The organism is Bradyrhizobium monzae, assembly GCF_021458635.1.
Classification (GTDB): domain Bacteria; phylum Pseudomonadota; class Alphaproteobacteria; order Rhizobiales; family Xanthobacteraceae; genus Bradyrhizobium.
The window spans coordinates 224774-270670 of sequence record NZ_JAIRDQ010000011.1 but is presented as its reverse complement, the minus strand read 5'-3'; the positions used below and the strand labels follow the sequence as shown (position 1 = coordinate 270670).

The window sequence follows — 45897 nt, the reverse complement described above, 5'->3', positions numbered from 1 at the left end:
GAGCAGCCATGTGTTCGGCCTGTTAGCGCGGTTCACGTGACCGCTGGCCATAATGCCCTCCGCGGATCAGGTCCCGGTCAAAAGCACGCATTCGATGATGCCCTGGCCCATGTGGGTTGTCCTGATCGCCGGATCGACCGGCACTGCATTACGTGCTGTTCGCCCTCCCAACCGTTACGTCACGCCGGCGATGTCGGCGCGATCTCGTTTAGACCGCCAGCGCGGCCGGCTCCTGATAGGGTTCGTTCCTGGCCATCATTGCCCAAGCCATCCTGGCGAGCTTATTGGCGAGCGCAATGGCCGCAACCTTGGTCGGCCGCCGCGCCAGCAGTCCAGTGAGCCAAGGCCGGTGGCCAGCACCATGGATCTTGGCATAGCGGATCAGGGCGAGTGCGCCAGCCGTGAACAGGCTGCGCAAATAACGGTCGCCTTGCTTGCTGATGCTGCCGAGCTTGTCCTTGCCCCCGCTCGAGTTCTGCTTTGGTACGAGCCCGACCCACGCTGAGAAGTCCCGTCCCGATCGAAAGGCCTTGGGATCAGCAATACTGGCAACCAGCGCTGTTGCCAGCGCCGGCCCGACGCCCGGGATCGCATCCAGCCGTTTGCTCGTCGCATTTGATCGATGCCAGGCGATGATGCGGCGGTCAAACTCAAGGATCTGAACTTTCAGGGCGCGCAATTGACCACCGAGAGCCGTAAGACATGCTCGAGCCACCTCGGGCAGACGATCGTCGGCTTGATCAGCGACAACTTCCAGCAATTGCTCGACACCTCGGCGCCCGACAGGGGCAACGATTCCGAACTCGGCAAGATAGGCACGGATCGAGTTGATCACTGCTGTCTGTTGACGGATGAAAAGATGGCGCGCTCGATGCAGCATCAGGCAGCTCTGCTGCTCGACTGTCTTGGTCGGCACAAATCGCATGTTGGGTCGCGTGACCGCTTCACAGATCGCCTCCGCGTCCATCGCGTCGTTCTTCTGCCGCTTGACGTAGGGCTTCACATAGGCCGGAGGCATCAATTGAACCGTGTGCCCCAACGCCTGCAGCTCGCGCGACCAATAGTGCGATGATGCGCAAGCTTCGATCCCTACCAAGCATGGCGGCAACTTCTGGAAAAACGCCAAGACGTGGCGACGCCTCAACTGACGGCGTACGACCACCTGGCCGGCTGCNGTCAACGCCGTGCACTTGGAAGACCGACTTCGCAATATCAAGACCGATCGTCGAAATTGACTGCATAGGCTGCTCCTCCGAATCGTGGGAGCCTCAAAACGGCGCCCACTCCTTGGCGATCTCGCGCCGGTGGAGGAGCCGTCCACAGCATCAGCAGCGGACTTATGCATCGCGGGTCGAAGACAGCCGGAGCCATGCCCGGTCTGAGCGTTGACACGATACTGGCCACGCGCCTGTGATCGCCGAAAACAACCGCGCCGGGTAATATTGAACGTGGATCAATACCGCTCGTGCTTGTCCGACTTCGACTGTCAGGTATCCGCGAGTTCCGACATAACCGACTGTTTGCGTAGGGGTGATCCGATGAATTCCAATGCAGATCTTTCGACAATTCTAGGCCGCATTCTTGATACAGCGGCAGACAATCTCAGGATCGCAAAGATTCTCGTCCAAATGGGACTTGATCCCAACAACATCACCTACGACGCACTGTTTAACCGGCTGTTTGAAATTGTGTTGGCCAATATCACGCTCGCCAACATGTTCGGCTTGGTTGGCGCTATCTTCTTTGTCGCTACCTTGCTTATGCAAAGAATGGTGCCGCTGCGGGTCGCGAATATGGTCGGCTGTACATTCTTCGCAATTTCTTGCGCGCTTTCCGGAAGCGTCGCCACCTTTCTGCTTTATCTGCTGCTGTTGCCAGTCAATGCCGTTCGCCTCTGTCAATTGCTCAGGCTTGTTAAGAAGGCACGTAACGCGACGCAGGGTGACAGGTCGATGGAATGGCTCAAACCATTCATGGCTGAACGTAGATATCGCCGAGGCGACATACTTTTCAGGAAGGGTGATGCCGCTACGGAAATGTTCCTCACCGTCACCGGGAAGTTTCTCGCCAAAGAAATCGGCGTCGAGCTTCCGCCGGGGCATCTCATGGGAGAACTTGGCTTTCTCACGCCCAATAACCGACGAACCGCAACGGTCGAGTGCAAAGAAGACGGCCACGTCCTGACCATAACTTATGAAAGGCTGCTTGAAATCTATTTTCAGAATGATCAGAAATTCGGCTATTATATCCTCGTCCTGACCAGCCAGCGTCTCCTGGAAAACAACCAGCGCCTCCAGGAAAGCATCGCGCGGCTGGAAGCAGCTCTCGCACAAGAGAAAGCGGCGCGACAGACGGCAGGCGCGCGTGGCACGGCTTGAATGGCATTGACTGCTGCACCATTGGTGGCACTACTGTCGCCGCGCCGCTGACATTGAGCGGCGAGACGGCTAAGGTTACCTCATATTGAGCCAGATATCGGTTGGAGGTCATTGATGGCCATCCTGTATTTCGAAGAGGCTGAGGTTGGCAAATTGCGTACGGCCGGCCCATACCTCGTCTCGAAGGAAGAAATCATCGAATTTGCCAGAAAGTACGACCCTCAGCCTTTCCACATCGATGAGGAAGCTGCCGCACGCTCAGTTTTTGCGGGCCTAACAGCCTCGGGTGCTCACACATTCGCGATAGTTATTTCGTTGCTGCCCAGAGCACAGCCTTATTCGCTTCGTATCCTTGCCGGCCTCGGCTGGGATGAACTCAGGCTGCCGATCCCGGTCCGCCCGGCAGACGAGCTTGATCTTGACGTTGCCATTCTAGAGAAGCGCGAGTCGAAGTCGAATTCTGACAGGGGTATCGTCCGCAACCAAATTCACCTCCGCAATCAAAAGCGCGAAATAGTGTTGCAATGCATCAACACTGTCCTCGTCGCGCGCCGGCCTGCGGAATCCTGAGACGCTGGTAGCTGTGAGTTCGGCGCGCCTAGGTTTGGTTCGTGTTGTTTGAGACAGCAAGACGGGACCTACAATGTCTGTCGTGGGTCAAAATGCGAAAAAACTCAACGAGAGCAAATTGAGTCCGCTATGCCTCGCTGAGCGGCCCTCAACGAGGCGTGCCGCCACTTCGCCGATGGGCCACAGGACTAAAGCAGGCGTGGCCGAACTCTCGGTTTCAGATGGCGAGTGATTAGCCTCCGCCGACATCGCCCTCACCCGATCGCGAAATCCGCCGCCGCCTCCGCATGGATCGCCGTCGTGTCGAACGTCTCGACCGACGTGTCGGCGGCACCCACCAGCATCGTGATCTCGGTGCAACCGAGGATGATGCACTCGGCACCGCGGGCGACGAGCGCGGCCATCACGTCCTGATAGCGGCGGCGCGAGGGCGCGGCGACGACTCCAAGGCACAACTCGTCGTAGATGATGCGGTTCACGTCGGCCCGCTCGGCGACGTCTGGAATCAGGACATCGAGATCATGCGCGCGCAGACGATCGACGTAGAAGTCCTCCTCCATCGTGAACTTCGTGCCGAGCAGCCCGACCCGCCGATATCCCTTGACCCGGATGCGCTGCGCGGTTGCGTCGCCGATGTGAATGAAGGGAACGGTCAGCTTCGAAATGATGTCGGGCGCGAGCTTGTGCATCGTGTTGGTGCACAGCACGATCGCACCGGCGCCTGCGCCCGCGAGCCGCTCGGCCACGTCCGCGAGGCTCGCCGCCGCCTCAGCCCAGCGGCCGTCGTATTGCATCTCCTTGATCTCCTGGAAGTCGTAGGAGTACAGCAGCAGCGGCGCCGAATGCAGCTTGCCCATGCGATCGCGGACACGCTCGTTGATGAGCTTGTAATAGAGCGCGGTGCTCTCCCAGCTCATGCCGCCGATCAGGCCGATGGTTTGCATAGCGGTGACTTTCGAAAATTGGCTCGCTCCGATCGTAGACGAAGACACCGAAGGCCGCCATCGCGATACGGAACGAACGGCTCGATGACGGCGGATTGAACCCGATCCGGCCTCAACGACACTATCCCCGTGGACAGTGCCTCGCCCATCCCTGGCCGATACGGGGAGCATCGCGCATGCGACAGCGAAACTGGCGATTGATTGCAGTGGGCACGGTGCTGCTGGTGATGGCCGTGCTGTTCTTCCTGTCGATGCGCGACACGACGCTGTGGTCCAATAATCCCGTCGCCCTGATGCGCACGGTCGGAGAGGTCTCCGGTGCCGTCGGCGGCATCAGCCTCGTCATGATCGTGTTCGGCCTGATCGGCTGCAAGGCGCCGGTCTGACCAGGCGTCGAAGCAATGGGCTTCGCGACCGCGGCATCACGCCTGCGCTACGAGCGGAATAACCGGTCTTCGATGCAAATCTGAATGTCAGAACCGCGCATCTCGTGCGGAATGGCATTTGGAGGCCTTGATGATCACCTCGAAGCTGTTGGTTGCGCTCGCACTCGTTTCGACGATCGGCGCCGTCTCGGCGCAATCCTTCCATCCGTCGGCCGCTGGAAAGGAAACCACTACGAAACCCTGGACGGCACCGATCGGCCATCGTCAGCCGCATGCGGCCGGCATTCCTGCAACGGCCATGGGATCGCTGGATTTCCTCGATCAGGAGGATGCCAATGTGGATCGGAAGATCAGCGGCATCTGCCGGGGTTGCTGATTGGCTCGCGTTAACGACGTTTAACGGTTCCGGTCGGAGCGGAAATCGCTTCGAGGTTTCTTAAAATTTGCTGGGTACCTGTTCCGAGCAGAGTGATCCGGAGAAAGACATGGGTAAGCGAGCCAAACGTGGAAAGGCGACGACGTTCGCACTACCGATGGTCGCGAGAGTTGCGATTGGCGTCGTGGCCGTCGCCGCACTGGGATACGGTTTGCTGTCTCGTCCGGCGGCCGTTCAGCCGATGCGGAAGCTGTCCGTGCACGAGGCCCAGGCCTCGTCATCTCCGGTTTACGTGGCAACGCCAGTTCATGCATCGGCTCCAGCTCCGGCTCCGATTCCGGCCCCGCTGGTCGAACCACCAAAAGCCGCTGACGGTCCCGGAGCATTTGTCCGGCAGGTGGTTGACTACGCCAGCCATCAGGCGCCGGGCACCGTGATCATCGATACCAAGAGCACGTTCCTTTATCTCGTTCTGAACGACGCGCAGGCGATGCGCTATGGCATCGGTGTCGGCCGCGAAGGCTTCACATGGTCCGGTGAGCAGACGGTGGCCCGCAAGACAGAATGGCCGGATTGGCGTCCGCCTGCAGACATGCTCGTGCGTCAGCCCTATCTGCCGCGGTTCATGGCGGGCGGTCCCACCAACCCGCTCGGCGCCCGGGCGATGTATCTCGGCGAGACCGACTATCGAATCCACGGCACCAACAAGCCCGATACGATCGGGAAGCGGGTTTCGTCCGGCTGTATCCGGCTGACCAACGAGGACGTCACGGACCTTTACGAGCGGGTGAAAGTCGGGGCGAAGGTAATCGTGCTTCCGGCAGCCGCTGCCCGCCGTCCATCCCAGGGAGCGTCGCCCGACGCGGCTTCCCGTTCGCCGGATCCGGCATTGCCGTCGAACCGGCCCTCGGCAACGAACGCGCAGATGCCGTCATCCGGACCGAAGATCGCCGAGGCTCAGTAGCGCAGGCCTCGGCCCTCGGTCTGAGGACAAGGAGGCAATTCAGCTTTTAAATCAGATTCTGGGCCCGAAGCCGACCTATCGGACGCCTTCCGCCGATGCCCGCTTGTGACCCCGAGCCGGCATTCCGGCGGCTACACGCCCCTGCGGCGTTACGATAATGTGCGGTCCATATCCACGATGGGGATCACGCATGCGACGGCGGGATTTTTTGACGGCGGTCAGCGGAATCGCAGCTTTCTCGTCTTCTCGCGTCACAGCACAGACCAAGTTGCCTGTGATTGGTTTCATGGGTGCAGCGACACCCTCCGCCTGGGCTCCGTGGACAGCCTCATTTGGCCGACGCCTCAATGAGCTTGGATGGGTCGACGGCAAAACCGTCAAGATTGAGTATCGTTGGGCCGAAGGAAGCGAGGAGCGCTACGCGCAAATAGGCGCGGAGCTCGTGAAGCTTCATGCCAACGTTCTTGTCGCGGTCGGAGGTGACTCGGCCAAGAAGGCGACTTCCACTATTCCGATCGTGGTAGCCTTGATGGCAGATCCGGTCGGCACTGGGCTCGTAGCCAGTCTTGCGCGACCGGGCGGCAATATCACCGGGATGTCTATCCAATCGCCGGATCTCGCGGGAAAGCGAATTGAATTTCTAAGAGAAGCCCTCCCTGCGTTAAAGCGCTTTGCAATCCTGACTTGGGTCGATTACCCCGGGACAGTGCTAGAGGCCGGTGCGGTTTATGCAGCCAGCAAAAAAGTTGGACTCGAGGTCGTCACCCTTTCCGTTCACTCGGCGAGCGACATAGAACCCGCGTTCGCGTCATTCGACCCTCAGCTGCAAGCTCTGTACGTTCCTCCGAATTTGCTCATGAACACAAATCGCATTCTGGTTAACAAGCTCGCGCTACAGCATCGCTTGCCGACCATGCATGGCTTTCGGGAATACGTGGATAGCGGCGGCCTCATGTCTTACGGACCCAATACGGCAAGTTTGTTTCGCCGAGCGGCAGAGTACGTTGACAAAATCCTCCGGGGAGCCAAGCCCGAGGAACTCCCAGTCGAGCAACCAACTGAGTTCGATCTGGTGGTAAATCTCAAAGTCGCCAAGGCTATCGGTTTGGAGCTATCTCCGTCATTTCTTGCTCGGGCTGATCAAGTCGTTGAGTGACCGGTCTTCTTCTGGCCCCTCAGCAAGTTGGCTGCGCGCTTCGTTGAGGTCAGGACACAGAGCGCGAGCGAAAGACTGGTGCACGGCCCAGGCTCTTCGCTTATCGGACCCACAGCGGTCATCGGCCGATTACCAGACGTTGGCGGCGCTACGAATTTTGGACCCAGCGGGAATGACGGTTCGCCGCGCGGCTCCGACGGTCATTCCGGAAGCCAGCGCGCGGCCTCATGAAGTCGCCGACCGCGGCCCTGGCCCGCCTCCGGCACGAAAATATTGCAGCCGCCTCGCAGCTGGCAAGCGATACGTCGGGGGATCATGGCGGGAGCATTGTCTCCGAGGCGGAGCCGTTGCATTCGGCTCCGCCTCCATCGCGCCTGCTACAGGCCCTTACGAATTCTTCTGCTTCGCCTCGACGTATCGCGCAAAGCTGTCGAGGATCGCCTGCCAGCCGCCTTGCTGCTGCTCGACCGAGTGCGCCGGCTCGCTGTCGAACGCGACGCGGACGACGACGGCCTTCGGACCGGGCACGAACTCGACTTCGGCCTTGCGATCGCCGAACGCGTATTCGATCAGCTTGTGCTCGACGATCGTCGTGTAGGTGCCGGCGAAGTCAAAACCCATGCTACCGTCCTTGGCTTCCATGCGGGACGAGAACACGCCGCCCTCGCGCAAATCGACCGTCGCCTTGGTGGTATGCCAGTCGTCCGACGCGGCGTTCCACTTCACGATGTCGGCAGGCGTCGTATAGGCACGCCAGACCTGATCGATCGGGGCGGCGACGCTGGTTTCGACGGTAATTCTCATGGGGTATTGCTCCAGTTCGATTTTGACGGCTCGAGATGACGACATCACGTCATTTGTGCGGGGTCCATGTCCAGCACGTCCGTGAAATGTCCACCCAAGGACGCTCGAGACCAGCCCCTGCCGACATCGCCGAGCCGTCAATGTGGTAAAAGATGCAAAAAATGCTATCTCTCACGCTTGAAGCTCCTCAGAACGGCCCGGTCATGCAATTACAATCGACCCTGACCTGTCCCGCATGCGGCCACAACTCAACAGAGACCATGCCGATCGACGCCTGCGAGTACTTCTATGACTGCAAGGGCTGCGGCACCAGGTTGAAGCCCCAGGCGGGCGACTGTTGCGTGTTCTGCTCCTATGGCAGCGTGCCGTGTCCGCCGATCCAGGAGAATGGCAAGAGCGCGTGCTGCAGTTAGGGTCGCCCCGGTGAAGCCGGCACGGCTGTCGTCGCGTCGGCGCCTCTTGCCGAATCCCTTCCGGGCCTTCAACCAGCGGCCTCAGATCGGCCTTGTCTTGCCGCGAATGGCCATCGACCGCTTGATGACTTGCTGGGCATCGGCGTAGCGCCCCTGATCCTTGTAGAGACCGGCCAGATTCTCCAGGACATCGGCGAGATCCGGATGCTTGGGACCGAGCGTCTTCTCCATGGTGGCCACCGACTGCTTGAACAGCCGTTCAGCGTCGGCATTGCGCCCCTGACGCGCGTAGAGCGCGGCCAGATTGTTCAACGCCTGCGCGACGTCGGGATGGTCGGGTCCGTACGCCTTCGTGGTCACCGCCATGGCTCGCTTGAGCAGCCGCTCGGCATCGGCATAACGATGACGGTTGATGTAGGCGTCGGCGAGGTTGCTCATCAGCACCGTGGCTTCGGGATCGTCGGGGCCGTTGGCCTTCTCGAGGACAGCCAGCCCGCGCTTGAACAGCGGCACGGCCTGGTCGTACCGTCCCTGACCGCTGTAGACGGCGGCGAGGTTGCTCAACGGCAGCACGATCGACGGATCGTCGGGGCCGACCGTTTTCTCGTCAATGGCGATGGACCGCTTGAGCAGCGGCTCTGCGTCCGCGTAGCGCCCTTCCGCGCGGTAGAGATCGCCCAGATTGTTCAGCACCATCGCGACTTCAGGGTGATCCGGGCCGAGCGTTTTTTCCCTGATGGCCAGCGAGCGCTTGTACAGCGGTTCGGCAACCGCGTATTGACCCAGATTATAGTGGATGGTGCCGAGATCATTCAGCGGCATCGCGACGTTGGCGTCATCGCTGCCGAACTCCTTCTCGCGCAGGGCCAGCGCCTTCTGGGCGAGCGGCAGCGCTTCGCTGTACTTGCCGGCCCGATAAAACTCCTTCATCTGCAGCGTGAGCGTGCCCGCCTCGTCCTCTGCCGCAGAGGACGGCGCAACGAGCGACAGGCTCAAAGCGAGCGCGGCGACCGCAACACGGATCGATGCTTTCAGGGCCTTCATCGCGCATTCCTTCGTCGCGGTTTTCGGGACTTACGCGACGTTGGTGCGCCTGGAGGCGGGGCAGGTTCAATGGCGGGGCGTCGTCTGTCCGAAATCAATCCTTCAAAGCCGCAGGCACGATATAGCGATCCAGCAGGTCCAGTTCGGGTGCAACCATGTTCTTGGATTCCCGCCCCGCGTTGAAGACGACGACCATGTCGAGCGAGGGGATGATGATGGTCTTTTGCGAATTGAAGCCCTTGGCGGCGACCCATTCGACGGTGCGATCGCCGTCCTGCGAGCGACCGACCCACCACTGATAACCGTATGACTGCGCCTCCTCGGCCTTGATGTGCTCGGCGGTCGATTGATCCACCCAGGAGGCCGGAACGATCTGCTTGCCGTTCCAGGCCCCGCGGTTGAGAACGAGCTGGCCGATCTTCGCCCAGTCGCGCGGCCGCAGGCTCAGGCCGCTCGCCGACGTTGGAAGGCCGCTAACCGGATTTTTGTACCAGGCCACATCCTCGATCCCGAGCGGCGCGAAGATGTTTTCCTGAGCCAGCACATCGACGCCCTTCCCGGTGACCTTCTTCAGGATGGCACCGATCAGCTCGGTTTCCGCATTGTTGTACTGGAAGGAAGCGCCAAGAGCCCGCTCGGAGCCCAATCCCGCCGACATTGTCAGGAGATGGCGTAGCGTGATGCGATCCTTGTCGGCTTCACGCAAGCCCGCGTAGTCAGGGAGATACGACACCAGCGGAGCGTCGAGATCCCTGATCAAGCCGCGCTCCATGGCGATGCCGACCAGCAGCGAGACGACGCTCTTGGTCATGGAATAACCATTGTGCCGCGTGGTCGCGTCGTAATTCATCTGATGCGGATAATCGTAGTAGCGCTCGTAGACGAGCACGCCGTGCCTGATGACGACGATGTCGTCCACGTTGGCGAGTTTGCCACCGCTGATGCCCTCGTCCATCGCGCAGAGCAGCGCCTCGTTCAGCCCCTGCTTGTCCGGCGAACTCATCGCCCATCCGTCGCGGATATCCTGCGGAATGCCGCAACCGGACGCAGGCTCGGCTGCGGGTGCGACTGGACTCAAAGCAAGGTCACACACGGCTGCAATGACACAGATCCATGTCCGCATGTCAGGCTCTCCCCCACCAGTGCCCACGACGAGCAACCCAAGGATGCCGTTCTGTGTGTGACCGTTTTGCGGCGTTGCAGGTTTTGAAAGAGCCTTCATTATAGGCAGGCGCCTGAATGCAACACAGTGCGGCCATCTTGATCCACTAGGTCAACGCCACATTTTTGGAGCGGCATCGATGCGTCGGCCACATTGGTTTTGCCTCGCCTTGTTCTTTGGCCTGGCCTCGTCCGCGCATGCGGCGGGTCTGCAGCTTCTGGACACCGATCCGACCTTGGCGGGCGCCATCTGGTATCCGTGCGCGGCCGATCCGCAGGAAGTAGCCCTCGGCAAGGTGTCGATGAATTTCATCACCACGTTGCAGGGCGTGAAGGATTGCCCCGTCTCCGGGAGCAGACTGCCGGTTGTCATCATCGCGCACGGCCGCGGCGGCTGGTTTGGCGGACATGATGACACCGCGCAGGCGCTCGCCGATGCCGGCTTTGTCGTCGCGGCCATCAATTATCGCGGCGACAACGGGGCCGACCGTTCGCAAAGCGAAAGCCTGTACAACATCACCGCACGCCCGGCCGATACGATCCGCCTGCTGAACTTCATGCTGAACGACTGGCGCGATCGCGCGGTGATCGATCCCGAAAGGATCGGCTTCTTTGGCTTTTCCGCCGGCGCCTATACCGGATTGATCCTGGCGGGTGCGAAGCCGGACTATCAAAAGATTGCGGGGCTCTGTACCGAGAGCAACAATTCACTGGGATGCGAGCAGTTTCGTCGTGGCGACATTCCGCCCGAGCCGGCGCACGAGCCGCGCATCCGCGCTGCGGTCCTCGCTGACACGGCTTTGAACTTCATGTTTTCGCCAGAGGGACTGACCGGCGTGCACATCCCCCTGCTGATCTGGCGATCGAAATCGGGAGGCGGCGGTGTCGATCCCCAAAACGCGGCGCTGACGGCGAGCAGCCTGCCGGGCAAGCCGGAGGTGCGCGTCGTGCCCGCCGGTCACTTCGCTTTCCTGGCGCCGTGCACGGCGAAATTCGCCGCCGAAATTCCCCGGCTATGCACCGATCCGCCGGGCTTCGACAGAGCCGCGTTTCATCGCGAGCTCAACGCGAGCATCGTGAGCTTCCTTCGCGATCATCTCGCCGCCGAGGGCGACAATCGCTGAACCGGGAGTGCCCTCACGATCGCGCGCAGCAGTCCCGCATTGCTGAAGCCGATATCCTCGCGCGTCATCCCCATCCGCAGGATCACCAGCTTGCGCGAGGGAATGATGGCGATCACCTGGCGCAGATGCCCTTGCATCATGAAGGTGTCGGCGGGGAGATCGAAGCCCTGGCCCTTGGCCAGCCAGATCTGTCCGCGGCCGTAGACCGGACCGTGGCCTTCATCGGACACGGGAGAGGGTGAGCGCATATAGTCGACGAAGCCAACGGGGAGAAGCTGCTGGCCGTTCCACGCGCCGCCCAATCGCAAAAACTCGCCGAAGCGCGCCCAATCATGCGCGTTGGCAAAGAGGAAGCCTTCGCCGCGAAACGTGCCTGCCTCGTCGGCCTCGAGAACGGCGCTGGTCATGCCCAAAGGATTGAACAGCCGCTCGCGCGGGTAAGACGGAGCCATCTCGCCTACCGCGTTCTGCCAGAGCCGCGTCAGCAGGACGGACTCGCCGCTGGAATAGTTGAATCTCGTTCCCGGCGGAGCGACCGGCGGAAGGTCCCGCGCGAAAGCGGCCGTATCCCTCACCAGATATTCCATGCGCCCGGGATCGGTGATGCGCCCCTGATCTTCGCTCCATTTCAATCCGCCGGTCATGGCCATCAGATCGGCGACCGAGATCTCCGCGCGAGCATCGCCCGCCCATTGCGGAAACAGATGCTTCTGATCGAGCGACAGCTTGCCATCCTTGATCGCCATGCCGACCAGGGCCGCCGTGACGCTCTTGGTCATCGACCAGCCCTGCAACGGCGTTGCAGCGCTGAAACCCTGGCCATAGGCCTCGGCGATGATCCGGCCGTCGTGGACGACGACGATGGCGCGCATGCCCGGCCCCTGCAAGGCCGGGTCGTTTACCGCGGCCTGCAAGCGCGCGTTCTCGGACGTCTCCACCTTCTCGCCAGCAGGCCAGGGCGCGTCGGCGCTTGAGGCGGGCGGGAGTTGTTGCGCAGCGGGCCGTTTCCAGGCCTCGTCGTTCATGACGTTGGTGCAGCCTCGTCCCTCGACATAATAGGCGTGACGTTTGGCAATGAATCCAAAAAAGGCAGCATCGACGCGGTGATCGGCGGCGTTGACGTTGACCTTCACCAGACGGAAGATCGGATGCTCAACGGCCGTCAAGTCGGCCTGCACGATCGCGCTCATATCGCGCCCGGCGATGAAGACATGCGAGCAGACGGTTTTCGCGGCAGCCCCAGTGACAAGTTGCAGGACATCCTGTCGGGCAATGTCCATCCATGCGCCGAACCCCACGATCGCCAGCACCAGAAGGCCGACGACAACACCGAAAACCCTGAGCGCCCGACGCATCATCTTCCACCTGAACCTCGGCGCTTTCTACTACAGCGGGAAGATAGCTCCAAGCTCTTGCCCCAAGCTCTTGCCCCAAGGTCTTGCCCCAAGGTCTTGCCCCAAGGTCTTGCCCTATGGCGGTCAAACCAAGTCGGCGATAAAACAGTGCTTACGGGACACTGGACACACACCCGTTGGAAACAGGACAATGGCCTTCTGGATTGCAGGCGCGGTTGGATTGGTGATCGCCTATCTCCTCGGCTCGATCCCGTCGGGCTATCTGGCGGGGAAGCTCCTTCGGGGCATCGACATTCGCGAGCACGGCTCGAGGTCCACCGGCGCCACGAATGTGTTGCGGACCCTCGGCAAGTGGCCTGCGCTGGCGGTGCTGATCGCCGATGTGCTGAAAGGCGTGGGGGCGATCCTCGTTGCGCGCTGGTTTTGCCCCTGGCTCACCAACGAATTGTCTCCGACGCCGCCGCCGACGTCCGATCTGCAAACCTGGGTGGCATGGGTGGTGTGCCTCGCCGGCATCGCCGCGCTGCTGGGGCATGGCCGCTCGATCTGGTTGAATTTTACGGGCGGCAAATCGGCTGCGACCGGGCTCGGCGTGCTGCTGGCGATGTCGTGGCCGGTGGGACTGGGTGCAGCGGCGGTGTTTGGCGCCGTGCTGGGGTTGGTGCGGATCGTTTCGCTCAGTTCGATGCTCGCGGCTTTGACGGCCATCGTCCTCGTCTGCGGCTTCGCGCACCCTCTGCCCTATCGGCTGCTGGTGATCGCAGGAGGCCTCTACGTGATCATCCGCCATCGCGCCAACATTCAACGGTTGCTGGCGGGTACGGAGCCGCGGCTCGGGCACGGCAGCGCGGATGTGAAAGCCGAAGCGCAGGTCTGATGCGAGTCAATTCACCGCCTGAAGCGCGGCCGTGAAGGTGGCGAGGTCGGCGCGCGCCACCTCGTCCGGCGCCCATTTCGGAAGATCGGCGAGTTCTGCGATCACGCGGGCCCGGTCCTGCGGCAAGAAGAAATCGGCCCAGACCTCGCGCGTGTCGCGGATGGCCGCCGCCACCAGGCGTGCGTTGGCCGGCTTGCTCGCGTTCTGGATCGCCGAGCAGACCATCGTCAGGATGTATGTGGCGCTATTCCTGCGCATGCCCGCGAACCCGTCCTCGCGTATGCGCGTGAGCTGCTCGGGCGCGAGGCTCGCCCTGAACAATTTGCTCGTGGTCGCCTCGCGCGCCATGCCGCGGATCATGAAGTTCATCGCTGCCGCGTACTGATCGCCATACTCGGTCATGTTGCGCGCAAGCGCCGTAAAGTCGGGCTGCGGTCCCGGCTTGGAGCCGTAAAAGATGATGATCTTATGGGTTGCCTGTGCCGCGTCCATCCAGTCGGACAGCCAGTTCATATCGCTCGCCTGCGCGGGCGGCAGCGCGGCCAGGGCGTCGACATCGAAGACGTGGCCGAGCAGTGCAGCGATGTCCGGCCGTGTCATGTCGGGCCGCCCGCTCTTCTTGGCCACGCCATCGACATAGACCTTGAAGGCCTTCGCGGCATCGACTGCGGCGGCCGTGTCGCGCGCACCGTCCTGCGCGAGCGCAGGCGAGACGAGCGCGAGAAGGACCAGGAGAATTCGGACGATCGGCACGGGAAGCCTCAAATGGCGCGATTCGCGGACGATGGCCGTTGTTGGTCGCTGGCCGCACCGCCGAGGTTCAGGGCCAGAGCCTACAGTTCCGGCAGGCCGGGCGGGGGCTTGCGCATGTTCGAGGCCTGCTCATAGGCGTAGGCGAGACGCAACAACTTGTGCTCGCTCCAGGCCTTCCCCGCAAAACTGACGCCGAGCGGATAGACCGGCGTGTCCTTGTCGCCGGCCCCGGAGACGAAGCCCGCAGGCACCATGACGCTGGGATAGCCCGCTTTCGCCGAGATCACGCAGCCGCTGCTGCCCGGAAACAGCACCGCGTCGAGCTTGTGCTGGTTGATGTAGGCGTCCATGCCGAGCGTCCTGGCGGCGAGCAAATCCATGGCACGCGCCGATTTGTACTCGCGCTCGCTCAAATCGCCTTTGGTGAGGTCGGCGGCGAGAAACAGGTCCTGGCCGAAGCGTAGCGCCTTCTTCGCGTCCGCCGCGTTGAAGGCGATGATGTCGGCCATGGTCTTGATGTCGGTATTGGTCGCCCAATCCTTCAAATAAAGATTGAGACCGTATTTCAGCTCGTAAAGAAACACGATCGGCGCCCCCGTCGGATTGCCCTTGTTCTCGCTCAGCGGGTTGCGGTTGAGCACGGCCATGCCGGTGCCCGGCCCGCCGAGCCAGCCGCGCGTCGGCATGTTGGCGCGCACGATGACGGCGCCGAGATCCTCCATCACCTTGATCGCATCAGTCATCACTTTGGCCCATCCGGGCTGCAGCTTGCCGTAATAGCGATCGTTCAGCGGATCGGAGGGGTCGCTCGGCACGCCGATGCGCGCGCCCTTCATCGCATCGCGCGCGAGGCCCGCGGTGTAATCGGCCGGCCGCCGCTGCCGCCTGGTCGCGGGATCGCGCGGGTCCTGGGCCGCCAGCACATTCAAAAGCATCGCCGCGTCGCGCACCGTGCGCGTCATCGGCCCTGCCGTGTCCTGGCTGTGGGCGATCGGCACGATGCCGGCGCGGCTGATCAGGCCGACAGTTGGCTTGACCGTAACGAGGCCGTTCATGCTGGCCGGATACAACAGTGAACCCGACGTCTCGGTGCCGACCGAGGCCGCGCACAGGCCGGCCGCCACGGCGACCGCCGATCCCGAACTCGAGCCCCCCGGAGACACCAGCGGGATGTCGTGATCGCCCATCAGCGCCGGCGCATAGGGGTTCTTCACCTGGCCGCCCAGCGAGGAGTAGCCGCCGGGCATCTCGATCGCGATCATGTTGGCGAACTCCGTCAGGTTCGCCTTGCCCAGGATCACCGCGCCGGCCTTCCGCAGCAATTTGACGACGGTGGCATCGCGCCTGGCGCGCGCGCCGTCCAGCGCCAGCGAACCCGCCGTCGTCGGCTGCTTGTCGGAGGTCGCGATGTTGTCCTTCACCAGGATCGGCACACCGGCCAGCGGGCGCTTGGCCGATGGTTTGGTGCCGTCGAGCTTGCCTGCGATCGTCAGCGCATCGGGATTGAGCGTGCGGACCGCGTTCAGCGCCGGCCCGGCACGGTCATAGGCCGCGATGCGCGCGAGATAGGCTTTGGTGAGCGCCGTCGCGGTGACCTGCCCGCTGGCCAGGGCATCGACGATGTCGCTCATCGGCGCGTCCTCGAGCCTCAGCTCGGGCGACGCCACGGCGCGGCGGGTTGGCTTCTTCATGGCGTGCCTCTTGGACGGATATATGCTACAGAGCGTAGCATTTATGCCGCTTGCGCGGCAAGCAGATCAGGAGACCCCATGGACTGCACGATCCGGCCTGCGCTTGACGATGACGCCGCCGACATCAGCGCGGTCATCCTGCGCGCGCTGCGCGAGACCAATGCAAAGGATTATACCGACGAGATCATCGCAAGGGTGGAGCAGAGCTTCAGCCCGAAGGCCGTGCGATCGCTGATCGCAGCACGCACCGTCTTCGTCGCTACCATCGGCAACCGCCTCGTCGGAACGGCAAGCCTCGACGGCAGCGTCGTCCGCACCGTGTTCGTCGCGCCCGACATCCAGGCTCGCGGGATCGGCAAGGCACTGATCGCAGAGATCGAGCAAATCGCGCGCGCCCGAAACATTGCCGCATTGACGGTTCCGTCATCGGTCACTGCCGAAACATTCTATGCCCGGCTCGGCTTCAAGGCCGTGCGCGACAGCTATCACGGCGACGAACGCACGATCATCATGGAGCGGCTGCTCGATGGCGGGCGATAGGTCCGATTCGCCGAGAGTTTCGGAGGAACCGCGTAGCGGAAGTTTGTCGGGCAGGGAAAGACGCGGTCACCATTACTCGATCACCTCGTCGGCACGGGCAAGCAGTGTGGCCGGCAATTGCAGGCCGAGTTGCCTGGCCGCTTTTTGATTCACGACAAGCTTAAACTCTGTTGGGCCTTGCACAGGCAGCGAGCCGGGATTCGCGCCGCGTAATATCCGGTCGACGTACGATGCCGCTCCTTCATGCATTGTGTTGAGGTCCACGCCATATGACATGAGGCCGCCCGCAGTACAGAACAGACGAAGCGGGTAGATTGCGGGAAGGCCGCAGCGCGCAACAAGAGCGACAAACGAGTCACGTTGCAACGACGTGAGAGCGTCTGGCAGAAAAATCAACCCACTCTTCCGCCGATCCTTGAACGAGAGAATGAGCCGCTCGATGTCGGAACTGGCGCCAACAGGTGCATCGAGTGAAGCGATTCCCGATGTTTTGGAAATTTCATCGATCGACTTGCGAAACGCTGCCGAGTTGTTTCCCGGTTCGGGATTGTAGACGAGACCAATATGCTCGATGTCCGGCGCGGCCTCCTTGAGGAGAGCGACCCATTTTCCGCCGAGCGACGGCTCGAACGGCGCAAAACCCGTCACGTTGCGGCCCGGCTTCGCGAAACTCTCGACATAATGCATTCCGACGGGATCACTGACCATAACGAAGACGGTCGGGATCGTAGAGCTTTGGGCTTGCAACGCAGCCATGGACGTATTGGTTTCCGCGAACAGCACGTCGGGTTTCATCGCAAGCAATTCGCGGGCATATTGCCGCGTCCGATCAGTATCGCCGCCGCTAACTCGGGCCTCGATCAGGAGATTTCGGCCTAACCGCCAGCCACGGCTCTCAAGCGCCGCTTCAACGTCCTTCGCGGTTCGCGGGCTCGCCACCAGCATGCCAAGACGGTGAACGCGATCTTGTGCTGCCGCGCGGCCAATGCTCGCGACCGCACTCAAGCCGACGATGAATTCCCGCCGCCTCATTCAATCCCCCGACAACCGCTGTTGTCAGACTAACATCTCCCGGCGGCGAGTGCATCCGCCAAAGCGCCCCGGGAATAACGACCATCCCGCCTTGATCCTTTGCGCCGGATAGACCACCATCGCATTTCACCGCTCACACCAGAATGAGCGAGGAAACGCGGACATGGACGCAACTGTCGGAATTGATCTCGTCGCGCGGGCGCAGGCCATCGCACCGCTGATTGCTGGTGAGGCCAACGAGATCGAACGGACGCGGCGGCTGACGCCTTCCGTCGTCGAGGCGCTGATCGAGAATGGGCTGTATCGCGCGCTGCTGCCGCAGAGTCTCGGCGGGTCGGAGGCGCCGCCCGAGATCTTCATGCAGATGCTGGAGGAGATCGCGAAGGCCGATGCCTCCACGGCCTGGTGTCTCGGCCAATGCAGCGTCTGCGCCATGATCGCAGCCAGCCTCGACCACGAGGGCGCGCACGCGATCTTCAACACCGCGCCCGGCATCCTCGCCTGGGGCGCGATCGCGCATGAGGCGCGCGCGGTCGAAGGCGGCTACCGCATCACCGCGCGCTGGGATTTTGCCTCGGGCTCGCGGCAGGCGAGCTGGCTCGGCGCGCATGTCCGCATCGCCAATGCCGACGGGACGCCGCGCAAGAACCCAGACGGTTCGCCGGAGATGCGCACCATCCTGTTCCCGCTCGCGAGTGCCGTGATGCACGACGTCTGGCAGGCGATCGGGCTCGCCGGCACCGGCACCGATTCCTACGAGGTGAATGACCTCTTCATTCCCGATCGCTTCGCCGTGTTCCGCGACGTGCCGAGCGCCCTGCGCGAGCCGGGCACGCTCTACCGGCTTCCGACCGGTTCGACCTTCAGCCTCGGCTTCGCCGCAGTCTCGCTCGGCGTCGCGCGTGCGACGCTGGATGCGGCGATCGCGCTGGCGCGCGCAAAGCACCAGTCGTTGGCGGCAAGCGCCATGCGCGACAACCAGGCGGTCCAGGGTCTGATCGGCCGCTCTGAGGCGGATCTGCGCGCCGCGCGCGCCTATCTCTATGCGACCGCAAATGCGATGTGGCGCGACCTCTCTGCGACCGGCACGTTCAGCCCGGTGCATCGCAATGCCGTCCGCCTCGCCGCGACCTGGACCATCCAGCAAGCGGCCAAGGTGGTCGACACCGCCTATCACATGGCCGGTGCCACCGCCGTATTCCGCAGCAATCCGTTCGAGCGGCGGTTTCGTGACATGCACGCGATCGCCCAGCAGATCCAGGCGCGTGACACGCATTACGAGGACGTCGGCAAGACGATCCTTGCCGAAAGCCGCTAGTCATCTGCCAGCAAAGTGCGGCGCTTTGTCTCTGCTCACGACGAACGATCAATCCCTTCATGCGCTTAGCGCATTGAGTCATGCAAAAGCACAGTAGCGAATCCGTTGAACCACGGAGGCCATGCGGCCCTTGTTGTTAAACAATTTCTGGGACCGTTCCGGGAAGACCAAGATCAATCTCTTGGAATGCCCGGGAATTTTCGATGTTCACACTCAAGTCGATTGCGGCCCGCCTGATTCTTGCCATCGCGCTTACCGTGGCGGTGGCCTGCGCCATTCTCTCCGGTTTCTCGATCACCCAGCAGCGGGCACTGACGCGGCTCGCGCTCGATCAGCAGCTCAAGCTGCAATATGAGAGCGTGGTCGCGGCGATCGATTATGAGGGTCGTTCGGCACTCGCCGTCTCGGCTGCGATCGCAGCCCTGCCGCCGGTCGGCGACGCTATCGCCAAGGGCGACCGCGACAGCCTGGCCGCGCTGCTCGGCGACACCAACAAGGCGCTGAAGGCGCAGGGCATCCCGCTGATCACCTTCCAGGTTCCGCCCGCGATCTCGTTCTATCGCGTTCACGCCCCCAAGACCTTCGGCGACGACGTCTCGGGCCGCCGCGCCACCGTGGTCGAGGCGCTCAAGACCGGCCGCCAGATCGTCGGCGTCGAGCCGGGCCGCGAAGCGCTCGGCATCTTCGGCATGACGACGATCGTGCGCGACGGCAAGAACCTCGCCAATGTCGACGTCGGCGCCGCCTTCGGCAAGGAATTCGTCGACCGCGCCAAGAAGCGCTTCGGCATCGACCTCGCGGTCTATTCCGTCGACGGCAAGTCGCTGAACAAGCTGTCCTCGACCTTCGGCGAGAACGCCGTCGCCAGGCCGGACGAACTGAAAGCCGTGATCGACGGCGCGCCGCTGCTGCGCGAGGCCGAGCTGGATAACCATCCGGTCGCGGTCTATGTCGGGCCGATCAAGAACTATGCGGGGCAGCCGGTCGGCGTGCTCGAGATCATCAAGGACACGACCGAATACGAGGCCGCGTTCTCAGCCGCCGAGCGCAATCTGATCCTCGGCACGGTCGCGATCCTCGCCGCAGCGATCGTACTGGCGCTGCTGCTCGGACGCGGACTGTCGCGGCCGATCAGCGCGATCACCGCGGTCATGAACCGGCTGTCGCGTGGCGATACCAGCGTCACCATTCCGGGCAGCGAACGCCCGGACGAGCTCGGCACCATGGCCAAGGCGGTCGAAATGTTCCGCCAGAGCATGCTGGAGACCGGTTCGCTGCGCGTGGCGCAGGAGGCCGCCAAGGCCAAGGCCGAGATCGAGAAGCAGGCGCTGCAGCGCCAGATGGCCGATCGCTTCGAGGCCGACGTCAAGGGCGTGGTGTCGGCCGTCGCCAAGGCGACCGAGGGCATGCAGCATGTCGCCGGTGAGATCACGTCTAGCGTCAACGGCACCTCGCAGCGCGCCTCGGCCGCGGCGACCGCGTCGGAAGAAGCCTCCACCAGCGTCAACGCGGTGGCGGCTGCGACCGAGGAGCTCGCCTCCTCAGTCACCGAGATCGGCCGCCAGGTCACCCATTCCAGCCAGGTCGCGAGCGGCGCGGTGGTCAAGGCCACCGAGACGACGGAGATGGTCACGAGCCTTGCAGCTTCCGCCGAGCGCATCGGCGACGTGCTGCGCCTGATCAGCGAGATCGCGAGCCAGACCAATCTGCTGGCGCTGAACGCCACCATCGAAGCTGCCCGCGCCGGCGACGCCGGCCGCGGCTTTGCCGTGGTCGCCTCCGAGGTGAAGGAGCTGGCGAGCCAGACCGCGAAAGCGACCGACGAGATCGCGACCCAGGTCAATGCGATCCAGGCCGCGACCGGCAATTGCGTCGCCGCGATCTCCGACATCAGCGGCACCATCCGCGAGATCAGCGGCATCGCCACGACGATTGCGGCTGCGGTCGAAGAACAGGGCTCGGCGACGCGGGAGATCGCCCGCAGCGTGCAGCAGGCCTCCACCGGCACCACCGAAGTTTCGGCCAATGTCGCCGGCGCAAGCCAGGCGGCCGATCAGTCGCGGGCTCTTGCCGGCAATGTCATGGTTGCGTCAGGAGAGCTCGGCCAGCACGCCTCGGCGCTGATGAAGAGCGTGGATACGTTCTTGGCGGGACTGCGGGCGGCGTAGGGTTCGCTGATTTGGATAAATTGAGCCGCGAGCTCGGTGCACCTCTCCCGCTTGCGGGAGAGGTCGGCGCGTAGCGCCGGGTGAGGGCTCTCTCCTCTTGGGGGTGCTCGCCTGTGGAGATACCCCACCCCAGCCCTCCCCCGCAAGCGGGAGAGGGAGTGCACCTGTTCCGTAACTGCAAAGTCTAGGCTACCAGCGCGGCGTTCTCATCCGCGCCGTCGATCCCACGCTGCGCGGCCAGCAGGCCGATGATCTCCACGTTCGGCCGGGCCCTGCTGAACAGAAAGCCCTGCCCCTCGTCGCAGCCCTCGGTGCGGAGGCAGCTCAGTTCGGCCTCGGTCTCGACGCCTTCGGCGGTGATGATGACGCCGAGGCCTTTGCCGAGGCTGACGATGGAGCGGATGATCGCCTGCGCCTCGCGATTGGCGCCGAGGTCGCGCACGAAGGACTGGTCGATCTTGATCTTGTCGAACGGGAAGCTGCGCAAATAGCTGAGGCTGGAATAGCCGGTGCCGAAATCGTCCATCGAGATGCGGACGCCGAGCGCACGCAGCGCATGCAGCGTCGCCAGCACCTGCGCGCTCTTCTCGAGCAGCAGCGTCTCGGTGATCTCGAGCTCGAGCCGTCGTGGCGGCAGGCCGGAATGTTTCAGGGCGTCCGTGACCATCGACAACAGATTGCCGCTGCGGAACTGGAGCGGCGACAGATTGACGGCGACACGGACGTCGTCCGGCCAGGTCGCAGCATCGAGGCAGGCGCGGCGCAGCATCAACCCGCCCAGCGGGTTGATGAGACCGGTTTCTTCCGCCACCGGAATGAACTCGGCCGGCGAGACCATGCCGCGCTCGGCATGCGGCCAGCGCACCAGCGCTTCGAAGCCGGTGATGCGACCGCTCTGGAGGTTGATCAGCGGCTGGTAATACGGCCGCAGCACGTCGTTCTGGATCGCGTCGCGCAGCTCGACCTCGATCTTGCGGCGGCTTTGAGCTTTTGCATCGAGCGCGGCCTCGAAGAAAGCGAAGGTGCCGCGCGCATCCAGCTTGGCGCGCGACAGCGCCATGTCAGCGCTCTTGAGCAGCTTTTCGGACTCGTCGCCGTCGCCCGGCGCCATCGCAATGCCGATGGACGCGCCGATCACCACGGAATGGCCGTCGAGCAGATAGGGATCGGCGATGGCCTCGAGCAAGCGTTTTGCCAATCCCACCGCGTCTTCCGGCCGGGCCAATCCGCTCTGCACGATCGCGAACTCGTCCGAGTTGAGCCGCGCCAGCGCGTCTTCGTCGCGCAAGGTCGAGCGCAGGCGCTTGGCGACGCCGCGCAGCAGCTTGTCGCCGACGGCGTGACCCAGCGTGTCGTTGACCGCCTTGAAATTGTCGAGCCCAAGCATCAGCACCGCGACCTTCTCGGGGCTGCGCCGCGAATGCTGCAGCATCTCGTCCATGGTCTGGCGCAGCAGATTGCGGTTCGGCAGGCCGGTCAGCCCGTCATGCTGGGCCATGAAGGCAAGCCGCGCTTCGGCGCGCTTGCGTTCGGTAATGTCCATCAGCGCCAGCAGCACCGCGGGCCGCTCGTCATAGCTCAATTCACGCGAGTAGATCGCGAGATCGATCAGCGCGCCGTCGGCCTTGACGTGCTTCCAGGTGCGCGCGGCCTGCTGTTCGCCGGTCGGGTCGGTGGCCCAGGGCGGCTCGCTGTCAAAGGCCTGCAGGGAGCGGATCTTCAGCTTCTCGAACTCGGCGCGGCTATAGCCGTAATACGCGACCGCCGCGTCGTTGACGCCGAGGATGCGCTCGTCGTCCAGCGCGCAGACGATCATGGGGACGGGATTGCCGTCGAACAACAGGCGGAACGAGGCCTCGCGCTGCTTCAATTCGGTGATGTCGACGCGCAGGCCGACGACGCCGCCGTCATCGGTGCGGCGCTCCTCGATCAGGATGACGCGGCCGTCCGACAGCGTCTGCTCGTGGCGCTTGCCGGGCTCGTGGAGCTTCTGCAGCCGCTGGGCAATCCATTCGTCCTCGTGGCCGGCGGCTTCCGGATAGTCGCCGCGGGCAACGCCGACGCGGAGCGTGTCTTCGAGCCGCGCGCCTTCGGCAAACAGATCGGCGGTCTTGCTGTAGATCTCGGCATATTGCTTATTCCAGAGGACGTAGCGGCCTTCGGGATCGAGGATCACGATGCCCTGCGGCAGCAGGTCGACGGCCTGGCGCAGCCGCTCATGCGATTTGCGCGCTTCGGCGATGGCCGCTTCAACTTCGGCACGGCTCTGCACGAGCTGGTCGCGTTCGACGGGCGGCCGGGGCGCGCGCGCAAATCGCGGCTTGCGCGGCTGTCGGCCGCCTCGGGCAAGCACGTTGCGCTTTCGCTTTTCTGTTTTTTTGGACCCCAAACTCAACTTCACACGTCCTCGCCGCGCCCAGCGACGCAAGTCTTGCTCCAAGTGTCTGAAAGAAAAGTAATCTTGGATGGTCTCGTGCCCCCGCGGGCGCGCCATGCGGCAGCCAGGAGCCGAAGCGTTTTGCCTGTTTGCGAGGCGCGATCAGCGTCATCGGGCGCGTCGAACCTGCTCCCTTGTCGCGACCGACGAGAGCGGAGACGCAAAAACGTGCAGTCTCCATGAATCAATTCCGAAATGCGGCCTCTTGCATGCAGGAGACAAGCGCATCTCGTTCTGCGCACGAATTTTGGTCAACGCAGGATAGAGTTATCGCGCCGTTAAGGATCGCGCCCGTCGCGGCAGAAATCCACGACTTTCACATGATCGCCTCGCGCCACTCGCGCATGTGAAAGTCGCGCGACGAGAACGGAACCGACCGCGGCCGTAAAGACGTTGTGAGGCGCGGACCGGCCGAACGCCTGATCCTTACCCCTGACGCGGCGTTCGGCTATAAGGATGCCAGCATGAGTCCCCGCCGCATCGCCCCTCTCCTGCTGATGATGACGCTCCTGGCCGCCGGCGGCGCGCTGGCCCAGGACAGGGGCAGCGTGAATCCGAAACCGTTGCCGCCGTTGGTCCATCCCAACGATCCCAAGATCGGCGCCAAGGAGCTGTTCGCGCGCAAGCTTTTGCCCTCGACCGGGCCGGCGCACGTCATCGGCTCCTATGTGAAGGGCTGCATCGGCGGCGCCCAGCAGATGCCGCTCAATGGCGATAATTGGCAGGTGATGCGGCTGTCGCGTAACCGCAATTACGGTCATCCCGACATGATCGCGCTGATCAAGCGCCTGGCTGCCAAGGCGCACAAGGACGCGGGCTGGCCGGGCATTCTGGTCGGCGACATCGGCCAGCCGCGCGGCGGGCCGGCGCTATCAGGCCACGCCAGCCATCAGATCGGGCTCGATGCCGACATCTGGCTGACGCCGATGCCCGACCATCGCCTTTCGCGCGAGGAGCGCGAGGAGATGTCGGCGGTGATGATGGTGCGCGAGGATCGCCTCGACATCGACCCGAAAGTTTTCACGCCTGCCCACGTGCTCGTGCTGCGCGACGCGGCGCAGGAGCCGGCGGTGCAGCGCATCTTCGTCAATCCCGCGATCAAGAAGGCGCTGTGCCGCGAGGCCAAGGGCGACCGCTCCTGGCTGTCGAAGATCCGGCCGTGGTGGGGCCACGACTATCATTTCCACATCCGCATGCGCTGCCCGGCGGGCGCCGGCGAATGCCAAGGACAGCCCTCGCAATCCGAGGACGAAGGCTGCAAGCCCTCCGATTTCGCCTACTGGTTCAGCGAGGGCGTGCTGCACCCAAAGCCGCCGCCGGAGCCGCCGAAGCCAAAACCGCCGATGACGCTGGCGCAGATGCCGGCGGCCTGCAAGGCGGTGCTGCATGCGGGTGATGCGAAGCCGTAACAAGTGCGTCAGCCGGCTGGTCCCTGTCCCCCGTCATGCGCTAGGATCGGCTTGCCGCCGTGCCGTAAGCAAGCGGCTCCGTCGGGATGCGCATCCCGTTGTTCAACGAACCGCACGCCCCGCGTCCCTTGCGTGGCCAAATATGAGATTCGACATGCGCGTCCTCGCTCTCCTTGCCGTGCTCGCGCTCGGCGCGACCTCCGCTGTTGCCGCGGAGGAACCCAGCGGCTGCGACAAGTTCAAATGGCCGATCGAGCGCGACCGCGCGGCGCTGACTGCGCCGGACCGCGCCAAGCTTGCGTCCGGAGCCGAGCAGGCGGCAGTGCCGGCATCGGCCATCACGCTGGGGTTGGTCGCGCCCCAGGAGGCAAAGCTGCCGAGCCCGCCGGAGCGGGCGCCGAAGCACGGCACCTTTGCCGGCTTCACCAGCATCAAGGCGACGAAGGCCGGGCTCTACACGATCAGCCTGTCCTCGGGCGCCTGGGTCGATTTGGTCCAGGACGGGCATTTCCTCAAGCCCGTGGCCTTCAGCGGTGCCACCGATTGCGACGGCATCCGCAAGACCATGAAGTACGAGCTCTCGGACAAGCCGTTCGTGCTCCAGATCAGCGGTGCCAAGGACAATTCGCTGTCGATTTCGATCCTGCCGGCGCAATAAGCCCATCGCCTTGGGCAAACGGTCGCCTTTGACGTGAGGCCCCGGCCTGCTATCTTCGAGACCAGCGATATCCCCGCCGGCCGTAAGCCGTTGCGGGGACCCGTGGAACAGCGCTTCCGCCCGTCGCGACCTAACCCCAATGCCAGATTTGCGCGTGTTTTAGCGCGCGCGGGCTCGCACGGAGCGCCATCCATGTATCGTATTGCCGGACTTTTCACCGCCTTCGTCATGCTCGCGGGCGCGAGCCTCTCGCCTGCTAGCGCCGAGGACAAAACCATCACCGTGTTCGCCGCCGCGTCGATGAAGAACGCGCTCGACGAGATCGACGCCGCCTACACCGCCAAGACCGGCGTGAAGATCACCGCGAGCTACGCGGCAAGCTCGGTTCTGGCAAAACAGATCGAGCAGGGCGCGCCGGCCGACGTGTTCGTCTCGGCCGACACCGACTGGATGGACTATGCGACATCGAAGAAGACCATCAACGAGCCGACCCGCGTCAACCTGCTCGGCAACAGCATCGTGCTGATCGCGCCGAAGGATTCCAAGATCGACAACGTCACCGTTGCGCAAGGCCTCGACCTCGCCAAACTCGCCGGCGACGGCAAGATCGCGACCGGCGACGTCAAGTCCGTGCCGGTCGGCAAATATGCCAAGGCGGCGCTGGAGAAGTTGGGGGCCTGGCAGGCGGCGGAGCCGAAATTCGCGATGGCCGAGAGCGTGCGCGCCGCGCTGACGCTGGTGGCCCGCGGCGAAGCCAATCTCGGCATCGTCTATTCCACCGACGCCAAGGTCGAGCCGGGCGTGAAGATCGTCGGCACCTTCCCGGCGGATTCGCATCCGGCGATCATCTATCCGGTGGCCGCAACCACGACCGCGAAGCCCGAGGCCAACGACTATCTCGCCTTCCTGCGCACCTCGGCCGCCAAGACCATTCTGGAAAAATACGGCTTCAAATTCCTGATCTCGCCCACAACTTAGTTTTTGCGACGTGATAGCTACGACTTGATGCTCGACATCTCTCCCGCCGAATGGACGGCGATCCTGCTCTCGCTCAGGGTCGCCGTCATAGCGACGCTGGTGGCAACGCCGTTCGGCATTGCGCTGGCGTGGCTGCTCGCCCGCAAGGATTTTTGGGGCAAGTCGGTGCTCGACGCCGTCGTGCATCTGCCGCTGGTGCTGCCGCCGGTCGTGACCGGCTATCTCCTGCTTCTCACCTTCGGCCGTCGTGGCCTGGTCGGCGCCTTCCTCGCCGATCATCTCGGCATCGTCTTCGCCTTCCGCTGGACCGGTGCGGCGCTCGCCTGCGGCGTGATGTCGTTTCCGCTGCTGGTGCGCCCGATGCGGCTGTCGATCGAGGCGATCGACCGCCGGCTCGAGCAGGCAGCCGAGACGCTCGGCGCCGCGCCGTTCAAAGTGTTCTTCACGGTGACGTTGCCCTTGGCGCTGCCCGGCGTGCTCGCCGGCATGGTGCTTGGCTTTGCCAAGGCGATCGGCGAATTCGGCGCCACCATCACCTTCGTCTCCAACATTCCCGGCGAGACCCAGACGATCTCGTCCGCGATCTATTCGCTGATCCAGACGCCGGACGGCGATGCCGCCGCGGGACGGCTGGTGATCGTCTCGATTGTGCTCGCGCTCGGCGCGTTGATCGCCGCCGAATGGTTCGCCCGCCGCGCCACGCAGCGCCTGCACGGAAATTGACCATGCTGCGCGTCGATATCGAAAAACAGCTCGGCGAATTCTCGCTTTCCGCGTCCTTCGAGAGCGAAGGCCGCGTCACCGGCCTGTTCGGCGCATCCGGCGCCGGCAAGAGCTCGCTGATCAACATGATCGCAGGCCTGCTGCGGCCCGACCGCGGCACCATCGTCATCGACGGCGACGTTGTCGACGACACCGCCGCCGGCATTCACGTGCCGACCTGGCGCCGCCGCATCGGCTATGTGTTCCAGGATGCGCGGCTGTTTCCGCATCTCAACGTCGCGCAAAATCTCGACTATGGCCGGCGGATGAACCGCCTCGCGGCGGATCCGGCGCAGCGCACGCGCGTCGTCGAGCTGCTCGACATCGGCGCTCTGCTCGACCGCCGCCCCGGAAGGCTCTCCGGCGGCGAGCGGCAGCGCGTCGCGCTCGGCCGCGCGCTGTTGTCAAAGCCGCGCCTGCTGCTGCTCGACGAGCCGCTCGGTGCGCTCGACGAGGCCCGCAAGCTGGAGATTTTGCCTTATCTGGTGCGGCTGCGCGACGAGGCCAATGTCCCCATGGTCTATGTCAGCCACGACGTCGCCGAACTGCGCCAGGTCGCGACGCAGATCGTGATGCTGAGGCAGGGTCGGGTGACGTCGTTCGGTGGCGTGAAGGTGCTGACGTGAGGCCCGTGGCCTCTCCCCGTCATTGCGAGCGTAGCGAAGCAATCCAGAGTCTTTCCACGGAGGGATTCCGGATTGCTTCGCTGCGCTCGCAATGACGAGACTGGGGCTAGACCCCCGCGACCGACGTCCACAGCTCCGCGAGCTTCTTGCGCAGCGCCTGGCTGCGCGTCAGCGGCGCCGGGGTTTCGTCCTCTTCCGGCAGGCGGAGGCCGACGACGTTGACGCGGCCGCCGGAAATGCTGCGTGCGACGAGCACGATGGTGTCGAGCGCGAGCTCGGCACCTTCCTTCGGCGCGCGATCGAGATGGACGTCGAAATAGTCGGCCAGCGTCAGCTTGCTATCGTCGTCACTCGCCTTCACGCCATAGATCTCCGCGAGCTCGGCGAGCGTGTGCTCGCCGGAGACCATGAAGTCGCCGAGCAGATGCGGGTCGGGCTCCGAGCTCGGCTGCATGTCGACAAAGAAGCGGTCGAGCGCTTCGGCCTTTTCCGGCGGCGCCAGCAGGTAGATGTAGTCGCCGGGCGCAATCGGCTCGGCTTCCACAGGCGTCAGGATGCTCTCCTTGCGGATCACCAGCGTCGGTTTGGACCACGACGGGATCAGGCCGCGGCGGAAATACAGGCTCTTGGGCCGCACCGGATAACCGACCAGCTGCTGCTCGAGCTGACCGGGCAGATCAAGCTCGACACGGCGGGGCCCGCGTTCCGCACGCGGCAGCGCCACGTGCAGCTTGCGCGCGGCGGGCGCCAGCGTCCAACCCTGCAGCAACAGCGAAATGATCACGACGACGAAGGCGACGTCGAAATAGAGATAGGCTTTTGACAGGCCGACCAGCATCGGGATCGACGCCAGGAAGATCGCGACCGCGCCGCGCAGGCCGGTCCAGGCGATGAAAATCTTTTCGCGCCAGTTGAAACGGAACGGTGCCAGGCACACGAACACCGCGATCGGCCGTGCCACCAGCATCAGGACAAAGGAGACGCCGATCGCGGGCAACACGCTGGAGCCCAGCCGGCTCGGCGACACCAGGAGGCCGAGCAGCACGAACATCACGATCTGCGCCAGCCAGGTCGCGGCGTCGAGAAACGCCACCACCGAATTATGCGCACGCGTCGGCCGGTTGCCGATGATGATACCGGCGAGATAGACGGCGAGGAATCCGGAGGCGTGCATGATCTGCGAACCGCCGAAGATCACGAGTGCGGCCGTGGTCACGAACGGTGCGTGCAGGCCTTGCGGCAACGCGACCTTGTTGAGCCCGATGACGACGAGACGTCCACCAAGGAAGCCCACGACGGCTCCGAGCACCGCCTCCTGGACAAACTCCATCACCACATGGCCCGGCGAGCTCGAGCCCAGCGAGATGTATTCGACCAGCATCAGGGTGAGGAAGATGGCGAAGGGATCGTTGGTGCCGGATTCCGCCTCCAGCGTCGCACCGACGCGCGGGCGTAGGCGCAGGCCCTGGGTGTGCACCAGCAGGAATACGGCGGCCGCATCGGTCGAGGCCACCACCGCACCGACCAGGAGCGACTCCGCCCAGTTGAGATCCAGCGCAAATTTCGCGAACGGTGCCGTGATCAGCGCGGTCAGCAAGACGCCGACGGTCGCGAGCACCACGGAAGGCGCGAGCACGGTGCGGATGCTGGCAAAGCGCGTCTTCAGGCCGCCGTCGAACAGGATCAGGGCCAGCGCCACCGAGCCGACCAGATAGGTCGTGCCGACGTCGCTGAACTGGAGCTGGCCGGGACCTGAATCCCCCGCCAGCATGCCGATCGCGAGGAAGACCAGCAGCAGCGGCGCACCGAAGCGCAGCGCGAGCAGGCTCGACAGGATACCGGCCATCACCAGGACGGCGCCGAGCAGAATGGCGATGCTGAAAGAGTCGAGTGAGGCCATCCACCTTCCGGGTACAAATCGCTGGAATTGCATCCTTATCGTCGCCGCACCGGCGCGCCAACCCATTTTCTCCCACTCGCGGCAATCTGCCCGTATTTTGCGGCCTTAACGCGCTTCACTTCGCGGTGTATCGATGGCCCGGCCGCTTCCTTTGTGGGATTCTGCGGCGCTTCCGAATCAATTCCTTTCGCCGCCCAGCGAGACTTCTCCAGCGAGACCTTCCTACGAGATTTGCCCGATGGACCTCAAAGACTTCATGGAGTTCGTGCAGACCACCGCGCGCAGCGTCGGGGCGGAAATCGCCTCGCCCTGGTTCTACCTGCAATTTGGTCTCATTCTGATGGCGGCCGGGATCGCCTATGCTGCGGAAGCCGCCATCCGCAACCGGGTCGACATGACCTCGCTGGCGATGCGCTGGCCGCTGCCGCTCCGCCACTTCGCCCGCGTGATGGTCTCCAGCGGCTCGACCGCGGTGTTCACCCTGCTCGTGATCGTCTCCCGCGTCGTGATGTATCACGCGACCTGGCCGAGCCGCAGCTATCTGCTGATGGTCGCCGCCAAGCTGGGGCTCGCCTGGCTCGCGATCCGGCTCCTGACCTCGGTGCTGCGCAACGCCTTCTTCGTCAAGCTGGTGTCGGTTGCGGCGTGGTTTGTCGCCGCGCTGTCCATCCTCGGCCAGCTCGACACCACGATCGAACTGCTCGACTCCTACGCCATCGTGCTCGGCGGGCTGCGGCTGACGCCGCTGCTGGCACTCAAGGCCGGCGCGCTGTTGATCCTCGCGCTCTGGCTCACCAACATCGCCAGCAATTTCGCCGAGAGCAAGATCAACTCGGCCACGGACCTGACACCGTCGGTCCAGGTGCTGCTGGTCAAGATCATCCGCATCGGACTGCTTGCAATCGCCATCGTGCTCGCGCTCGGCACGGTCGGCATCGACCTCTCGGCGCTCGCGGTGTTCTCCGGCGCGGTCGGCGTCGGCATCGGTATCGGCCTGCAGAAGATCGTCGCCAACTTCATCTCCGGCATCATCCTGCTCGCCGACAAATCGGTGAAGCCGGGCGACCTCGTCACCATCGGCGACAACACCGGGCGCATCAGCGCGATGAAGACGCGCTATATTTCCGTCGCCGCCGGCGACGGCCGCGAATTCCTGGTGCCGAACGAGGATCTGGTGACGCAGAAGGTCGTCAACTGGACCTATACCGACAAGAACACGCTGGTGAAGATCATTTTCGGCACCAATTACGACGCCGATCCCAGGCTGGTCTGCAAGTTCGCCATCGAGACCGCAGCCGCCCACCCGCGCGCGCAGAAGGGCAAGCCGCCGAACTGCATCCTGACCGAGTTCGCCGAGGCCGGCATGAAGTTCTCGCTGACCCTCTGGCTTGCGGACCCCGACGGCATGGACAACGTCAAAAGCGACGTGATGCTGTCGCTATGGGACGCCTTCAAGCGCGAGGGCATTCGGGTTCCCTACCCGGTCCGCGAAATCCGCGTCCGCGGCGGGGCGCTGCCGGTCGAAACCACCGTGGAAGTCCCGAATTGAGCCGCCTTTCGGGCGCATCTCGAGTAGGTTCTTGATTTGGCGCGTTTTCTTCACGCGAACCGGTACCCACTTCGCTCGAAAACGCTCTGGCTTGGCTTGCGCGGAGGCCCGCAATCATTAAATTAGGGCCTCAAATCAAGCCCTTCCGCCGTATTCCAGAAGATAGCGCCCGCATGAGCTACGTCGAAGCCACCGATACCTCCCTGCGCAAGACCGGACAGATCAAGCTGCATGGGCCGACCGCCTTTGCCGGCATGCGCAAGGCCGGTGCCCTGGTGGCGAAGTGCCTCGACGAGCTCACCGACATCGTCGGCCCCGGCGTGCCGACTGATCGGATCGACGAATTCGTCCGCGAGTTCGCCTTCAGCCATGGCGCCTATCCGGCGACGCTGATGTATCGCGGTTATCGCTACTCGACCTGCACCTCGCTCAACCACGTGGTCTGCCACGGCATGCCCGGCGACCGTCCGCTCAAGGAAGGCGATATCGTCAACATCGATGTCACCTTCATCGTCGACGGCTGGTACGGCGATTCCAGCCGGATGTATGCGGTCGGCCCGATCGCGCGCAAGGCCGAACGGCTGATCGAAGTGACCTATGAAGCCATGATGCGCGGCATCGCCGCGGTGAAGCCCGGCGCCACCACCGGCGACATCGGTCATGCCATCCAGAGTTTCGTCGAGCCGCAGGGCATGAGCGTGGTGCGCGATTTCTGCGGCCATGGCCTCGGGCGCATGTTCCACGACGAGCCGAACATCATCCATATCGGTCGGCCCGGAGAAGGCGTGCAGCTCAAGCCCGGCATGTTCTTCACGATCGAGCCGATGATCAATCTCGGCAAGCCGCACGTGAAGATCCTGTCCGACGGCTGGACCGCGGTCACCCGCGACCGTTCGCTCTCGGCGCAGTTCGAGCACTCGGTCGGCGTCACCGCCACCGGCGTCGAGATTTTTACGCTGTCGGAGCGGCATGGCGAGAAGCAGATCGGCTGATCTGCTGCCATCTCGTCCCTTCAATCCAGTGTGAACAGTTCCGCGCCTTCGATCGCGTAATGCGCGAACAGAAAATCCCTGATGTTGACGATGCTGCCGTTCTCCCAATCGAGGAGGACGAAGTAGCGCGGCGGGCCTGAGGGATCCTGCGGATCGAACATGATGATCGCAGGGCGCCGGTCGACGAGGCCGGGAACGCAATGCCAGGCGCTGGTCTGCGCATAGCGACCAAAATATTCGCTGACGTCGCGGCGGCCGGCCCGGCGCGTCCGGTTGACCATCTCCAGCCGCACGTCGTCCGCCAGCATGTCGCGCAGGGACTCGAAATCGCGCGCGTTGAAACGCTCGACATAGTGCGTCAGGCGAGCACGCTCGGCCGTCTCCAGTTCGGGAGGCCTGACGTCGTCGGATTCCTCCGCGAGCTCGCGGAGACGGACCCGGCCGCGTTGCAGGGCGCCCTTGGTGGCCGGGATGCCGCCCATGATGGTGCAGACCTCGTCGACGGAATAGCCGAGCACATCGCGCAGGATCACCGCGCTTCGCTGCGCCACCGGGAGGCGCATGAAGGTCTGCAGGCTCGCGGCCACGATCTGGCGGTCGGTCACGGGGCTGGTCGAGGCGGCGATCATGTCCAGATCTTCATCGGAGTGAGCAGCGTTGTAGCGCGCGCGCCGGCGCAGAAAATCCAGCGCGGCGTTGTGGGCGATGCGAAACAGCCAGCCTTCCGGATTGTCCAGCGGCTCGGTCCGCGGCGCCGCCTCGACGGCCTTGAGCAAGGCCTCCTGAAGCACGTCCTCGCCATCGATGACCGAGCCTGTCATGCGCGCGCAGTAGCGATGCAGCTGCGGCCGCATTTCCACCGCCAGGCGGTCGAGGGCTTGCTGGGCGGTCTCCCGGACCGCCCCCGAGCCGTTGCTCGTCACATCGTCCGTCAAGCAGGAGCTCCTCGTCGCCGACAGGCGTGATACGTCAATCGGGATCGAGATACCACCCGCCAAAAGCTCAGGCATGATTGACCTCGACGACCTCGCACAGGATCGTCTCGGCCTTCGCGATCGCGGCAAGCCGCTGGATGTACGGCGCGAATTTCGGATCCTTGCGGAAGTTCTCGATATCCTGGGCGCTTCGCCATTGCGAGTAGTTGATCGCCCGCCCGCCCTCCTTGCCGGCATGGACGCTGGAGGAGATGAAGCCGGGCTGCTTGCTGAAGAAGGATTCGGTGCCCTCCTTCAGGAGCTGAACCAGCTTTTGCTGGTTGTCCGGCTCGACCGTGAAGACGTTGACCAGGGTGGTGACATCGCTGCCGGTACGGATGGTGGCTTCCATGTTCGAACTCCTGTTCTGGCTATAGGACGGGACGCTTTGAGCGGCGAGCAGCACGCCGCAGCAAAGCCGGTGGCAACGACGGCGCGACGCGAAGGCGTGGCTTTGATCTCTGACATTGATGTTCTCCCTTGCGGAAACTCTGCCGGCCGCTCGATGAGGCCCACAGCGCAGAGACGAACGAGGAAGTGAAAAGGAAACGGTCGGCGTGAGATTTTTTTTGCGGCGATCTCCGCCAGGATCATCTTGGTCTGGTCGATCAGGCGCTTGGCCTCCTGCACGCGCCGGGTCGCCGCGATGTCGCGGGGGCTCGCGCCGGCCCACCGCCGCCCGGCATGGGCGGTAGACCGCCGCCGGGTCCGCCTCCCGGAGGCATGGGCGGGCGGGCAGATGTTCGGACGTCCGATCAAGGATCGGCTAGCTGCGCTGGTGCCAGGGTTGAAGCGTGACCGTTGAGCCGTCGCAATTGACGGTTGCAAAAGCGGTGATCCGCAGCAATGCTGGCGGACGATGCCCGCCAAAGCCAACCCCGACGACAACACACCTGCAGACACGCCGCATTATCTCGGCCACCGTGAGCGGCTGCGCGAACGCTTCTACAGCGCCGGCGCGGACGCGCTCAGCGACTACGAACTGCTGGAAATGGCGCTGTTTCCGGCGCTGCCGCGGCGCGACACCAAGCCGCTGGCAAAGACGCTGATCAAGATCTTCGGCTCGTTCGCCGAAGTCGTCCACGCGCCGGTGGCGCGGTTGCGTGAGATCGACGGCGTCGGCGAAGCCGCCATCCACCAGCTCAAGCTGATCGCGGCGGCCGCGCACCGCGTCGCCAAGGGCGAGGTCAACAGCCGCAACGCGCTGTCGTCCTGGAACGAGGTGATCGCCTATTGCCGCACCAGCATGGCCTTCGCCGACAAGGAACAGTTTCGCCTGCTCTTCCTCGACAAGCGCAACCAGCTGATCGCCGACGAGGTGCAGCAGACCGGCACCGTCGACCACACCCCGGTCTATCCGCGCGAGGTGATCAAGCGCGCGCTCGAGCTGTCGGCGACCGCCATCATCCTTGTGCACAATCATCCGAGCGGCGATCCCTCCCCTTCACAGGCCGACATCCAGATGACCAAGGCGATCATCGACATCGCCAAGCCGCTCGGGATTGCCGTGCATGATCACATCATCGTCGGCAAGAACGGGCACGCCAGCCTGCGCGGGATGCGGCTGATCTAGCTGGTCGCGAAACGACGTGGCAGCCGATCACTGGAGGAAAGCCTTGGCAGCTTCCGAAATGGCTTCGCTCGCCTGACCATCTTCGATCGAAGGCTGGCCATCGCCAGACTGAGGTCCATAGTTTCCGAACTGGCTATGGACCATGCCTGCGATACGAACGATTTGCGCTTCAGCCGGCAGCTCCGACGCGTGCTGCCCGATCGTCTCGGGTGGCATGATGCCATCGCGATCCGCCGCGATGGTAAGGACTCGGAGCCGGGATTTCGAAATATCGGAGCCACAATAGGTTCCCAACAAGACAATCCCCTCAAGGCCGTCGCGGTGTTTGCTCGCGTAGTAACAGGCTGCCGCGCCTCCCAGTGAATGCCCGCCCACGTACCACCGCTCGATCCCGGTCAGCTGCCTGCGCATTTCGTCGGCTTGATCGAGCGAAAAGGCTGCGATGTTGAGCCTCGGCCGTCCGATGACGATGTTCACCCGGGCCCTGGTGGATAGCTCGACGAGCTTGGAGAGGTACGCTTTCGGCTCAATCCGGAGGCCCGGATAAAACAGAAGTCCAATCGCTGAAGGGGCAGCGGCCGGACGAATAACGAGGAAACCACCGAGCTCCCTGATCACAACGCGAGGATCGTGCAGTGCGCGGGCCTGCGCGAGGGGATCAGCTCCGTAGGCATCGAGCGCCCATGCAATGAAACCACCTCCCAGCAGTGCGGCAAGTCCCACGCCCGCACCGATCACAATCAGCAGCTTCTTCACGCTTAATCCTCCTCCAGGATGCTGCCGAGTCGATCGAGACGACGCTCCCACGAAGCCCGGTGTTCCCTGACCCAGTGCTCTAGGGTTTCAAACCCCGTCGTATCCAGGCTGCACGTCCGCACACGCCCCTTCTTGTCGGATTTGAGCAAGGCACAGGACTGAAGAATGCGTAGATGCTGGGTCACGGCGGTCACTGTGATACCGAGCGGCCTGGAGAGGTCCGACACGGACATTGGACCGGCACTTAAGAGACGAATGATCCGACGGCGCGTGGAATCACCAAGCGCATCCAGGATTCGATCGACCTTGCCGATGCGCAAGGCCATGGACGTGGCCATCGACACACTCCTCCCGTTTGGCGCTGGTGCCTAAACCATCGGCTCAAGTCGATCGAGGAGCGCGCGCCATCCAGCTTCGCGGATTTTGGGGCCATCCGCGCCCTCAAAGAAGACGGCCTGATGCGTCAGGACCAACAACGTACCCGAATTATTTGGGCGGAATTCCGCGGTCACGAGGGATGCCGAGATCCGCCTGTCTCCCAGCGTCATCGTTGAAGCCGTAACGACGCGGCGGTCCGCGACAACATCCAGAAACCGCCCTTCGTAGCTCAGCGCAACCGACGCAAAGGGCGTGCCTTTCCTGAAGCGGTATTGGGCGCGCTCTTGCCCCCCAACCACGAAATCCATGCTGAAGTGCTCGACGTCATGGTCGGGGCCGTCGGCGAACCAGCGCCGCTTCTTGGATGGGTCGGAAAAAGCCGCAAATACCAGGGGCGGCGACTTGAGATAGGTGCGCTCGATGACAAACGTGTTGTCGATGACGGATTGATCGGTCATTGCTGCCCTGCTCATTAGTGAAGTATGAACTTCACTATAAGCGAGCAGCCAGATAGTCAAGTCGTGACTTCAGTATCCGCGCTAAGCCCGCCCCCGCGTGCAGTTCAGCATCCATTGCACACCGAAGCGATCGGTGAGCTTGCCGTAATAGTCGCCCCAGGGCTGGATCCCGAGCGGCGTGGTGATCGTGCCGCCTTCGGCGAGACGCGCGAACAGGGCCGTCGTTTCCTGCGTGTCGCCCATCATCAGGATATGCGCTGAGCCGCGCATCGGCTCGGCATCGTCATTGTCGGATGCGTAGAATTGGATGCCCGGTCCCTCGAACTTCGCATGCATGATCTTGCCTCGCATCGGTCCGGTTTCGCCATGGCGCATGATCTCGGTCACCTTGCCGAGGCCGCAGGCGCTGTAGAAGGCCAGCGCCGCCTCGCAACGGGTCGTGAAGAAAAGATAATTCGACATTTGCATCTGTAGTTCTCCCCTTCGGCTGATCAGGTCTCAGCACAGGCCTTGAGTGCAGCCGCGCGACATGCGGACGCGATGGCCGCGCTGACATCCTTGTCGGCGACGGCCCGCGCCATCGTGACACCGCCGGACAGGATCGAGAGCAGCGCCCACGCGCGCGCGCGTCTGTCCTTGGCAATGCGGCCGGGCAAGCCGTCCGCAACCGCGTTCACGACGCCCTCGATCTCGGCCTCGAACACGGTCTTGATCCCGACGTCTGCCCGCTGCACCTCCGAGGTCAGGCTCTGCAAGGCGCAGCTCGAACCGAGCTCACAGACCCGCTTTTGTCCGAGATAGAAATCGATGAACGCCGCGACCCATCTGGCGCCGTGCTCGGCCCGCAGGCCCTCGACACCCTGGCGCAGCTCTTCCAGACCCGCCACCAGCGCAGCCTCGAAAGCTTCGCCCTTGGACGAGAAGTGCCCGTAGAACGCGCCGGAGGTGACCTCGGCCTCCTTGGCAAGGCCGTCGACACCGATGCCGCCAAAGCCCTGGCGGCGAAAGCCACGGCCGGCGGCCGCCACCATGCGCGCGCGGGCCTCTTCCTTGTGTCCGGACTTGTATCGCACCACGGGACCCTTTTTATATCACGATCGTTATTTTAACATTGACGACGCCGCACCCTTTGTGCGAATGCAATCACGATCGTTATATAACGATCGCAATATTATCGCAAGCCGCGATCGCAGCCGGCGTTCGCGGCGCTCACATCACGAAGGGAGTTTTGGTCATGCCGATCACCGTCGTCGCCACGGATGGCATCTTCAGTGCAGCCGCCGAGAAAACCATGTTCGCCGAGCTGACTGCCGCGTTTCTCAGGCATCACGATCTCGCGGGCAATGCGTTCCTCACGCCGAACGTGATCGGCGAGATCAGTACTATCCCGAAGGGCCGGTCCTTCGCCGGCGGGACGTCGAACGACATCGTCGTGGTCGAATTGAAAGTGCCGTCCTTCGCGCTGGGGAGCCCGGAGCAAAAGGCGGGCTTCATCCAGGAAGCCACCGACATCGTCTTCAAGGCGGCGGAAGGCCGCCATCCGCGCGAGCGGATTTTCGTCAACATGGTCTATGCGGTGGACGGCCTGTGGGGCATCGGGGGCAAGGCGTACACCAATGCCGAACTCGGCGACGCCGCCGGCCGGGCCAGCGCTGCCTAGGGACAGCGATCAGCGCCGGCGCGCGCGAGACGGCGCCGGCGCTATTCTGTTCAGTAGCAGTATCGCGGATCGACCGGGACGTAGCGGCCGTCCGGGCGCTGCATGTAGCAGCCGCGCTGATACGCGTAATAGCCGGATCGGCGACGCTCGCCTTCGGAGGCGATCGCAGCCCCCGTGCCGGCGCCGACGACCGCACCGATGGCAGCCCCACGGCCGCCGCCAAGCGCTCCGCCCACGATCGCTCCACCCACGCCGCCGAGGATGGCGCCGCCGATAGCGTCCTGCGCTACCGCGTCATGGACCGGTACGGCCATCGCGACGGCGAAACACGCTGCAATTCCAAGACGTCGAAGCATCCCGAATCCTCCCATCTGATGCGGCCAGTCATAGCGTTTGCGACGATCCCGGGCCAGAATAATCGGGTGAATCCGACTCGCTTCCGGCCCTTTTGCGTCACAAGGCCCGCCTGTCGCGACGGCCGGTCGATGCCTCAGACCGAGAGTGCGGTTGCCGCGACTACGGCGCGACCCAGCGCTGCACGGCTTCCGCTGTGTCGGCAGGCGTCGTGTTGAAGCAGATCGCGGCTTGCGGCGCCAGGCAGTGGACGAGGTTGAGCACCTTCTCGAACAGCAGCAGCCGTTCCTTTGGCTCGCGCAGGCCAGCACCGATGACGATGCAATCGAAGCGCTCGTCGCGTAGCGCCGCCGTTACGGTCGCTTCCGCCGCCTCGTCGAGATCGATCAGGCAACTCGTGACCTCGTAGCCGAGACCGCGCAGGCGCAGCAGCTGCGCTTCGATGTAATTGCGGACGAGCGCCGGCGTGAGCTGCGGAAACGCGCTGTAGTCCACATTGCCGGGTTCGATGCCGATCGCGAGGACGCGCTTGGCCATTGCAGAATTCCTGAGCCAGACCGTTTCCGTTGCTAACGGACGGTCACCCGACAGGTTCCCGAACTGCGCGTGGCGACCGCGCGCACACGTCGCTGACGTTGCGTCCTTTGACCGCAACCTTTCGCGCTGCACCTGTAAGCCATTTCACATGCACTCCAGCGTTGACCTGCCACATTTGCCGGACCACGCCCAGAGCCCGCGTCCGCCGACGGCGGCACGCAGCTCACGCCTGATTTGCACAACCAACCGATAATTTTAACAATTCGCGGGAGCGGCAGATGGTGTCATACGAGAGTCTGAAGAGCGGGTATGAGAGCAACTGGGCCAATCTCCAGATCCGGCCCGCACGCCTTGGCGAAGCCAACGCGACGGCACGCAAGGCCATCAACGGCAAGGCGACCTATCAGCAGGTCGAACGGCTGACCGGCGTGCCCTGGTACTTCGTCGCGCTCTGCCATTATCGCGAGTCCAATTTCGATTTCGACACCTATCTCGGCAACGGCGAAACGCTGAAGCGCGTGACTTGCCTCGTCCCGAAGGGGCGCGGCCCGTTCGCCTCGTTCGTCGACGGCGCCGTGGACGCGCTGAGGATCCAGCACTTCGTCGGCACGCAGGACTGGTGCATCGCGCGCACGCTGCACCGGCTCGAATGCTTCAACGGCCTCGGATATCACGCCAAGGGCGTCAACTCGCCCTATCTCTACGGCGGCTCGACGCTCTACGGACCGACCGAGGCGAGGGGCGGCAAGTTCGTCGCGGACCACGTGTTCGACCCGAGCCATGTCGATTCCCAGCTCGGCACCGCGGTGATCCTGCATGCGATGATGTCGCAGGATTCTTCGATCACCATCGACGACAGCCCGTCCATTGCCTCCCGTTCCGAGCCGGACGAGGACGTGGCGTCGTCGGTGCTGCTGATGCAGCAGACGCTCAACAAGCTCGGCGCCAATCCGCCGCTCGACGAAGACGGCATCAGCGGACCGAAGACCAGGGCGGCGGTCTCGCAATTTCAGCAACAGCACGCCCTCGAGGATACCGGCCTGCTCGACGGGACCACGATCGCCGCCATCACGCGCGCGGGCGTGCAGCCGGTCCGGACGCAAAATGTGGATCTGTCCCATATCCTGGGTCGGTTGGAAAACCTCGCACAGCGTCTGCAGCCGGGAGCGATCCCAACAGGTGCAACGCCGATAGCGACCCCGCCGATAGGGACAATGCCTGCAGGGCAGTCCAACCAGCTATCCCAGATCCTCGACCAGCTGCAGAGCCTCACGCAGGTCTTGCAACCGGGAGCAACGGCCCCGGTGGGCCCAATTACAGCGGCCAACCCGACGGTCAGCGTGGTTGGACAGCTTCTCTCTCTCATCACCAAGATCGCTCCCGGCACACCGGCGACAACAAATCCTGCTCCGGCCGATCAGCTCAAACAGATGGTCGACCTGCTCAGCGCCATGCTCGGCAACAAGCCCGTGCTCGGCCAGGTCAATGGCGCGCTCGGCGAAACCATCGGCAAAATGCTGGACGGCAAGAAGACGGCGCTCGGCATCGGCGGCTCACTCATCACCGCGCTGCTCTCTGCCGTGACCGCGAGCCCGAGTGCCGGTGGTCTTGCCGGACTGCTCGGGACGATCGCGACCGCGGTGCCGGGGCTTAGCCAATTCGCTCTCCCGATATCGCTCGCGCTCACAGCCTGGGGCGTGCTCGGGAAAATGGAGAAATGGGCGCAGGGCACCGCGCCGCCGCCGAAGCCGACGACCTAGAGAGATTGACTGCTGAGCGCCGCGGCACGGCGCTCCATCAGCGTGCGTTCGCGTGCGTTGGTCGCAAGACGCGCGGCGGCCTCGAAGGCCTGCCGCGCTTCTGCGAGCCGTCCGAGCTTCTGCAGGAAATCACCACGAACTGCCGGCAGATGATGATAGGCCGCAAGCGCCGGTGCGCTGGTGATCTTATCCAGCACGTCGAGCCCGGCTTGCGATCCCTCGGCCATGCCGACTGCGACCGCGCGATTGAGCTCGATGATCGGCGAGCGCACCAGAAGCGTCAGCTCATCGTAAAGCTGCGCGATGCGCCGCCAGTCGGTAGCCGCGGCCGTCTCTGCCGTGGCGTGACACGCCGCAATCGCGGCCTGAAGCGCGTAAAACCGCTCCCCACCGCCGAGCTCGCGGGCACGTTCGAGCGCGCGCAGGCCGCGACGGATCTGCGAGCGATCCCAGAGCCCGCGATCCTGGTCCATCAACAGAATGGGATCACCGCTTGCGTCGGTACGCGCGCGAGCCCGCGCGGCATTCAGATCCATCAATGCAACCAGGCCGTGAACCTCGGGCTCATCAGGAGCGAGGCCGGCGAGCACGCGCCCCATGCGCAACGCCTCGTCGCAGAGCTGCGGCCGCAGCCATTCGTCGCCGCGCGCCGCGAGGTAGCCCTCGTTGAAGATGAGGTAGACGACCTCCAGCACCGAGGCGAGGCGCTCCGACAACGCCTCCCCACTCGGGGTCTCATAGGCAAGGCCGGATCCGGACAGTGTTCGCTTGGCGCGGACGATGCGCTGGGAAATGGTTGCTTCCGGTACGAGATAGGCACGCGCGATCTCGGACGTGGTCAAGCCGCAGATCATGCGCAGCGCCAGCGCCGCGCGTGCCTCGCGCGACAGGATCGGATGACAGGCGGTGAAGACCAGCCGCAACAATTCGTCACCGATGTCGTCGTCGAGCGCGGCATCGAAATCCGGCACGGTCTCCTGCTCCTGCAACATGTCCCGCGCCAGCATGTCGTGCTTGTCGCTGAGCATCTTGCCGCGGCGCAGGACATCGAGCGCGCGGCGCCTGGCGGTCGTCATCAGCCAGGCGCCGGGATTGTCGGGCACGCCGATGCCCGGCCAGGCTTCAAGCGCGGCAACCAGCGCGTCCTGGGTCAGCTCCTCCGCAAGCGGCACGTCGCGCAGCATCCGCGACAAGGTCGCGATCAGCCGCGGCTGCACGACGCGCCAAGTTGCGTGAATCGTGGCACGGATGGCTTGATCGATGTCGGCGGCCGTCATCGCCGCCGACCGTGACACACTGGTCTGTGCATCAGGCGTGGGCGGCTACCGCCGACCGCGAATCGACCTCGCAGACACCGTCAACGCCCGGCGTGGCGAAGGCCCGCAACTCGCAGGTGCCGTCCCAGCCCGGCATGTGATCGAGGTGCAGCTGCATGAATTCCTTGGCCATGGCCAGGGCTTCGACCTTGTCGCGCAGCTCGAAAATGGCGTAGCCGCCGACCACTTCCTTGGCTTCGATGAAGGGGCCATCGATGACACTGAGCTCGCCATCGACGATCCGCACCCGTGCGCCGGTCGCAAGCGGCATCAGACCGCCATTGTCGATCATCCGGCCGGCCTTGATTTCCCGCTCGGAAATCTTCTGCATGGCCTCCATCAGCGCCGGACTCGGGCCGGTCATCGGCTGGCTTGAGGTGACGATGTACATGAAACGCATGCAAAACTCCTGTTGAGGCGAGACGCGGCCGGTTCGGCCGCGATCAGCTCGCTACCCAGATGACGATCCAGCCGGAGCCGGATCGACAACGCCACGATAAAAAAACGGGCACAGGAAAAATTGCCGACAGAAAATTGCGGCCCCGAAACGGCGCCTATTGGCGCAGCATGATCAGGGGATCGGCCGTATCGGGAACCCGCCGCCATTGCGCGTTATCGTCGGCCTCGAACTGCCAGACGTCGCCCGATTTCGACATCAGGATGATCTGGCCTCGCTCGAGCCGCCATTGCGTCGGGTTGAACTGGGTGATCGCCGCATCGCATTTCGGCTTGAGGAAGACCTGGAAATTGTCCTGATCGGCTTCCGTGTTCGTCAGCGTCAGCCCGCAAACCGGCTGGCCGTTGCCGCGCACCATGGCCCAGTCGCCGATCATCTGGTCCATCGACTTGGCCATCGAGCGGGCGGCGGCGAGGTCCTGCAGGATGTAGACGCCCTCGCCCTGGCGCAGGCCTTCGAAGATGCCGGCCTCGACCTCGGTGAAGTCGATCACGGATTCGCCGGTCGCATCCTGCAAGCGGACGATGTCGAGCCCCTTGACGCTCCAGGCGACGATGTCCTTGGTGAAAGGCAGCGCGGTCTTGCAGGCCGGCTCGAGCTCGAGCTTGAAACCTTGCGCCACCGGGTCGCCCTTGATCGTGACGACGCAGGTCTTGCTGCGTTCGGTGGTCGAGAGCTCCCACTGCCCGACCATCTCTTTCTTCAGGGTCGTCGCGTCCTGCGCACGCGCAGGACCGATCGCGGCGACACAGGCCGCGATCAGCAATGCAACGACCCGAAGAACTCTCATCAGTGCCCCTTGAACGGCGTTTCAGCAACCGGCGTCAGCGGCGCCTTGCCGGCGAACCAGGACTTGAGGTTGTCGACCACGAGCTGGTCCATGGCATTGCGCGTCACCACCGAGGCCGAGCCGATATGCGGCAGCAGCACGACGTTCTGCATGGTCTTGAGCTCATCCGGCACGGTGGGCTCGGCCGCAAACACGTCGAGGCCCGCGGCGAGGATGGTGCCGGACTTCAATGCCTGGACCAAAGCCTGCTCGTCGACCACGGAGCCGCGCGCGACGTTGACCAGCACGCCGCGCGGGCCCAGCGCCTTGAACACCTCGGCATTGATCATCTTGTTGGTCGAGGCGCCGCCCGGCACGATCACCATCAGCGTGTCGACCGCCTTCGCCATCTCGATCAGATCGGGATAGTGCTTGTAGGAAACGTCCTTGGACGGATTGCGCGAGTGATAGACGACCGGCACCAGCGAGGCATCGAGCCGGCGCGCGATCGCCTGGCCGATCCGGCCCATGCCGACGATGCCGACCTTGCGATCGCGCAGCGAGCCGACGCTGAGCGGATAGTTCTGGGTCTGCCAGAGGCCGGAGCGGACGTAGCGATCGGCCTTGATGAACTCACGCACGGTCGAAATCAGCAGGCCCATCGCGACGTCGGCGACCTCCTCGGTCAGCACGTCGGGCGTGTTGGTGACGATGATGTTGTGCTCGGCGGCGTATTTGGAGTCGATGTGGTCGTAGCCGACGCCGAAGCTCGCCACCATCTCGATCTTGGGCAATTGCGACAGCGAATCCTTGTCGGCGCGGACCGTGTGATAGGTCACCGCCACGCCGCGGATCTTTTCGCGGGTCGCCGGCGTCAACCGTTCGAGGTCACCCCGCGTCTCGGCCTTGTGCACGACGAAATGATCGGAAAACCCGTTCTCGAGGATCGGCCGCACCGGCCCATAGATCAGAAGGTCGATCTTGTCGGACGAAATCGAACCGGTAGACATCAGTTTTCCTTTCCAAGCGCGCTCTCATGCCAGCGCCGTAAAACGAGGTGGGAAACTAGCGCCAGCACCCCATAGATGACAATCCCGGCCAGCGACAACAAAAGCAGCGCTGCGAACATGCGGGGTATGTTCAATCGATAGCCGGATTCGGCGATTCTGTAGGCGAGACCCGAGCCGGCGCCGGCCGTTCCCGCCGCGATCTCGGCCACGACCGCACCGATCAGCGACAGGCCGCCGGCAATGCGCAAGCCGCCCAAAATATAGGGCAGCGCCGCCGGCAGCTTCAGGAAGCGCAAGGTTTGCGGCGGCGAGGCGCCATAGAGCTGGAACAGGCCGGCGAGGTTGCGGTCAACCGAATTCAGCCCGAGCGTGGTGTTCGACAGCACCGGGAAAAAGGCGACGATAAAGGCGCAGACAACGACCGCGGTCTGCTGTTCCAGATAGATCAGGAGCAGCGGCGCGATCGCGATCACCGGCGTCACCTGGAGGACGACGGCATAGGGGAATAGCGAGTATTCGACCCATTTCGACTGGTTGAACAGCAGCGCCAGCGCGATGCCGCCGATGCTCGCGGCGATAAAACCTTCCAGCGTCGTCAGGAGCGTGGTCCCGAGCGATTGTGACAGCACCGCCCAGTCCTTGATCAGCGTCAGGAAGATGACGGAGGGGGTCGGCAGCACGTAAGGCGGGATAGCCTTGATGCGGACCACCAGTTCCCAGGCGGCGAGGCCAGCCGCGAATACGATGACGGGCAACACGAAACGCAACACGCGTCGTGTGCCGGACGGCTTTGCGGTGACGACGGCTTGCGCGTTCATAGCATCGACTGTCCCGAATAGGACGGCGCCAGCGCGGCCGATACTTTCCGGCAGTAATCGGAATAGGCGGCCGAGGTGCAAAACTCTTCGCCGCGCGGCTCGACGGTCTCGATGCGGATGTCGGCCTGGATGCGGCCGGGCCGCGCCGTCATGACCACGACGCGCTGCGACAGATAGACGGATTCGAACACCGAATGGGTGACGAAGATGACGGTCTTGCCAAGGCTGCGCCACAGCGCGAGCAGGTCGTTGTTGAGGCGGAAGCGCGTGATCTCGTCGAGCGCTGCGAACGGTTCATCCATCAGGAGGATGTCAGGATCGGTGACGAGCGCGCGCGCCAGCGACACCCGCATTTTCATGCCGCCGGACAATTCGCGCGGAAAGGCGTCGGCGAAATCGGCGAGACCGACGCTGGCCAACGCTGCATCGGCTCGCGCCCGCCCTTCGGCCTTGGGGACGCCGCCAAGCTTCAACGGCAGCCGCACGTTTTCGCGCACACTGGCCCAGGGCATCAGGGTCGGTTCCTGGAACACGAAGCCGACACCATGGCCGATCTGCGCCGGGCCTTCGTGACGTGACATCCGCACCGTGCCTGATGACGCGGCGCTGAGCCCCGCAATCAGTCTCAGCGCCGTCGACTTGCCGCAGCCGGACGGACCGAGCAGCGAGATGAACTCGCCCTTGCGCACCACGAGATCGAAGGGACCGAGCG

At 63.8% G+C, this 45897-nt stretch carries 47 protein-coding genes and 1 pseudogene (1 of these 48 running past the window's edge); 22 read left to right on the top strand and 26 right to left on the bottom strand.

The features are described 5' to 3' along the window. Positions 1–208: 208 nt before the first annotated feature. A pseudogene (locus K3F49_RS32090) lies at positions 209–1241 on the bottom strand (IS110 family transposase). Between the two features lie 297 nt (positions 1242–1538). Between K3F49_RS32090 and K3F49_RS32085 the strand changes: the two are divergent. Next, the gene (locus tag K3F49_RS32085) at positions 1539–2378 is read left to right on the top strand and encodes a Crp/Fnr family transcriptional regulator (RefSeq protein ID WP_234684896.1); all 840 of its coding nucleotides are present in this window, start codon (positions 1539–1541) and stop codon (positions 2376–2378) included. A gap of 114 nt (positions 2379–2492) precedes the next feature. Then, positions 2493–2948 (top strand): MaoC/PaaZ C-terminal domain-containing protein, encoded by a 456-nt coding sequence (locus K3F49_RS32080; protein WP_234684895.1) that lies wholly within the window; start codon positions 2493–2495, stop codon positions 2946–2948. Between the two features lie 254 nt (positions 2949–3202). Here the strand turns inward: K3F49_RS32080 and K3F49_RS32075 are convergent, their stop codons facing one another. Then, entirely contained in the window at positions 3203–3892 is a 690-nt protein-coding gene (locus tag K3F49_RS32075) for an aspartate/glutamate racemase family protein (protein ID WP_234684894.1), read from the bottom strand. Positions 3893–4068: 176 nt separating this feature from the next. Between K3F49_RS32075 and K3F49_RS32070 the strand changes: the two genes are divergently transcribed. The 4 genes from K3F49_RS32070 (at position 4069) to K3F49_RS32055 (ending at position 6774) form a co-directional block, all read left to right on the top strand. Then, positions 4069–4278 (top strand): hypothetical protein, encoded by a 210-nt coding sequence (locus tag K3F49_RS32070; protein WP_234684893.1) that lies wholly within the window; start codon positions 4069–4071, stop codon positions 4276–4278. Between the two features lie 130 nt (positions 4279–4408). After that, positions 4409–4654: a hypothetical protein gene (locus tag K3F49_RS32065; protein ID WP_234684892.1), complete on the top strand. Its 246-nt coding sequence runs from the start codon at positions 4409–4411 to the stop codon at positions 4652–4654. Between the two features lie 109 nt (positions 4655–4763). After that, positions 4764–5618, top strand: a complete 855-nt coding sequence (locus tag K3F49_RS32060) for a L,D-transpeptidase (protein WP_234684891.1) — start codon at positions 4764–4766, stop codon at positions 5616–5618. Between the two features lie 190 nt (positions 5619–5808). Further along, a complete protein-coding gene (locus tag K3F49_RS32055) occupies positions 5809–6774 on the top strand; it encodes an ABC transporter substrate-binding protein (RefSeq protein ID WP_234684890.1) in 966 nt (321 codons plus the stop codon). 387 nt (positions 6775–7161) lie between these two features. On the opposite strand, the gene K3F49_RS32050 is transcribed toward K3F49_RS32055, so the two are convergent. Next, positions 7162–7578 (bottom strand): SRPBCC family protein, encoded by a 417-nt coding sequence (locus tag K3F49_RS32050; protein WP_234684889.1) that lies wholly within the window; start codon positions 7576–7578, stop codon positions 7162–7164. Positions 7579–7781: 203 nt separating this feature from the next. Here K3F49_RS32050 and K3F49_RS32045 point away from each other — a divergent pair, with 203 nt between their 5' ends. Further along, the gene (locus K3F49_RS32045; protein WP_234684888.1) at positions 7782–7991 is read left to right on the top strand and encodes a GDCCVxC domain-containing (seleno)protein; all 210 of its coding nucleotides are present in this window, start codon (positions 7782–7784) and stop codon (positions 7989–7991) included. Between the two features lie 81 nt (positions 7992–8072). Here the strand turns inward: K3F49_RS32045 and K3F49_RS32040 are convergent, their stop codons facing one another. Further along, positions 8073–8987, bottom strand: coding sequence for a tetratricopeptide repeat protein (locus K3F49_RS32040; RefSeq protein ID WP_234684887.1), 915 nt, complete (start codon positions 8985–8987; stop codon positions 8073–8075). Positions 8988–9129: 142 nt separating this feature from the next. Beyond that, the gene (locus K3F49_RS32035; protein WP_234684886.1) at positions 9130–10038 is read right to left on the bottom strand and encodes a serine hydrolase domain-containing protein; all 909 of its coding nucleotides are present in this window, start codon (positions 10036–10038) and stop codon (positions 9130–9132) included. Between the two features lie 298 nt (positions 10039–10336). Here K3F49_RS32035 and K3F49_RS32030 point away from each other — a divergent pair, with 298 nt between their 5' ends. Continuing rightward, positions 10337–11320: an alpha/beta hydrolase family protein gene (locus K3F49_RS32030; RefSeq protein ID WP_234684885.1), complete on the top strand. Its 984-nt coding sequence runs from the start codon at positions 10337–10339 to the stop codon at positions 11318–11320. Here K3F49_RS32030 and K3F49_RS32025 read toward each other — a convergent pair. Further along, the gene (locus K3F49_RS32025; protein ID WP_234684884.1) at positions 11290–12675 is read right to left on the bottom strand and encodes a serine hydrolase domain-containing protein; all 1386 of its coding nucleotides are present in this window, start codon (positions 12673–12675) and stop codon (positions 11290–11292) included. The genes K3F49_RS32030 and K3F49_RS32025 overlap by 31 nt on opposite strands. Before the next feature lie 190 nt (positions 12676–12865). On the opposite strand from K3F49_RS32025, the gene plsY reads away from it, so the two are divergent. Then, positions 12866–13552, top strand: a complete 687-nt coding sequence (gene plsY / locus K3F49_RS32020) for a glycerol-3-phosphate 1-O-acyltransferase PlsY (RefSeq protein ID WP_234684883.1) — start codon at positions 12866–12868, stop codon at positions 13550–13552. Positions 13553–13558: 6 nt separating this feature from the next. Here plsY and K3F49_RS32015 read toward each other — a convergent pair whose 3' ends face one another. Next, a complete protein-coding gene (locus tag K3F49_RS32015) occupies positions 13559–14305 on the bottom strand; it encodes a hypothetical protein (RefSeq protein ID WP_234684882.1) in 747 nt (248 codons plus the stop codon). A gap of 80 nt (positions 14306–14385) precedes the next feature. Next, positions 14386–15996 (bottom strand): amidase family protein, encoded by a 1611-nt coding sequence (locus K3F49_RS32010; protein WP_234684881.1) that lies wholly within the window; start codon positions 15994–15996, stop codon positions 14386–14388. Between the two features lie 78 nt (positions 15997–16074). Between K3F49_RS32010 and K3F49_RS32005 the strand changes: the two genes are divergently transcribed. Then, positions 16075–16536, top strand: coding sequence for a GNAT family N-acetyltransferase (locus K3F49_RS32005; protein WP_234684880.1), 462 nt, complete (start codon positions 16075–16077; stop codon positions 16534–16536). A 72-nt stretch (positions 16537–16608) separates the two neighbouring features. Here K3F49_RS32005 and K3F49_RS32000 read toward each other — a convergent pair whose 3' ends face one another. Next, positions 16609–17568: an ABC transporter substrate-binding protein gene (locus tag K3F49_RS32000; protein WP_234684879.1), complete on the bottom strand. Its 960-nt coding sequence runs from the start codon at positions 17566–17568 to the stop codon at positions 16609–16611. 163 nt (positions 17569–17731) lie between these two features. Here K3F49_RS32000 and K3F49_RS31995 point away from each other — a divergent pair, with 163 nt between their 5' ends. Continuing rightward, positions 17732–18886: an acyl-CoA dehydrogenase family protein gene (locus K3F49_RS31995; RefSeq protein WP_234684878.1), complete on the top strand. Its 1155-nt coding sequence runs from the start codon at positions 17732–17734 to the stop codon at positions 18884–18886. A 203-nt stretch (positions 18887–19089) separates the two neighbouring features. Beyond that, positions 19090–21054, top strand: a complete 1965-nt coding sequence (locus tag K3F49_RS31990; RefSeq protein ID WP_234684877.1) for a methyl-accepting chemotaxis protein — start codon at positions 19090–19092, stop codon at positions 21052–21054. Between the two features lie 184 nt (positions 21055–21238). On the opposite strand, the gene K3F49_RS31985 is transcribed toward K3F49_RS31990, so the two are convergent. Next, positions 21239–23407, bottom strand: a complete 2169-nt coding sequence (locus tag K3F49_RS31985) for a putative bifunctional diguanylate cyclase/phosphodiesterase (RefSeq protein WP_234684876.1) — start codon at positions 23405–23407, stop codon at positions 21239–21241. 548 nt (positions 23408–23955) lie between these two features. On the opposite strand from K3F49_RS31985, the gene mepA reads away from it, so the two are divergent. The 5 genes from mepA (at position 23956) to modC (ending at position 27924) form a co-directional block, all read left to right on the top strand. Further along, complete coding sequence (gene mepA / locus K3F49_RS31980; protein WP_234684875.1) at positions 23956–24900, top strand: penicillin-insensitive murein endopeptidase; 945 nt, start codon at positions 23956–23958, stop codon at positions 24898–24900. Positions 24901–25054: 154 nt separating this feature from the next. Next, positions 25055–25558: a hypothetical protein gene (locus K3F49_RS31975; RefSeq protein WP_234684874.1), complete on the top strand. Its 504-nt coding sequence runs from the start codon at positions 25055–25057 to the stop codon at positions 25556–25558. Between the two features lie 192 nt (positions 25559–25750). Beyond that, entirely contained in the window at positions 25751–26536 is a 786-nt protein-coding gene (modA, locus tag K3F49_RS31970; RefSeq protein ID WP_234684873.1) for a molybdate ABC transporter substrate-binding protein, read from the top strand. A 27-nt stretch (positions 26537–26563) separates the two neighbouring features. Then, a complete protein-coding gene (gene modB / locus K3F49_RS31965; protein WP_234684872.1) occupies positions 26564–27259 on the top strand; it encodes a molybdate ABC transporter permease subunit in 696 nt (231 codons plus the stop codon). A gap of 2 nt (positions 27260–27261) precedes the next feature. Continuing rightward, positions 27262–27924 (top strand): molybdenum ABC transporter ATP-binding protein, encoded by a 663-nt coding sequence (gene modC / locus K3F49_RS31960; protein WP_234684871.1) that lies wholly within the window; start codon positions 27262–27264, stop codon positions 27922–27924. Between the two features lie 106 nt (positions 27925–28030). Here modC and K3F49_RS31955 read toward each other — a convergent pair whose 3' ends face one another. Continuing rightward, entirely contained in the window at positions 28031–29824 is a 1794-nt protein-coding gene (locus tag K3F49_RS31955; RefSeq protein WP_234684870.1) for a potassium/proton antiporter, read from the bottom strand. A gap of 238 nt (positions 29825–30062) precedes the next feature. On the opposite strand from K3F49_RS31955, the gene K3F49_RS31950 reads away from it, so the two are divergent. Then, the gene (locus tag K3F49_RS31950; RefSeq protein WP_234684869.1) at positions 30063–31373 is read left to right on the top strand and encodes a mechanosensitive ion channel family protein; all 1311 of its coding nucleotides are present in this window, start codon (positions 30063–30065) and stop codon (positions 31371–31373) included. Positions 31374–31546: 173 nt separating this feature from the next. Next, on the top strand, positions 31547–32365 hold the full coding sequence (map, locus tag K3F49_RS31945; RefSeq protein WP_234684868.1) for a type I methionyl aminopeptidase: 819 nt from the start codon (positions 31547–31549) through the stop codon (positions 32363–32365). Between the two features lie 20 nt (positions 32366–32385). Here the strand turns inward: map and K3F49_RS31940 are convergent, their stop codons facing one another. Continuing rightward, a complete protein-coding gene (locus K3F49_RS31940) occupies positions 32386–33300 on the bottom strand; it encodes a sigma-70 family RNA polymerase sigma factor (protein ID WP_452101133.1) in 915 nt (304 codons plus the stop codon). A gap of 67 nt (positions 33301–33367) precedes the next feature. Continuing rightward, positions 33368–33691, bottom strand: coding sequence for an antibiotic biosynthesis monooxygenase family protein (locus tag K3F49_RS31935; RefSeq protein ID WP_234684867.1), 324 nt, complete (start codon positions 33689–33691; stop codon positions 33368–33370). A 507-nt stretch (positions 33692–34198) separates the two neighbouring features. Here K3F49_RS31935 and radC point away from each other — a divergent pair. Next, positions 34199–34912: a RadC family protein gene (gene radC, locus K3F49_RS31930; protein WP_234684866.1), complete on the top strand. Its 714-nt coding sequence runs from the start codon at positions 34199–34201 to the stop codon at positions 34910–34912. Between the two features lie 27 nt (positions 34913–34939). On the opposite strand, the gene K3F49_RS31925 is transcribed toward radC, so the two are convergent. The 5 genes from K3F49_RS31925 to K3F49_RS31905 all read right to left on the bottom strand — a co-directional run bounded on the left by K3F49_RS31925 (position 34940) and on the right by K3F49_RS31905 (position 37577). Further along, positions 34940–35668, bottom strand: a complete 729-nt coding sequence (locus K3F49_RS31925) for an alpha/beta fold hydrolase (RefSeq protein WP_234684865.1) — start codon at positions 35666–35668, stop codon at positions 34940–34942. Between the two features lie 2 nt (positions 35669–35670). Continuing rightward, on the bottom strand, positions 35671–36006 hold the full coding sequence (locus K3F49_RS31920) for an ArsR/SmtB family transcription factor (RefSeq protein ID WP_234684864.1): 336 nt from the start codon (positions 36004–36006) through the stop codon (positions 35671–35673). A 30-nt stretch (positions 36007–36036) separates the two neighbouring features. Then, a complete protein-coding gene (locus K3F49_RS31915; RefSeq protein WP_234684863.1) occupies positions 36037–36504 on the bottom strand; it encodes an SRPBCC family protein in 468 nt (155 codons plus the stop codon). An 81-nt stretch (positions 36505–36585) separates the two neighbouring features. Further along, entirely contained in the window at positions 36586–36972 is a 387-nt protein-coding gene (locus tag K3F49_RS31910; RefSeq protein ID WP_234684862.1) for a VOC family protein, read from the bottom strand. A 23-nt stretch (positions 36973–36995) separates the two neighbouring features. Then, the gene (locus tag K3F49_RS31905; RefSeq protein WP_234684861.1) at positions 36996–37577 is read right to left on the bottom strand and encodes a TetR/AcrR family transcriptional regulator; all 582 of its coding nucleotides are present in this window, start codon (positions 37575–37577) and stop codon (positions 36996–36998) included. Positions 37578–37738: 161 nt separating this feature from the next. Here K3F49_RS31905 and K3F49_RS31900 point away from each other — a divergent pair, with 161 nt between their 5' ends. Then, positions 37739–38164: a tautomerase family protein gene (locus K3F49_RS31900; RefSeq protein WP_234684860.1), complete on the top strand. Its 426-nt coding sequence runs from the start codon at positions 37739–37741 to the stop codon at positions 38162–38164. Positions 38165–38214: 50 nt separating this feature from the next. Here K3F49_RS31900 and K3F49_RS31895 read toward each other — a convergent pair whose 3' ends face one another. Both K3F49_RS31895 and K3F49_RS31890 read right to left on the bottom strand, forming a co-directional pair. Continuing rightward, a complete protein-coding gene (locus tag K3F49_RS31895) occupies positions 38215–38520 on the bottom strand; it encodes a glycine zipper domain-containing protein (protein ID WP_234684859.1) in 306 nt (101 codons plus the stop codon). 160 nt (positions 38521–38680) lie between these two features. After that, a complete protein-coding gene (locus K3F49_RS31890; protein ID WP_234684858.1) occupies positions 38681–39055 on the bottom strand; it encodes a hypothetical protein in 375 nt (124 codons plus the stop codon). 278 nt (positions 39056–39333) lie between these two features. On the opposite strand from K3F49_RS31890, the gene K3F49_RS31885 reads away from it, so the two are divergent. After that, positions 39334–40815 carry a peptidoglycan-binding protein gene (locus tag K3F49_RS31885; RefSeq protein ID WP_234684857.1) on the top strand — a complete coding sequence of 494 codons (1482 nt, stop codon included), beginning with the start codon at positions 39334–39336 and terminating at the stop codon, positions 40813–40815. On the opposite strand, the gene K3F49_RS31880 is transcribed toward K3F49_RS31885, so the two are convergent. From K3F49_RS31880 to K3F49_RS31855, 6 genes are all read right to left on the bottom strand, one after another. After that, positions 40812–42092, bottom strand: coding sequence for an RNA polymerase sigma factor (locus tag K3F49_RS31880; protein WP_234684856.1), 1281 nt, complete (start codon positions 42090–42092; stop codon positions 40812–40814). The two genes, K3F49_RS31885 and K3F49_RS31880, sit on opposite strands and share 4 nt — an antisense overlap. Positions 42093–42123: 31 nt before the next feature. Beyond that, positions 42124–42522: a YciI family protein gene (locus K3F49_RS31875; RefSeq protein ID WP_234684855.1), complete on the bottom strand. Its 399-nt coding sequence runs from the start codon at positions 42520–42522 to the stop codon at positions 42124–42126. A 163-nt stretch (positions 42523–42685) separates the two neighbouring features. Then, positions 42686–43378: a protease inhibitor Inh/omp19 family protein gene (locus tag K3F49_RS31870; RefSeq protein WP_234684854.1), complete on the bottom strand. Its 693-nt coding sequence runs from the start codon at positions 43376–43378 to the stop codon at positions 42686–42688. Further along, positions 43378–44367 (bottom strand): 2-hydroxyacid dehydrogenase, encoded by a 990-nt coding sequence (locus K3F49_RS31865; protein ID WP_234684853.1) that lies wholly within the window; start codon positions 44365–44367, stop codon positions 43378–43380. Before K3F49_RS31865 ends, K3F49_RS31870 begins: the two co-directional genes overlap by 1 nt. After that, positions 44367–45185 (bottom strand): ABC transporter permease, encoded by an 819-nt coding sequence (locus K3F49_RS31860; protein WP_234684852.1) that lies wholly within the window; start codon positions 45183–45185, stop codon positions 44367–44369. The genes K3F49_RS31865 and K3F49_RS31860 overlap by 1 nt, the downstream gene beginning before the upstream one ends. Beyond that, positions 45182–45897: the 3' portion of an ABC transporter ATP-binding protein gene (locus tag K3F49_RS31855; protein WP_234684851.1), read on the bottom strand. 100 nt of this gene lie beyond the right edge of the window; the window shows 716 of its 816 coding nt (coding positions 101–816); its start codon lies off the right edge, out of view — the gene reads right to left on this strand; it ends in the stop codon at positions 45182–45184. Before K3F49_RS31855 ends, K3F49_RS31860 begins: the two co-directional genes overlap by 4 nt.

Coding starts and splice junctions, on each gene's coding strand:
- K3F49_RS31995 (WP_234684878.1), top strand. CDS start 17,732: ATGGACGCAACTGTCGGAATTGATCTCGTCGCGCGGGCGCAGGCCATC.
- radC (WP_234684866.1), top strand. CDS start 34,199: ATGCCCGCCAAAGCCAACCCCGACGACAACACACCTGCAGACACGCCG.
- modB (WP_234684872.1), top strand. CDS start 26,564: ATGCTCGACATCTCTCCCGCCGAATGGACGGCGATCCTGCTCTCGCTC.
- K3F49_RS32010 (WP_234684881.1), bottom strand. CDS start 15,996: ATGAAGAAGCCAACCCGCCGCGCCGTGGCGTCGCCCGAGCTGAGGCTC.
- K3F49_RS31885 (WP_234684857.1), top strand. CDS start 39,334: ATGGTGTCATACGAGAGTCTGAAGAGCGGGTATGAGAGCAACTGGGCC.
- K3F49_RS31875 (WP_234684855.1), bottom strand. CDS start 42,522: ATGTACATCGTCACCTCAAGCCAGCCGATGACCGGCCCGAGTCCGGCG.
- K3F49_RS32025 (WP_234684884.1), bottom strand. CDS start 12,675: ATGCGTCGGGCGCTCAGGGTTTTCGGTGTTGTCGTCGGCCTTCTGGTG.
- K3F49_RS32060 (WP_234684891.1), top strand. CDS start 4,764: ATGGGTAAGCGAGCCAAACGTGGAAAGGCGACGACGTTCGCACTACCG.
- K3F49_RS31975 (WP_234684874.1), top strand. CDS start 25,055: ATGCGCGTCCTCGCTCTCCTTGCCGTGCTCGCGCTCGGCGCGACCTCC.
- K3F49_RS32050 (WP_234684889.1), bottom strand. CDS start 7,578: ATGAGAATTACCGTCGAAACCAGCGTCGCCGCCCCGATCGATCAGGTC.
- K3F49_RS31950 (WP_234684869.1), top strand. CDS start 30,063: ATGGACCTCAAAGACTTCATGGAGTTCGTGCAGACCACCGCGCGCAGC.
- K3F49_RS31990 (WP_234684877.1), top strand. CDS start 19,090: ATGTTCACACTCAAGTCGATTGCGGCCCGCCTGATTCTTGCCATCGCG.
- K3F49_RS32035 (WP_234684886.1), bottom strand. CDS start 10,038: ATGAGTTCGCCGGACAAGCAGGGGCTGAACGAGGCGCTGCTCTGCGCG.
- K3F49_RS31920 (WP_234684864.1), bottom strand. CDS start 36,006: ATGGCCACGTCCATGGCCTTGCGCATCGGCAAGGTCGATCGAATCCTG.
- K3F49_RS31865 (WP_234684853.1), bottom strand. CDS start 44,367: ATGTCTACCGGTTCGATTTCGTCCGACAAGATCGACCTTCTGATCTAT.
- K3F49_RS32065 (WP_234684892.1), top strand. CDS start 4,409: ATGATCACCTCGAAGCTGTTGGTTGCGCTCGCACTCGTTTCGACGATC.
- K3F49_RS32005 (WP_234684880.1), top strand. CDS start 16,075: ATGGACTGCACGATCCGGCCTGCGCTTGACGATGACGCCGCCGACATC.
- K3F49_RS32070 (WP_234684893.1), top strand. CDS start 4,069: ATGCGACAGCGAAACTGGCGATTGATTGCAGTGGGCACGGTGCTGCTG.
- modC (WP_234684871.1), top strand. CDS start 27,262: ATGCTGCGCGTCGATATCGAAAAACAGCTCGGCGAATTCTCGCTTTCC.
- K3F49_RS31860 (WP_234684852.1), bottom strand. CDS start 45,185: ATGAACGCGCAAGCCGTCGTCACCGCAAAGCCGTCCGGCACACGACGC.
- K3F49_RS32045 (WP_234684888.1), top strand. CDS start 7,782: ATGCAATTACAATCGACCCTGACCTGTCCCGCATGCGGCCACAACTCA.
- K3F49_RS31890 (WP_234684858.1), bottom strand. CDS start 39,055: ATGGCCAAGCGCGTCCTCGCGATCGGCATCGAACCCGGCAATGTGGAC.
- K3F49_RS31910 (WP_234684862.1), bottom strand. CDS start 36,972: ATGCAAATGTCGAATTATCTTTTCTTCACGACCCGTTGCGAGGCGGCG.
- K3F49_RS32080 (WP_234684895.1), top strand. CDS start 2,493: ATGGCCATCCTGTATTTCGAAGAGGCTGAGGTTGGCAAATTGCGTACG.
- map (WP_234684868.1), top strand. CDS start 31,547: ATGAGCTACGTCGAAGCCACCGATACCTCCCTGCGCAAGACCGGACAG.
- K3F49_RS32075 (WP_234684894.1), bottom strand. CDS start 3,892: ATGCAAACCATCGGCCTGATCGGCGGCATGAGCTGGGAGAGCACCGCG.
- plsY (WP_234684883.1), top strand. CDS start 12,866: ATGGCCTTCTGGATTGCAGGCGCGGTTGGATTGGTGATCGCCTATCTC.
- mepA (WP_234684875.1), top strand. CDS start 23,956: ATGAGTCCCCGCCGCATCGCCCCTCTCCTGCTGATGATGACGCTCCTG.
- modA (WP_234684873.1), top strand. CDS start 25,751: ATGTATCGTATTGCCGGACTTTTCACCGCCTTCGTCATGCTCGCGGGC.
- K3F49_RS31955 (WP_234684870.1), bottom strand. CDS start 29,824: ATGGCCTCACTCGACTCTTTCAGCATCGCCATTCTGCTCGGCGCCGTC.
- K3F49_RS31895 (WP_234684859.1), bottom strand. CDS start 38,520: ATGCTTCGACGTCTTGGAATTGCAGCGTGTTTCGCCGTCGCGATGGCC.
- K3F49_RS31915 (WP_234684863.1), bottom strand. CDS start 36,504: ATGACCGATCAATCCGTCATCGACAACACGTTTGTCATCGAGCGCACC.
- K3F49_RS31900 (WP_234684860.1), top strand. CDS start 37,739: ATGCCGATCACCGTCGTCGCCACGGATGGCATCTTCAGTGCAGCCGCC.
- K3F49_RS31880 (WP_234684856.1), bottom strand. CDS start 42,092: ATGACGGCCGCCGACATCGATCAAGCCATCCGTGCCACGATTCACGCA.
- K3F49_RS32055 (WP_234684890.1), top strand. CDS start 5,809: ATGCGACGGCGGGATTTTTTGACGGCGGTCAGCGGAATCGCAGCTTTC.
- K3F49_RS32030 (WP_234684885.1), top strand. CDS start 10,337: ATGCGTCGGCCACATTGGTTTTGCCTCGCCTTGTTCTTTGGCCTGGCC.
- K3F49_RS32000 (WP_234684879.1), bottom strand. CDS start 17,568: ATGAGGCGGCGGGAATTCATCGTCGGCTTGAGTGCGGTCGCGAGCATT.
- K3F49_RS31870 (WP_234684854.1), bottom strand. CDS start 43,378: ATGAGAGTTCTTCGGGTCGTTGCATTGCTGATCGCGGCCTGTGTCGCC.
- K3F49_RS31935 (WP_234684867.1), bottom strand. CDS start 33,691: ATGGAAGCCACCATCCGTACCGGCAGCGATGTCACCACCCTGGTCAAC.
- K3F49_RS32085 (WP_234684896.1), top strand. CDS start 1,539: ATGAATTCCAATGCAGATCTTTCGACAATTCTAGGCCGCATTCTTGAT.